This is a genomic window from Corynebacterium zhongnanshanii (assembly GCF_014490575.1).
GTDB classification, from domain to species: Bacteria; Actinomycetota; Actinomycetes; order Mycobacteriales; family Mycobacteriaceae; genus Corynebacterium; species Corynebacterium zhongnanshanii.
This window is the reverse complement of record NZ_CP061033.1, coordinates 2074336-2132006: the sequence shown is the minus strand read 5'-3', so window position 1 is coordinate 2132006 and position 57671 is coordinate 2074336. Positions and strand designations below refer to the sequence as shown.

The 57671-nt window shown below is 59.9% G+C and carries 53 protein-coding genes, 1 tRNA gene and 3 pseudogenes (2 of these 57 only partly in view); 23 read left to right on the top strand and 34 right to left on the bottom strand.

Going from position 1 to position 57671, the window contains the following annotated elements; all coding sequences use genetic code 11:
• The 3 genes in view from IAU67_RS09575 to IAU67_RS09565 are tightly spaced (at most 52 nt apart) and all read left to right on the top strand, a layout consistent with a single transcriptional unit that may run on beyond the window.
• On the top strand, positions 1-149 hold the final stretch of the coding sequence (locus tag IAU67_RS09575) for a YbaB/EbfC family nucleoid-associated protein (protein ID WP_151842864.1). Its footprint begins 166 nt before the window's first position; 149 of the gene's 315 nt are visible here — the last part of the coding sequence; its start codon lies beyond the left edge, outside the window; it ends in the stop codon at positions 147-149.
• A gap of 52 nt (positions 150-201) precedes the next feature.
• Entirely contained in the window at positions 202-867 is a 666-nt protein-coding gene (recR, locus tag IAU67_RS09570) for a recombination mediator RecR (RefSeq protein ID WP_151842865.1), read from the top strand.
• A 40-nt stretch (positions 868-907) separates the two neighbouring features.
• Complete coding sequence (locus IAU67_RS09565) at positions 908-1360, top strand: DoxX family protein (RefSeq protein ID WP_151842866.1); 453 nt, start codon at positions 908-910, stop codon at positions 1358-1360.
• A 20-nt stretch (positions 1361-1380) separates the two neighbouring features.
• Here IAU67_RS09565 and IAU67_RS09560 read toward each other — a convergent pair whose 3' ends face one another.
• The 6 genes from IAU67_RS09560 to IAU67_RS09535 form a co-directional block, all read right to left on the bottom strand.
• A complete protein-coding gene (locus IAU67_RS09560; protein ID WP_151842867.1) occupies positions 1381-1893 on the bottom strand; it encodes a GNAT family N-acetyltransferase in 513 nt (170 codons plus the stop codon).
• Between the two features lie 26 nt (positions 1894-1919).
• The gene (locus IAU67_RS09555; protein WP_151842868.1) at positions 1920-2822 is read right to left on the bottom strand and encodes a type 1 glutamine amidotransferase; all 903 of its coding nucleotides are present in this window, start codon (positions 2820-2822) and stop codon (positions 1920-1922) included.
• Entirely contained in the window at positions 2822-4096 is a 1275-nt protein-coding gene (locus IAU67_RS09550; RefSeq protein WP_151842937.1) for a MurT ligase domain-containing protein, read from the bottom strand. Before IAU67_RS09550 ends, IAU67_RS09555 begins: the two co-directional genes overlap by 1 nt.
• Positions 4097-4222: 126 nt before the next feature.
• Entirely contained in the window at positions 4223-5770 is a 1548-nt protein-coding gene (locus IAU67_RS09545; RefSeq protein WP_151842869.1) for a BRCT domain-containing protein, read from the bottom strand.
• Positions 5771-5831: 61 nt separating this feature from the next.
• Positions 5832-7646: a 2-isopropylmalate synthase gene (leuA, locus tag IAU67_RS09540; protein WP_151842870.1), complete on the bottom strand. Its 1815-nt coding sequence runs from the start codon at positions 7644-7646 to the stop codon at positions 5832-5834.
• A gap of 309 nt (positions 7647-7955) precedes the next feature.
• Positions 7956-8804, bottom strand: a complete 849-nt coding sequence (locus tag IAU67_RS09535) for a DMT family transporter (protein WP_151842871.1) — start codon at positions 8802-8804, stop codon at positions 7956-7958.
• 249 nt (positions 8805-9053) lie between these two features.
• On the opposite strand from IAU67_RS09535, the gene IAU67_RS09530 reads away from it, so the two are divergent.
• On the top strand, positions 9054-10319 hold the full coding sequence (locus IAU67_RS09530) for an aspartate kinase (protein WP_151842872.1): 1266 nt from the start codon (positions 9054-9056) through the stop codon (positions 10317-10319).
• 126 nt (positions 10320-10445) lie between these two features.
• Positions 10446-11477, top strand: a complete 1032-nt coding sequence (locus tag IAU67_RS09525; RefSeq protein WP_151842873.1) for an aspartate-semialdehyde dehydrogenase — start codon at positions 10446-10448, stop codon at positions 11475-11477.
• A gap of 46 nt (positions 11478-11523) precedes the next feature.
• Here IAU67_RS09525 and IAU67_RS09520 read toward each other — a convergent pair whose 3' ends face one another.
• From IAU67_RS09520 to IAU67_RS09510, 3 genes are all read right to left on the bottom strand, one after another.
• Positions 11524-12840, bottom strand: coding sequence for a ferrochelatase (locus IAU67_RS09520; protein WP_151842874.1), 1317 nt, complete (start codon positions 12838-12840; stop codon positions 11524-11526).
• A 15-nt stretch (positions 12841-12855) separates the two neighbouring features.
• Entirely contained in the window at positions 12856-13581 is a 726-nt protein-coding gene (locus tag IAU67_RS09515) for a hypothetical protein (RefSeq protein WP_151842875.1), read from the bottom strand.
• Positions 13582-13748: 167 nt separating this feature from the next.
• Positions 13749-14366 carry an RNA polymerase sigma factor gene (locus tag IAU67_RS09510; RefSeq protein WP_225723573.1) on the bottom strand — a complete coding sequence of 206 codons (618 nt, stop codon included), beginning with the start codon at positions 14364-14366 and terminating at the stop codon, positions 13749-13751.
• Between the two features lie 190 nt (positions 14367-14556).
• Here IAU67_RS09510 and IAU67_RS09505 point away from each other — a divergent pair, with 190 nt between their 5' ends.
• On the top strand, positions 14557-14991 hold the full coding sequence (locus IAU67_RS09505) for an organic hydroperoxide resistance protein (protein WP_151842876.1): 435 nt from the start codon (positions 14557-14559) through the stop codon (positions 14989-14991).
• Between the two features lie 101 nt (positions 14992-15092).
• On the opposite strand, the gene IAU67_RS09500 is transcribed toward IAU67_RS09505, so the two are convergent.
• The 9 genes from IAU67_RS09500 to IAU67_RS09460 all read right to left on the bottom strand — a co-directional run bounded on the left by IAU67_RS09500 (position 15093) and on the right by IAU67_RS09460 (position 25756).
• Positions 15093-15527, bottom strand: a complete 435-nt coding sequence (locus tag IAU67_RS09500; protein WP_151842877.1) for a Na+/H+ antiporter subunit G — start codon at positions 15525-15527, stop codon at positions 15093-15095.
• Between the two features lie 21 nt (positions 15528-15548).
• Complete coding sequence (locus IAU67_RS09495; RefSeq protein ID WP_151842878.1) at positions 15549-15827, bottom strand: monovalent cation/H+ antiporter complex subunit F; 279 nt, start codon at positions 15825-15827, stop codon at positions 15549-15551.
• Between the two features lie 3 nt (positions 15828-15830).
• Complete coding sequence (locus IAU67_RS09490) at positions 15831-16796, bottom strand: Na+/H+ antiporter subunit E (RefSeq protein WP_151842879.1); 966 nt, start codon at positions 16794-16796, stop codon at positions 15831-15833.
• 2 nt (positions 16797-16798) lie between these two features.
• Positions 16799-18520, bottom strand: a complete 1722-nt coding sequence (locus tag IAU67_RS09485) for a monovalent cation/H+ antiporter subunit D family protein (RefSeq protein ID WP_151842880.1) — start codon at positions 18518-18520, stop codon at positions 16799-16801.
• Positions 18517-18981: a sodium:proton antiporter gene (locus IAU67_RS09480; protein ID WP_151842881.1), complete on the bottom strand. Its 465-nt coding sequence runs from the start codon at positions 18979-18981 to the stop codon at positions 18517-18519. Before IAU67_RS09480 ends, IAU67_RS09485 begins: the two co-directional genes overlap by 4 nt.
• Positions 18981-22160, bottom strand: a complete 3180-nt coding sequence (locus IAU67_RS09475) for a DUF4040 family protein (RefSeq protein WP_151842882.1) — start codon at positions 22158-22160, stop codon at positions 18981-18983. The genes IAU67_RS09480 and IAU67_RS09475 overlap by 1 nt, the downstream gene beginning before the upstream one ends.
• 224 nt (positions 22161-22384) lie before the next feature.
• Positions 22385-22461, bottom strand: a tRNA-Pro gene (locus tag IAU67_RS09470).
• Positions 22462-22539: 78 nt separating this feature from the next.
• Positions 22540-23520 carry a metallophosphoesterase gene (locus IAU67_RS09465; protein ID WP_151842883.1) on the bottom strand — a complete coding sequence of 327 codons (981 nt, stop codon included), beginning with the start codon at positions 23518-23520 and terminating at the stop codon, positions 22540-22542.
• Positions 23521-23608: 88 nt separating this feature from the next.
• Positions 23609-25756: a transglycosylase domain-containing protein gene (locus IAU67_RS09460; RefSeq protein ID WP_151842884.1), complete on the bottom strand. Its 2148-nt coding sequence runs from the start codon at positions 25754-25756 to the stop codon at positions 23609-23611.
• A gap of 334 nt (positions 25757-26090) precedes the next feature.
• Between IAU67_RS09460 and IAU67_RS09455 the strand changes: the two genes are divergently transcribed.
• Genes IAU67_RS09455 through IAU67_RS09440 form a run of 4 tightly spaced genes read left to right on the top strand, consistent with a single transcriptional unit; the run spans position 26091 to position 28008 of the window.
• Positions 26091-26453 (top strand): WhiB family transcriptional regulator, encoded by a 363-nt coding sequence (locus IAU67_RS09455; protein ID WP_151842885.1) that lies wholly within the window; start codon positions 26091-26093, stop codon positions 26451-26453.
• A 9-nt stretch (positions 26454-26462) separates the two neighbouring features.
• Entirely contained in the window at positions 26463-26621 is a 159-nt protein-coding gene (sp36, locus tag IAU67_RS09450) for a Sp36 family protein (protein ID WP_151842886.1), read from the top strand.
• 40 nt (positions 26622-26661) lie between these two features.
• On the top strand, positions 26662-27147 hold the full coding sequence (locus IAU67_RS09445; RefSeq protein ID WP_151842887.1) for a RidA family protein: 486 nt from the start codon (positions 26662-26664) through the stop codon (positions 27145-27147).
• 27 nt (positions 27148-27174) lie between these two features.
• Positions 27175-28008 (top strand): MBL fold metallo-hydrolase, encoded by an 834-nt coding sequence (locus IAU67_RS09440; protein WP_151842888.1) that lies wholly within the window; start codon positions 27175-27177, stop codon positions 28006-28008.
• Between the two features lie 76 nt (positions 28009-28084).
• Here IAU67_RS09440 and glxR read toward each other — a convergent pair whose 3' ends face one another.
• Positions 28085-28768: a CRP-like cAMP-activated global transcriptional regulator GlxR gene (gene glxR, locus IAU67_RS09435; RefSeq protein ID WP_151842889.1), complete on the bottom strand. Its 684-nt coding sequence runs from the start codon at positions 28766-28768 to the stop codon at positions 28085-28087.
• 114 nt (positions 28769-28882) lie between these two features.
• On the opposite strand from glxR, the gene nth reads away from it, so the two are divergent.
• The 4 genes from nth to IAU67_RS09415 are packed head-to-tail and all read left to right on the top strand — an operon-like array spanning position 28883 to position 32552.
• Positions 28883-29716 carry an endonuclease III gene (gene nth / locus IAU67_RS09430; RefSeq protein WP_151842890.1) on the top strand — a complete coding sequence of 278 codons (834 nt, stop codon included), beginning with the start codon at positions 28883-28885 and terminating at the stop codon, positions 29714-29716.
• 2 nt (positions 29717-29718) lie between these two features.
• Complete coding sequence (locus IAU67_RS09425) at positions 29719-30477, top strand: TlpA disulfide reductase family protein (protein WP_151842891.1); 759 nt, start codon at positions 29719-29721, stop codon at positions 30475-30477.
• 3 nt (positions 30478-30480) lie between these two features.
• Positions 30481-31266, top strand: a complete 786-nt coding sequence (locus tag IAU67_RS09420; RefSeq protein ID WP_151842892.1) for an NUDIX hydrolase — start codon at positions 30481-30483, stop codon at positions 31264-31266.
• A gap of 41 nt (positions 31267-31307) precedes the next feature.
• Positions 31308-32552 (top strand): MarP family serine protease, encoded by a 1245-nt coding sequence (locus IAU67_RS09415; protein ID WP_151842893.1) that lies wholly within the window; start codon positions 31308-31310, stop codon positions 32550-32552.
• A 46-nt stretch (positions 32553-32598) separates the two neighbouring features.
• On the opposite strand, the gene IAU67_RS09410 is transcribed toward IAU67_RS09415, so the two are convergent.
• A complete protein-coding gene (locus IAU67_RS09410) occupies positions 32599-33552 on the bottom strand; it encodes an alpha/beta fold hydrolase (protein ID WP_225723574.1) in 954 nt (317 codons plus the stop codon).
• Between the two features lie 26 nt (positions 33553-33578).
• Complete coding sequence (locus IAU67_RS09405) at positions 33579-34079, bottom strand: phage holin family protein (RefSeq protein WP_151842940.1); 501 nt, start codon at positions 34077-34079, stop codon at positions 33579-33581.
• A gap of 112 nt (positions 34080-34191) precedes the next feature.
• Here IAU67_RS09405 and IAU67_RS09400 point away from each other — a divergent pair, with 112 nt between their 5' ends.
• On the top strand, positions 34192-34995 hold the full coding sequence (locus IAU67_RS09400) for a Fic family protein (RefSeq protein WP_151842894.1): 804 nt from the start codon (positions 34192-34194) through the stop codon (positions 34993-34995).
• Between the two features lie 34 nt (positions 34996-35029).
• Here IAU67_RS09400 and IAU67_RS09395 read toward each other — a convergent pair whose 3' ends face one another.
• On the bottom strand, positions 35030-35887 hold the full coding sequence (locus tag IAU67_RS09395; protein ID WP_225723575.1) for an HAD family hydrolase: 858 nt from the start codon (positions 35885-35887) through the stop codon (positions 35030-35032).
• Positions 35888-36174: 287 nt separating this feature from the next.
• Between IAU67_RS09395 and IAU67_RS09390 the strand changes: the two genes are divergently transcribed.
• The 6 genes from IAU67_RS09390 (at position 36175) to IAU67_RS09365 (ending at position 40995) form a co-directional block, all read left to right on the top strand.
• Entirely contained in the window at positions 36175-37428 is a 1254-nt protein-coding gene (locus tag IAU67_RS09390; RefSeq protein WP_151842896.1) for a CpaE/TadZ family protein, read from the top strand.
• Complete coding sequence (locus IAU67_RS09385; RefSeq protein WP_151842897.1) at positions 37425-38636, top strand: TadA family conjugal transfer-associated ATPase; 1212 nt, start codon at positions 37425-37427, stop codon at positions 38634-38636. Before IAU67_RS09390 ends, IAU67_RS09385 begins: the two co-directional genes overlap by 4 nt.
• Positions 38633-39733: a type II secretion system F family protein gene (locus IAU67_RS09380; RefSeq protein WP_151842898.1), complete on the top strand. Its 1101-nt coding sequence runs from the start codon at positions 38633-38635 to the stop codon at positions 39731-39733. Before IAU67_RS09385 ends, IAU67_RS09380 begins: the two co-directional genes overlap by 4 nt.
• A gap of 121 nt (positions 39734-39854) precedes the next feature.
• A complete protein-coding gene (locus IAU67_RS10125; protein ID WP_370452013.1) occupies positions 39855-40235 on the top strand; it encodes a DUF4244 domain-containing protein in 381 nt (126 codons plus the stop codon).
• 20 nt (positions 40236-40255) lie between these two features.
• On the top strand, positions 40256-40609 hold the full coding sequence (locus IAU67_RS09370) for a hypothetical protein (RefSeq protein WP_151842899.1): 354 nt from the start codon (positions 40256-40258) through the stop codon (positions 40607-40609).
• Positions 40606-40995, top strand: coding sequence for an Rv3654c family TadE-like protein (locus IAU67_RS09365; RefSeq protein WP_151842900.1), 390 nt, complete (start codon positions 40606-40608; stop codon positions 40993-40995). The genes IAU67_RS09370 and IAU67_RS09365 overlap by 4 nt, the downstream gene beginning before the upstream one ends.
• Here the strand turns inward: IAU67_RS09365 and IAU67_RS09360 are convergent.
• From IAU67_RS09360 to IAU67_RS09310, 11 genes and pseudogenes are all read right to left on the bottom strand, one after another.
• Positions 40992-42350 carry an alpha/beta hydrolase gene (locus tag IAU67_RS09360; RefSeq protein ID WP_151842942.1) on the bottom strand — a complete coding sequence of 453 codons (1359 nt, stop codon included), beginning with the start codon at positions 42348-42350 and terminating at the stop codon, positions 40992-40994. The genes IAU67_RS09365 and IAU67_RS09360 overlap by 4 nt on opposite strands.
• A 117-nt stretch (positions 42351-42467) precedes the next feature.
• A pseudogene (locus IAU67_RS10015) lies at positions 42468-42593 on the bottom strand (uL14 family ribosomal protein); the annotation flags it as partial.
• Positions 42594-42645: 52 nt separating this feature from the next.
• Positions 42646-45738: a type 2 lanthipeptide synthetase LanM gene (gene lanM, locus IAU67_RS09350; protein WP_151842901.1), complete on the bottom strand. Its 3093-nt coding sequence runs from the start codon at positions 45736-45738 to the stop codon at positions 42646-42648.
• 5 nt (positions 45739-45743) lie between these two features.
• Positions 45744-46517: an ABC-2 transporter permease gene (locus tag IAU67_RS09345; RefSeq protein ID WP_151842902.1), complete on the bottom strand. Its 774-nt coding sequence runs from the start codon at positions 46515-46517 to the stop codon at positions 45744-45746.
• Positions 46518-46519: 2 nt separating this feature from the next.
• Positions 46520-47254: an ABC transporter ATP-binding protein gene (locus IAU67_RS09340; RefSeq protein WP_151842903.1), complete on the bottom strand. Its 735-nt coding sequence runs from the start codon at positions 47252-47254 to the stop codon at positions 46520-46522.
• A gap of 82 nt (positions 47255-47336) precedes the next feature.
• Positions 47337-49538, bottom strand: a complete 2202-nt coding sequence (locus tag IAU67_RS09335) for a peptidase domain-containing ABC transporter (protein ID WP_187767909.1) — start codon at positions 49536-49538, stop codon at positions 47337-47339.
• A complete protein-coding gene (locus IAU67_RS09330; RefSeq protein ID WP_187767908.1) occupies positions 49535-52507 on the bottom strand; it encodes a DUF4135 domain-containing protein in 2973 nt (990 codons plus the stop codon). Before IAU67_RS09330 ends, IAU67_RS09335 begins: the two co-directional genes overlap by 4 nt.
• A gap of 67 nt (positions 52508-52574) precedes the next feature.
• Positions 52575-52775, bottom strand: a complete 201-nt coding sequence (locus IAU67_RS09325; protein ID WP_187767907.1) for a hypothetical protein — start codon at positions 52773-52775, stop codon at positions 52575-52577.
• 50 nt (positions 52776-52825) lie between these two features.
• A complete protein-coding gene (locus IAU67_RS09320) occupies positions 52826-53008 on the bottom strand; it encodes a plantaricin C family lantibiotic (RefSeq protein ID WP_151842906.1) in 183 nt (60 codons plus the stop codon).
• Between the two features lie 152 nt (positions 53009-53160).
• Positions 53161-54097: pseudogene (locus IAU67_RS09315) on the bottom strand (transposase).
• Between the two features lie 1293 nt (positions 54098-55390).
• A pseudogene (locus IAU67_RS09310) lies at positions 55391-55612 on the bottom strand (transposase); the annotation flags it as partial.
• A 386-nt stretch (positions 55613-55998) separates the two neighbouring features.
• On the opposite strand from IAU67_RS09310, the gene IAU67_RS10010 reads away from it, so the two are divergent.
• A complete protein-coding gene (locus tag IAU67_RS10010; RefSeq protein ID WP_225723576.1) occupies positions 55999-56631 on the top strand; it encodes a hypothetical protein in 633 nt (210 codons plus the stop codon).
• Positions 56632-56822: 191 nt separating this feature from the next.
• On the top strand, positions 56823-57278 hold the full coding sequence (locus IAU67_RS10005; RefSeq protein ID WP_225723577.1) for an IS30 family transposase: 456 nt from the start codon (positions 56823-56825) through the stop codon (positions 57276-57278).
• Between the two features lie 130 nt (positions 57279-57408).
• On the opposite strand, the gene IAU67_RS09300 is transcribed toward IAU67_RS10005, so the two are convergent.
• A protein-coding gene (locus IAU67_RS09300) for a hypothetical protein (RefSeq protein ID WP_151842907.1) crosses the window boundary here: on the bottom strand, positions 57409-57671 show its 3' portion. Its footprint extends 19 nt past the window's final position; only the last 263 of its 282 coding nucleotides appear in the window; its start codon lies beyond the right edge, outside the window; its stop codon occupies positions 57409-57411.

Below are 57671 nucleotides of genomic sequence, written 5' to 3'. Positions count from 1 at the left end.
TCGACCCACAGGTCGTGGACCCCAACGACGTAGAAACCCTGCAGGACCTGGTCATCGGCGCATTCGTGGACGCCAACAAGAACCTCCAGAGCCTCGCCGAAGAGAAGATGGGCCCACTGTCCCAGGGCATGAACTCCCTGGGCCTCTAACCCACTCTCACTGACCACCGGCACAATCCTTGCGTGCCGGTGAAGAATCGCTATGTTCGAAGGCCCCCTTCAAGACGTCATTGATGAGTTTTCCCGCCTCCCCGGCATCGGCCCGAAAAGCGCCCAGCGCATCGCGCTGCACCTGCTGGAGGTAGAGCCGGAAGACCTTGAGCGCTTCCAATCAGCATTGGGACGCCTTCAAGGTGGAGTGGCGTTTTGCCGTATCTGCCACAACATTTCCCAAGAGGACGTCTGCCGCATCTGCGCGGACTCCAGCCGCGATAAAAGCCTGGTCTGCGTGGTCGAAGAATCCAAAGACATCCAAGTCATCGAGCGCACCGCTGAATACCGCGGGCGCTACCACGTCCTCGGCGGCGCGCTCGACCCTCTCAACGGCATCGGCCCCAAGGAACTCAACGTCACCGCGCTTGTTCAACGCCTCGGCGGCGCCCTGCCAGACGTTGCGCTCACCGAACCCGACGAGCACGGCAACACCGTCTACGACGACGCCCCAGTTGTCACCGAAGTCATCATCGCCACCGACCCCAACACCGAAGGCGAAGCCACCGCAAGCTACCTGGGCCGCCTGCTTAAGGACTTCCCCGGCCTGACCGTCTCCCGGCTGGCCAGCGGCATCCCCATGGGAGGCGACCTGGAGTTTGTGGATGACCTCACGCTGTCCCGCGCGTTCGCTGGCCGGACCATCGTGGGAAGCTAAGAAACGACAGAGACAAACGCGCCGATGGATACACACGCCCATGAATAAACGCACTCTCACCTCCCGCAACACATCAGCACTCGACCGTTCGGACATTGCCCGCGTGGCCGTGTGGTCCAGCGTCTTCCTCGGCGCAGGCGTGCTGCACTTCGTGAAGCCGAAACCGTTCGACTCCCTCGTGCCTGCGCAGCTGCCCGGCACCCGACGAGACTGGACACTAGCCAGTGGGGTGATGGAGATAGGGCTGGGGGCGTCGATCCTTACCACGGCCACGGTTCCTGCTCTGCGGAGCACGTTGCACACGGTCGTCGGCCCCGCCACGGCGATTTTCCTGGCGGGCGTGTGGCCGGGCAATATCAAGATGATGGTGGACTACCTCGCCACCAGCAACCCGAAGATCAGCACCACCGCCAAGGCCATTGCAGTGGCGCGCGTGCCGATGCAGATCCCCATGATGCGCAGTGTGCTGCGGCTCGGATCCAGCGCGAACTAGCTGACGAGAGATATCCGAGCCTAGAACCGGTACAGCATCACAAAGTAGCTGCCGGTGCTGTCCCTGCGCACGTGCTCAAACCCGATCGACTCGTACAGGTGCTTCGCCCGGTCGTTGCCATCTTCCACGCACAGGCTCACCCCCGGCGCACCGAGCTCCCGCGCCAGATCCAGCGTCTTGGTCATGAGCGTGCGCCCAATGCCCTTGCCCGTGCTGGCGGGGCTCAGCGCAATCGCGACCTCCGGGTAATCCTCGCTGAGGAAACCGTGCCCGGGATCCTCCGCCGTGAACGAGCGCAGCCATGCCGCACCCAATGCGGCCGCCTGGGGGTCTGCACCGTCATCATCTTCGACGCCGGCCTCCGCAATCACACCTCCCTGATCCTCCGACCAGTGGTCCACATAACGCACTTCGTCCGCGCGCCAATTCTCACCTAGTTCCCTGGTGGGGTCGCCCCACGTCTCGGTTTCCAGGTTCATCTGGCGGATGAACTCCCTGTCGGCGTTGGTGGCGCGTCTGAACGTGATGCTCATGGTGTGTTTCTCCTTGAGGGCTGTGTTTATCCCAAGCGCTCCGAGCGCAGACGGCGCACCTCGCCGTCCAGCTGCTCAGCGAAGCTGCTGGTCATCTCCGGTAGCTGGTCGATGGTGGTGCCCAGGGCTTCTGCCAGGATGGCGTCTGCCAATTGGGGGTTACGCGCCAGGGCTGGTCCGTGCATGTAGGTGGCCAGCACGGACCCCTGGATTGCACCTTCGTAGGCCACCTGCTTCGAGAGGTTGTCCTGCGACACATCTGCGCTGCCACTGTGAGAGGAGGCGGCGAGTGATGCGCCGTGGGCGTCGGTATTTCCAGTTCCACGGGTGATCCTGCCCAGGGGCTTGGCGGCCGGGCCCAGGATCGTGGCCCCCATGTGGTTTGCGAAGCCGGTCAAGGGATCCGTCAGCTGCGCGACAATGCGTTCCGACGGTGTGAGTTCGGTACTGCCGGTAGTGTCACTCCGAGTACCGCTGGTAGTGCCACGTGCAGTACCGCCTGTAGTACTACCGGCAGGCGTGGACGCAATCTCGCCAATCATGCGCTTCTCCAGCGAGGACGTGGTGGCATCCAGCAGCCCCAGCCCATCGACCATGCGGCCCGACGCCCGGAAAGAATGTCCAAACACCTGTAGACCAGCGCAAATAGCAAGAATCGGACGTCCTGCCTCCGCAGCGCCGAAGATCCCGCCATCGGACTGGAGGTGCTCCGCCGCAAGAATTTGGGCGACGTCCTCACCGCCGCCGACCGTGTACACACTCAAGTTGTCAGGCACGGGGTCACCCAGGGTGATCGGCTGGATCTCCGCGTCTAGGCCACGCATCCGTGCACGTTGGCGCAATACCAAGGCATTGCCATCGTCACCGTACGTGCCCAGCACATCCGGCAAAATCAGCCCAATGGTCACAGAATTGTTGAGGGAAGTCATCAGTGTCCTCCATTCAAGGGGCGGCCCTCGCGATCCACAACACGCTTCAGATCACGGAACGCCGTGTAATTAGCCAGAACCTCCACGCGCCCGGCGGGGCAGGAGCGGATCGCCTCCACGGTATCCTTCACCAGGTTGTGCTCCACGCCCGCGTAGCCCAAGCGCACAGCCAGGTCAGTGCCGCGCTCGCCGGCGGCGACAACGTGAATGTCCTCAAAGTTCTCAAAGCGCACGTCCCACAGCCAGGACAGGTCCTGCCCATCGGCTACCTGGCCGTTCACGCTGATGACTAGGGAGTCGGCCGTGCGATCCACCATGGACAGCGCTTCCTGCCAGCCCGCCGGGTTCTTCGCCAGCATCAGGTGCACAGAGTGGTCCCCGAACTGGACCGTGGAGTAGCGGCCGGCCACGGAATCCACCGCAGAGACCGCAGCCACGGCCTCCCCAAGGTCCACTCCCACATCCAGGGCGAGGGCCGCGGCGATGGCCTGCGCTGCGTTACCACGGTTCGCATCGCCCGGCAGGGTGAGGGACAGCGGAATATCGTCACCCTCTGGGGTGTGGAGCCCGGACGCATCGACGGACCACTGGGGCGTGGGGCGTCGGAATTCACGACCATCCGGCAGGGGTTTCACCGCACGCCAATCCTGCACGCGGCCGCTGCTGTCGCGGGTCTGCACGATGTGGCCGCCCGTGCGCGGGCAGCTGGTGGAATCCCCAGCCCAGCCGGCGCCGGCAGACACCCACACCACATTCGGGCTATCCCACGCCACGGACGTGACCTGCACGTCGTCGCAGTTCGCGATGACGGTCATGTCCGGCCGGGACTCCACGCAGGCGCGCAGCACATTCTCGATCTTGTTGATCTCGCCCACGCGATCCAGCTGGTCACGGGACAGATTCAGCAGCACCAGCACGTCCGCATCCAGCGTGTCCGCGATGTTCGGGACGTGAAGCTCATCGACCTCCAGCACCACGGTGTCCCGGTCGCGGCCGGCCAGAAGCGCGGAAATCACGCCGGCGTCCATGTTGTCGCCGCCTTCGTTCGTGGCGACGCTCCGCGCGTTGCGCACCGCCCCCGCGAGCATGCGCGTGGTCGTGGACTTTCCGTTCGTGCCGGTGACCAGGACGGTGGGGCGGTGGCGGCCGTTGTTGTCGGGCCCGAGGTTGCTCATCAGGTGCGGATCGATCGCCCCGGCGATGAGGCCGCCGATCATGCCGCCGGCGCCGCGCCCTGTTTTCTTCGACGCCCACGTCGCCGCGTCTGCAGCCATGATTGCTGCGCGCGAACGGAGCGTCTTCACCGTGTTGAGGAGAGGGTTGTCAGTCACTCTCCCCACCCTAGTCAATTGGCGGGGATTTGTGGGTGAGGCCTGGAGGCGACGCGGCCGCCGCGTGATTTACGTGCGATTGTTGCGGCCGTGGGTGCGGTTGCGCCGCATGTCGGGCTTCTTCTTCGCGGTGGTGGCGCGGGTGCGGCTGCCCTGTGTGCGGTTTCCTTGATTGCGGTTGCCTTGACTCCGACCGCACTGGCTCCGGCCGCCCTGACCACGCCCGGACTGTGAGCGGCCACCCTGGCTCCGACCACCTTGACCGCGCCCGCCCTGCCCCGAGCGCTGCGTCGGACGCATACCCCGGTGCGACAAAGACGACGTCCTCGGCCGCACGCCCGCGCCAGGCCGCACCGGCTTCGGCTCGCGCTCCCCGGGCTGCACATCCTCCAACAGCTCAAGGAACTCACTGTCCCGCATCAGCGGAATGTTCTTACGCTCCGCGTGCATGGACTTGCCGCGCAGATCGAAGTTCTCATTGCACACCACCAGGGAGCTGCGACGATTCAGCTTCTCGCTATACGCCAGCCCGGCGGCCGTGGCCTTCTCGATCAGCTCGTCGGGGTTGGTGGCGATGTCCGGGCTGATGACGAACTCCATGCCCTGCACCAGCGCCTCCCCGGGGGTCCACACGCCGGGGTTGACCCAACGCCGCGAGGCGCGCGCCGCCTGCACGCGCTGGTGGGAGCGCTGAATGCCGAACTGGTCCGGCATGAGGTTGCTGGGATCCAGCACGGCAATGCCGTCCGATTCGTCGCTGTTGAGCACCTGGATGTGCGCCAGGTGGGCGATGAGGTGGGCGTCGGCCTCCAGAAGATCGTCGGCGGGGATTGTATTCCTTTTTTCCGACGCCGCCGCACCCACCTCCAGCATCATCGCCCCCTCAAGGCCTGCAACGCTGGGGTGACCCTGTATGTGGTACTGCTCGGCAATCGCCCGAAGCCGAGGGTCCACCGAATCGATGGATTGCCTGCGCGCACTGCCGAGAGTGTCAATAATGTGCAGCGGTTGAGGAGTCTCCACCTTCCGAGGCGCGCGACCACGCGTGCGGTTGCGGCGGTGACGAGCTGCGATGCGTTGTGCGCGGCGGAACTCCTGGGCAATGAAACCCCACGTCATGCCGGCCTGGTGCACAATGACCGTGCGGCCATCCAGGGCACGGCGCAGCATCTCTGCGCTGCTGTGGAATCCCTTGGCCTCCAGGAGGTCATCTGGGGTGTAGCCGTGTATGTGCTGTGGTCCGATATCCTCGTCGGGGTCGAAGCGGCGGGTGAGGGACAGGACTTCCTCGCCTACGGTGAGGGCGCTGTCGTCGTAATCAAACTCCCCGCTGAAGAACACCAGGGACATCGCAACGATGCGCGCCGTGGTGGGGTGAATGCCCGTCGTGGCGATGCTGACGGACACCACGGGAGCCTCCTCCACGGACGGGATCTGAACGTGGCGGTCGGCATGCGCTTCACGTCCCTGGCGGCCGGTACGACCGTGGCGCCCAGCATTGCGCACCCCGCGGCGCGACGTCCCCAAAGAACCCTGCCGCGCACCACGAGGCTTCGGGGCACCCCGAGATCCGGAGTTCTGCTCTGACTCGGACGCGGAAGACGGGGAAGAGGTCATGAAGGCTAATGATACGTGCCGTGCCGGGCGATCAGACAATCGCCCGGCACCCAGCTACTTCTTAGTTGAAGGCGCGGTTGGCCGCGGACGTTACGGCCTTCAGACCAGCGTGAGTGATCGACCCAGCGATACCCACACCCCAGACCTTCTGGCCATCCACATCGGCCAGGATGTACGCGGCGGCCTCGGCGTCGTCTCCAGAGGTACGGGCGTGCTGCGAGTATTCCTGCACCTCGACCTGAATGCCCAAGGACTCCAGCGCGTTGCAGTACGCAGCCACCGGACCATTTCCGTGACCCTGGATGCTGTGCACCTCGCCGTCCTTCTCGATCTGGGCGGTGACCTTCGCGTCATCACCCTCGGACTGGGCACCCTCCACGGTCACGCTGATGGCCTCGATGGGCTTCTGCTGATCCAGGTACTCGCCAGCGAAGATGTCCCACATGGCCTTGGAGTTGACCTCGCCACCCTCGGCATCCGTCACAGCCTGGACCACAGAGCTGAACTCCACCTGCATCGGACGAGGCAGATCCATGCCGTGATCCGTCTTCATGATGTACGCCACGCCGCCCTTACCGGACTGAGAGTTCACGCGGATCACGGCCTCGTAGGAACGGCCAATGTCCTTCGGGTCGATCGGCAGGTACGGAACCTCCCACAGCTTCTCCTGCAGCTCCTCGTCCGTGACATCCTTCGCCGTGGCCCCCTCACGGACCGACGCCGCCAGCGCGTCAATACCCTTATTGATCGCGTCCTGGTGGGAACCAGAGAATGCCGTGAAGACCAGGTCACCGCCGTACGGGTGGCGCTCTGGAACGCGCAACTGGTTGCAGTACTCCACCGTGCGGCGGATCTGCTCAATATCGGAAAAGTCGATCTGGGGATCCACACCCTGGGTCAGCATGTTCAGGCCCAAGGTAATCAAGTCCACGTTTCCAGTGCGCTCACCGTTGCCGAACAGGCAGCCTTCAATGCGGTCCGCGCCTGCCATGTAGCCCAGCTCGGCGGCAGCAACGCCCTCGCCGCGGTCATTGTGAGGGTGCAGGGAAATGATCACAGAGTCACGGCGGTTGATGTTGCGGTGCATCCACTCAATGGAATCCGCATACACGTTCGGGGTGATCATCTCCACCGTGGACGGCAGGTTCAGGATGATCGGGTTCTCTGGGGTGGGATCCATGATCTCCACCACTGCGTCGCAGACTTCCTTCGCGTACTCCACCTCGGTGCCCGTGAAGGACTCAGGGGAGTACTCCCAACGCCAGTTGGTGTCCGGGTAGTCCTTCGCGATCTCCTTGATCAGCTCCGCCGCATCCGTCGCCAGCTTCTTGATGGCTTCCTTATCCTTCCGGAACACCACGCGGCGCTGCAGCTTGGAGGTGGAGTTGTAGAAGTGAACGATCACATTCTTCGCGCCCTCGCAGGCCTCGAACGTGCGGCGGATCAGGTGCTCGCGAGCCTGCACCAGAACCTGGATCGTCACGTCCTCCGGGATCATGTTGTTCTCGATGATCTCGCGTACGAAGTTGAAGTCAGTCTGCGACGCGGAGGGGAAGCCCACCTCGATTTCCTTGTAGCCCATGTTGACCAGCAGCTCGAACATGCGGCGCTTGCGCTCGGGGGACATGGGGTCGATCAGGGCCTGGTTGCCGTCGCGCAGGTCCACGGCGCACCACTGAGGAGCGCGGTCGATGGTCTTATCAGGCCAGGTACGATCCGGCAGGGTGATGTGGTCTACCTCTTCGAAGAAGGGCACGTAGCGCTTCTTCGGCATGGTGGAGTTGCGCTGCTTGTTCCATGCGGGCTGACCGGAAGGGATCTCGCCTTCGGGCTTGGTGATACGGGCTGGTGCGGAAATGAAGCTGTCGTTAGACACGGTGTTGGGGCTCCTTGACTACGAGGGTGTACGAAACGTGTACGAGGGTGTAAGAATCCGACCGGCACAGCAAACTCCGCGACGGGGTGCCGGTCGTTGATGTCTTAGACCTGAGCCCCGCCGCGGCACAGAAGGAGAGTGCGCGCTGGCGTCAACATGCTGACTACTATAGCGCACGTCACACTTTTTTGCTTAATCCGCGGTGCGCATGGGGTGCACGGGTGCTCCTCATGGGGGTGCTGCGGCTCATGGAGGGGTGCTACGGCGCTGCGCGCTGCGCTTAACGCCCTGCCGCTCAGGCCGTGAGGCTCACGCCTTCACGGACTTCCGGGACAAAATGATGGTGGAGCCCACCATCGTCGCAATCGCAAGACCCAGATAGATCCACTGCTCTCCATCGGCCTGGAACTTCTCGCCCAGAACGATGTACCCCAAGATAAACGCCACGATCGGCTCGACCACCGTCATGGCCGGCAGGGAGTTCTTGAGTGGGCCTGCGTTAAAGGACGCTTGCTGCACCGCCGTGCCCAACGCCGCGGCAATAATCAAGCCGTAGATCTCCCAGGACTGCAACAGTGCAACCAGCCCAAAAGCGCCGAAGATGTTCACCACAGCCTTGGACAGCACCGCCAAGTAGCCCATGATCGCGCCGGTAATAGAGCCCAGCAGCAGTGCCCGCGCCCACGGCGCTTGGCGCACCGCCAGGGCGTAAATCAGCAGCATGATGCCCACCCCAATGCTGATGCACCACAGCCAAATGTCCAGATCGGGCTCCGTCTTGCCGGGCTTCGGCTTCCCCAGGATCACCAGCACCGCCACGGCGACGGTCAACAGTCCTGCCCAGGCGGTCTCCGACTTGGAGATGCGCAAGCCGTCATACTTCGCAGACAACGGAAGCGTGAACATCAAGGACAGCACCAAAATAGGCTGCACAATCAACAGCGTTCCAAAAGACAGCGCGATGATCTGCAGAAAGTAGCCAAACAGCGCACTGAACACACCGACCCACCACAGGGGAACCTTCACGGCATCCATGATGGCGTTCGAGCGGTTCTCGCCCGCAGCTCTCGCAATGCGATGGCGCACCACAGTTCCCCACGCGATCGTCAGGGCAGAGCCCAGCGCAAAGAGGACTGCCAGCGCATTGTTGTGAAACATCGCTTAGGTAGCGTAGTTGCCTTGAGGAACGAATAACACTAGACACGCGTGATACAGATGTGAAAAGTGTGCAGAAAGTGAAAAATGGGACAGCGGGGGATAGGAGAGACGGCGGTGGAGACGCGCGCCCGGCGTTGGATAAAAAGGAATAAAAACCCAGCCCCGCGCTACCCAACTCACACCAGACACAGTAATCTAGACCTAACTATGTAGACCCAACCCGCACACAACATCGAAAGGTGGACCCCTGTGGCGCTCATCGTCCAAAAATACGGCGGCTCCTCACTAGAAAGCGCGGAACGCATCCGACGGGTAGCCGAAAGGATCGTAGAGACCAAAAAGCAGGGCAACGACGTAGTAGTCGTCTGCTCCGCCATGGGCGACACCACCGACGAACTGCTCGACCTCGCCGAGCAAGTCAACCCCGTCCCACCTGCGCGCGAAATGGACATGCTGCTCACCGCCGGCGAACGCATCTCCAACGCACTCGTCGCCATGGCCATCGAATCCTTCGGCGCCGAAGCACAATCCTTCACCGGATCCCAAGCCGGCGTGCTCACCACCGAACGTCACGGCAACGCACGCATCGTGGACGTCACCCCCGGCCGCGTCCAAGAAGCCCTCGACGAAGGCAAAATCTGCCTAGTCGCCGGATTCCAAGGCGTGAACCGCGAAACCCGCGACGTCACCACACTCGGCCGCGGAGGATCCGACGCCACCGCCGTAGCACTCGCCGCCGCACTCAACGCCGACGTGTGCGAAATCTACTCCGACGTGGACGGCGTGTACACCGCAGACCCCCGCATCGTGAAAGATGCCCAAAAGCTGGACACCATCAGCTTCGAAGAAATGCTCGAAATGGCAGCCGTAGGTGCAAAGGTACTGATGCTCCGCAGCGTGGAATACGCGCGCGCATTCAACGTGCCCCTGCGCGTACGCTCCTCGTACAGCACCGACATCGGCACCCTAGTAACCGGATCAATGGAGGACATTCCCGTGGAAGAGGCAGTACTCACCGGCGTGGCACACGACCGCTCCGAAGCAAAAATCACCGTTCTGGGCATCCCAGACAGCCCAGGCGAAGCGGCTAAGGTATTCCGCGCTCTGGCAGACGCAGAGATCAACATCGACATGGTTCTGCAGAACGTGTCCAAGATCGACAACAACCGCACGGACATCACCTTCACCTGCCCGCGCGAGGACGCTACCCGCGCGATGCAGTTGCTGAAGGCGCTGGCCAACCAGGCTGACTGGCAGGACGTGCTGTTCGACGACCACATCGGCAAGGTGTCCCTGGTGGGCGCCGGCATGAAGTCCCACCCTGGCGTGACGGCGGACTTCTGTGAAGCGCTGCGCGATGCGGGCGTGAACATCGAGCTGATCAGCACCTCCGAGATCCGCATTTCCGTGCTGATCCGGGACACGGACGTGGATACCGCCGTGGTGGCTATTCACGAGCGCTTCCAGCTGGGTGGCGACGAAGAAGCTACCGTGTACGCCGGCACCGGCCGCTAGGTCTCCCTCTTAATTGCACATCTGCAAATTGTTCGACCAAAACGCCAAAAAACCGGCTAAATCTGGCGGTTTGATCGAACAATTTGTGTAAAAACAGCCAAAACTTCCCACACAAGGAGCCCAACCATGACCACTCTCGCAGTAGTAGGCGCCACCGGCCAGGTCGGCCGCGTGATGCGCAGCATCCTCGAAGAGCGAAACTTCCCCGCTGACACGGTTCGTTTCTTCGCATCGGCCCGGTCCGCTGGGAAGGAACTGGAGTTCCGCGGCGAAAAGATCATCATCGAAGACGTAGCCGCCACGTCCACCGAGGACTTGAAGGGCATCGACATCGCCCTGTTCTCCGCTGGCGGCGGCACCTCTCGCGAGCACGCTCCCCGCTTCGCGGAAGCCGGCGCGATCGTGGTGGACAACTCTTCGGCATGGCGCAAGGACCCTGAGGTTCCCCTGATCGTGTCCGAGGTGAATCCGCAGGAGGCAAAGAACACCCCGAAGGGCATCATTGCGAACCCCAACTGCACCACGATGGCCGCCATGCCGGCGATGGGCCCACTGCACGCGGCCGCGGGTCTGAAGCGTCTGCACGTGTCTTCCTACCAGGCCGTGTCCGGTTCCGGCCTGGCGGGTGTGGATACGCTGGTGAAGCAGGCTCGTGAGAACATCGATGTTCTGGAGAAGCTGGTGCACGATGGTTCTCAGTTGTCTGCTGAGGATCTGGGCCCGTATGTTGCTCCGATTGCGTTCAATGCTCTCCCGTTTGCGGGCAATCTTGTGGACGATGGCTCCAATGAGACGGATGAGGAGCAGAAGCTGCGCAACGAGTCCCGCAAGATTCTGGGTATTCCTGAGCTGCCTGTGGCGGGTACGTGTGTGCGTGTTCCTGTGTTGACGGGTCACACGATGACGATTCACGCCGAGTTTGAGCGCGCCATTACCCCGGAGGAAGCTCGCCAGATTCTGGCCGACGCCGCCGGCGTGGATGTGGTTGATGTGCCTACGCCACTGGCTGCTGCGGGCGTGGATAACTCTTTGGTGGGCCGCATCCGCCAGGACCAGTCGATCCCGGATAACCGTGGCTTGGTGCTGGTTGTCTCTGGTGACAATCTGCGCAAGGGTGCTGCGCTGAACACGATTCAGATTGCGGAGTTGCTGGTCTAGCGCGACGCGGAGAAACCGCCGCGCCGAATTCTTAGCGGCGCACAGCTCAGTCGAACAGCGCCTTGTCCGTACCGCAGCAGCCGGGCGCGCAGGGGCGACCGTTGAGCGTGTGCCCGAAATCTGGGACCGTGCCGAGTTGCGCGACCAGGTCTGCTGCGGCTTGCTGTGCTTCCGTCCTTATCCCCGACGCCGACCTCACGATCTGAGAGCTCTCTAACCTACTCACGGTGCTCGTGCTATCGGTGTTGAGCAGCGCGTTTCCGGGCTGCCGGCATTCTTCGACGAGGTCGACGATCATGGCTGCGAACTCTGGGGTGAGTCCTGGGGTGGCGACTCGGACGAAGGGGATGCCTGCGTTGTCGGCGGCTTCTTGTGCTTCCGTGTCCAGGTCCCACATGACTTCGATGTGGTCGGTGATGAAGCCAATGGGGCAGAGGACGATGCCGCGCGTGTTGCCGGCTGCTGCGCGTGCTTCGATGTGGTCGCAGATGTCGGGCTCAAGCCAGGGGACGTGGGGGGATCCGGAGCGGGATTGCCAGGTGGTTTCTACATCGAGAGGTGTGCCGACGCCGCAGTCCACACCGGCATCAATGCCGGTGTGGGCTGGGCCGTCTCCACGGCCGCCGACGGGTTCGTGGCGGGCTAGGCGCCCGGTCCAGCCGTGGTCTGCGAAGCTTCCAGGCTGGTTGGCGAAGGAGGAAGCTTGTTGTACCAGGCGCGCTGCGTCCAATACTTGTTGGGAGTAGAGGTTCCCTCCGAAGCTGTGGGGGCCGGCGGCGGCGTCCGCTACGTTAGGGACGGAGTGCGCGGTGAAGATGAGCTCGGCGTCGGTTCCTTTGTCACCCAGCGACGTGCGGGCGGCGTCCACGGCGGCGGCGAAGGACGCGATGAATGCGGGATGGGAGTGGAATTGGGGGAGGCGTTCGATGGTGGGGGCTTGTTCGCCGGCGTTGGTGACGGCGGTGAGTGCGCGGCGGATGTCCTCCTGGTATTGGCCGCAGCCGGAGTAACCGCCCCAGGCGCTGGTGGCGAAGACATATACGTGCTCGATGCCGTCGCGGGCGATGGTGAGGAGGGTGTCCTCTACATAGGGTTCCCAGTTGCGATTGCCGAAGTAGACGGGGAGGTCGAGGTCCCGTGCGCGGAGCTCTTGCTCGAGGTTCTCGATGATCTTCAGGTTTTGCTCGTTGATGGGGGAGCGGCCGCCGAGGGTGAAGTAGTGTTCGCCGACGTGCTCGAGGCGTTCGCGGGGGATGCCGCGCCCGCGGGTTACGTTCTCTAGGAAGGGGACCACTTCATCGGCCTTGTTGGGGCCGCCGAAGGAGAGGAATAGTAACGCGGTGCGCGGGGCGGTAGTGCTCATGGGGTATAGCTTAACTCACGACGAGGGAGGCGTTGTGTCTGCAGGTGGCATGGTGTGTTCTTTGATGAGCGACTCTATTTGTTGGGGAGAATAATGCCCTAACGCTAAGCCGTTTAAATCTAAGTAGTTAACTTCCTCGACCTTAGGACCGGAAAAAACAGTTCGCGCTATTTTGGTTCCCTTTCCGTATACTGTGAGTCTAGGTTTAAAAGTTCCGATAGACTTGGTCCTAATATTTTTAATGCCGTCATAATTAAATGATATGGAAGTGCCCATTGAGTGGTACCTAATTCCGCACTCATCGATCCTTAGCTCTAGCCGATAGGGATTCCCTATGAGGAGGGTATAGACGCTTCCGGCGGCGAAGAAAATCATGCTTCCAGTAATGAAAAACTCTCTTCCTGGCCGAGTTGGGTCTAACAAGGTATGATCAAAATAGGGCATGAAGCACCCCGGCGTGGCTAATATTAGTAAAATCGGCACTATCCATAAATGATGGAATTCCGTAATGTTTTCATGGTCTACCTTTGGAGTCCAGAGTTTTTTTGAAAATGCGAAAGGATCAAAATTAACTAGGGCTGTAACTGCGATTAGTTCGAAACATATGAAAGTGCTTAGAGTGTAGAGAATGCTAGTTAGGCGAACGTTATCTACAAGAAATATAAAAGGTGCTATTGTGAGTGTCAGACTGAAGGTCCACCAAAATAGACGCGCCCCGGCTTCTTTTAATTTTTCCTTCAATTCTATCTTCTCTCATTCTATTGACGATAGATGGTAATGTGATTTCGATTGGTCTGCTTGTGTTGCGGCGATAGTTGTCATCGCACTCATCGTTTGAGGTTCCAAGACCGACCCACCGCCTACTAATCCACAGTGCCCCGGGGAATGCGCCGTCTGACGAAGGCCCTTTAACCGTTCCTTTGTTGTTGCCAGGTGCCCTGTGTGCTGTTCTTCTGCCTCGACATCTCCACCAAGTCAGCCCGCGCACGCGCCACACGAGAGCGGATCGTGCCCACGCGCACACCAGCAATGTTCGCGGCCTCCGCGTAGGTGTAGCCCAATACCTGGGTCAGAATTAGCGCCTCGCGTCGTTCATCCTCCAGCGCATCCACCATCGCACGTGTATCTACCCACTCCGCCCAGGTATTACCGCCCGCATCCTCTTCGGCATGGCTGGATGCCAGCTCTTCGCTTACCTCAGCCCCCGAGGAACGTGGACGCGCCATATCGTGCCGCACGCTATCCACCCACACGCGCCGTGCGAGGGACAAAATCCAGGTGCGGGCCGTGGAACGCGCCGCGAATCGTGGCAAGGCAGACAACACGCGCAGATAGGTTTCCTGAGTGAGGTCGTCGGCGCGGTCACGATCCGCTAAATGAGCGAGAAGCCGCCAGACATCGTCGTGAGTCTCCGCAATGAACGCATTCAACGCCTTCCTGTCGCCCCGAGCAGCCCGCAGCGCCAGGTCAGTGACCCGCGCGTCTATGGCAGACGTGGCCATCTGGGGCGTATCTCGGTAATGCATAGGTATAAGCATAGGCTCCCCAAGGCTTCAATAGTGAATGCGTGGCCGAGAATGCCAGCCTCTACTGCATAATGGGGGAGTTTTCGGTATTAAGGGAGTGGAAGGCCTGATCGCTTTCTCGGCCAACGCCTCATGGCGTGGTCACTGCGTGTTCAGGCGCCACTGTCGTCAAGTTATAAAGGAGTTCACAATGAGCGACGCTAAGGACGCCCTCTACACCGCCAAGGCCCTGTCCACCGGTGGAGGTCGCGATGGTCATGTCTCTACCGACGATCGTCAGATTGACCTGGACACCCGCCCACCAAAGGCACTGGGTGGTTCCGGCGAGGGTACCAACCCTGAGCAACTGGTATCCGCGGGTTGGGCAGCATGCTTCAACGGTGCGCTGCAGCTGATCATCAAGAATGCCGGTGTGAAGCTGGACAATACCCCTGAGGTCACTGTTGAAACCTCCCTGCACAAGGCCGGCAAGGGATTTGAGCTGTCTGCAAAGATCAGTGCCACGGTGTTTGATGTGGATCAACAGCAGGCAGAAGAGCTGGTGGCTAAGGCTCACGAGTTCTGCCCATACTCCAAGGCTATGAAGGGCGACATCACGGTAGAGGTGGAAGCCTTCGCCGGCTAGTCTCGCACAGCTTCCGCGCGGTGGCACCGTGGCAGCGCTACGGCTGTTGGGTGTGCGGCACCGCCGTGCTGTGGCAGCGCTACAGCGCCGCTGCTATGCCACTACTTCGGCTCGGACGCTCGCTGACCACCAGACAGCGGCACCGTGTGATCCCAGTGCGTGGCGTGCAGCGCACGCCCCATCACATAAGACCCCACAGCGCCCACCACAAGCAGGGCAACAATCGCCACAATAGCCCTGATCAGCGCCCCCACGACGAACCCCTCCACCGCGAAGGTGTGCACCAGATTCGCGCAAATTAACAGGGGAATACCCACGCCCACGGCGGGTCCCACCATGTTCACCTGGGACAGCGCGTCGGGTGCCAAATACATGGCCCTGGCGCTCACGAAGATAAACACCGCTCCGATAATCGCCAGCACCCCTGCCAAGATCGCGGCGAACCAATTCGGCTCCCGGAACTCTTGCAGCTCGCCCGCCTCTGCGGCGAAGGTGTATAGCTGCTGCCCAGCGTCTGTTCCAAGTAGGAATGTCATAGCAGTCTCCTTTCAACCGCTTTATCGGCGGCCGCGGCTAATAATGCGCGCGTTCGCGATGGTAGAAATTGCGCCGAAAAGCCCGGCGAATAGTGCGACGTCGTAGGTGATCGCCGTCCGGTTGTACATGGAATAGCACAGAAACAACCCGATCATGGAGAAAAAGATCATGTCCGAGAGGACGGCGCGGCGGGCGTCGTTGTGGGTGGATACGGCACGCCACAGCACGGTCAGCAGTGCGATGACCACGATCACCGCAGCAATTCCGACCAAGATGTCGAGAAGCATGGTGGGTGACATTGGCTAGTTACCTTTCCGCTTTTTCTTGGAGCGTTTCTTTACTCGGGATGCTTTTTCTGCTTCTTCGTCGTGTTTTTCTTTCCAGTGCCGAGGAGCCTGTTTCCAGCGTTCTTTCCCGCTGACGTCCTTGTCATCGCGAGGGTTATTTTCAGGGTATAGCGGGTCGTAGAGAGTTTCGCCGGGTTTGGTGCGTCCTTGCCGGTCAGAGAGGGATGCGCCGAGGTTGTCGCCCGCGAACGTGTCAATATCTGGTGCCCCGGTGGAGTCCTTCTTTTTCGCGGCTCGGGCGCGTTCGGCGTTGCGACGTGCCACTTCGTAGCGCTCCATGCGGTCCATGTTGCGCAGCTCATCGGGATCTTTTTCATCGTCGTTGGCTTCCAGGATTGCGGCGACGAATGCTGCGGCATGTGGGGTGGAATCCACCTTTTCCACGTCGAATACCGTTTCATCCGACGCCCTACCGCCGCGACTCCCGCGGTATCCACGGGGGCCTTTACGTCCGCGCTCGACGAGGTATTCCACGTCGAATTTCATGGGGACGGATTTCACGTGAGGAGCGAGCCGTTCTTCCATATCTGCGAGGCTGTCGAGCAATTCTTGGGGGTCGGAACCGTACATTGCGTGGACGGCGAGGAAGCGTTGGACGGTGTCCAGGCCGTGGGTTTTGAATTCGGATTCTGCCACGGCGGAGGCATCCAGTCCACGGTTGCCGGCGATGGCGTCGTAATCGACCTCCTTGGGTCCGGTGACGCCGAGGGCGAGTGTGCCGGGCGTCATCGTAATGGAGGCGATGAAGCCGGCGATGTCACGCTCGCACGTGACTCGCAGTGGGTAGTACAGAATGATCGGCGCGATATTGCGGCCGGTTCCCAGGGTATCGATGGCCATGATCACGGATTCTTTGATGATCTGGCCGACCAGCCAGGTGCCGTAGCGCACGCTGTGGATGGTGTTGTTGATGAGGCTCATAGTTACTTACCTGCCTTTTCCCGTTGAGGGGAGTCGACACGGCTGTTGGTGGCGTCGTACTGCTTCGGGTCCTTGGCGGCCTTGCGGTTTTCTTCCTCTTGGACTGCGTTGCTGGCGGTGGCCGACTGTGCTCCTTCGGGAACGTTGTCGAGGCCAGCCGGTCCGATCGGAAGGACGTTACCCACGGCCTTGTCCTTGTCTGGGAAGACGGCGGCAACATAGGCGGTGGTGTCCGTCAGGGCGTGGGCTGCGCGGTTGGTGACGTTGAACAGGGGTCCAGCGCCGACGAACATCGCGACGGAGACAGCGATGAGTGCTGCAGAGGGGAACACGTATCGCCGGGGCACACGGAGTGTGGGATCGCACTCATTGGCGTTCATCTGACGGCCCCAGAAGACTTCTCGCCAGAGGTAGACCATGGAGAGCAGCGCGGCCATGCTGGAGATGATGATCACGGAGATGGCCAGCCAGGCACGCCATGAGCCATCGGCGGAAATGCCGAAGACGAGTCCCAGCTTTCCCCACAGCCCGGAGAAGGGTGGGAATCCCACGATGGCGAGGGCGCCCATGGCGAAGACAGTGGCGACAAAGCGGTCACGGCGCATGATGCCGGACAGCAAGCGCAGACGGCCGAAGCCGTAGGTTTCCTCGATGGCGCCAGAGGCCATGATGAGGGCGGCGGCGACGACCATGTGGTGCAGCATGTAGAACAGTGCCGCGGACAGCATCAGGTGTGGCTTCTCGGCCAGGAAGGCCAGAGAAATGAGGATGAACGGGATTCCGTTGACCATCTGATAACCGATGACTGAGCGCATGGAGGATTCCACCATGCCACCGAAGCCACCGATGAGCATGCCCAGCACCATGAAGAACAGGATGGTCCAGGACCAGGTGGGGTCCCCTTCAAAGACAGTCATGAAGATGCGCATGATTGCATACACGGCAACCTTCGTGTGGAGACCGGAGAACAGCGCCATCACCGCAGGTGAGGTAGAGGGGTAGGCGCGGGGCAGCCAGGTGTGAACAGGGGTCACTCCGGCCTTGACGGACAGAGCCAGGATCACGAGGCCAAGGGCCACCACGAGCTGCCATTGGTTGCCGAACACACCGGGTTCAAACTCCTGGCCTCGAGGGCCGGCAGCCCCCGCGAGCGCGGCGATGTTGGTGGTACCGATAACGCCATAGGTGAGCGCCACGCCACTGACGAGCAGCAGGGACGTCACCAGGTTCACGATGATGAACATGCGGGCGCTCGCCAGGCGGGCCCAGGTACCGGTCATGGCGATGAGGCCGAAGGACGGCATCAGCATCACTTCGATGAACACGAAGAGGTTGAACAAATCTGCCGTGAGGAGCGCACCCCAGGCGCCGCCCAACAGCAGCAGTGCCAGCGCGGGGTAGAAGCGGGCGCGTGTTTCGCCGACCACGTCGGCGAACCACAGTGCGACGAACACCACCAGGGAGGTGGTGAAGATCATGACCGCGGTCAGGGAATCCGCCACGATGGGGATGGAAATACCGCCCACAAACTTACCGACATTGTCCGCGAGCACTGGCGTATCGCCGGAGGTTGCAGCCAGCAGCCACAGGCCGCCGAGCATTCCGGCGAAGGGAATAGCCAGCGCGAGTGCGCGCCGGATGATGGGAACACCGATCACGGTCGCCAGGCCAGAGGCCACCATGGGGACAACGATAAACAGAGACAGAAGGGCACCGGTGGTCATGATTTCTTGTCCTCCTTGTTCTCAGCCTTGTTGCCAACCTTGCTCTCAGCCTGCTTCTTGTCCCGCGTCAGGTCACGCTCGCTCACACCAGCGCGCTGCGTGCCCCGACCCATGGTCTGGAAGCTGCGGTAGCGGCGGAAGCCGGACTCGGGGTCGTCGCTGGAGCGGGTATCGTCGTCACGACCCAGCGCCGCCATGGCCAGCAGCACCGCAGTCGATGCCATGGAGATCACGATGGCGGTCAGCACGAAGGCCTGGGGGAGGGGGTCTGCCGCCTCGCCGGACGTGGCGCGGTCCATCAGCGGTTCGGTGCGCCAGGCGCCAATGCCTGTGGAGAGGATTAGCAGGTTAACGCCGTGGCTGAGCAGCGCAATGCCAATGATGATGCGCAGCATGCCGCGCTGCATCACCATGTACACTCCGCCACCAATCAGGATGGCAATGATCAATGCGAGGATCATTACTGCTTCTCCTTTCCATCGTGTGCAGAATCGCTATCGTGTGCAGAATCGTCCGCGGTTTCGACAGGCGCTCGGGCTGCCTCACGCTCCGCACGGTGCTGCGCCTCAAGGCGTTGCGCTTCCTGGTCCGGCTTCCCGTTCTGACTCTGGGCCATCAGCTGGCCCATGTACGGCTGTCCCAAGCCATCGCTTCTCTTCTCCACCGCGGTGGGCTGTTTGCCCTTAGACTTCGGTCCCATCTTCTGCTTTGAGGTCGGGGTCCGGAAGGCGTCGGCGTGTCGGGAAGGATCAGCACCGGGGCGCTCACGTCCGCCCATCATGTTGATGACAATCACGATCAGGCCAAGCACGGCAAGGTACACACCGCCATCGAAGATCAGGGAGGTGGACCAGTGGAACGGTCCGATCGAGCCGTGGAATGGTGCTAAGAAGCTGCCCTTGAAGAAGCCAATCAGGCCCGTGCCCAAGGCAAGGAACATGCCCCAACCGATGAACTTGTAGCCCAGGTCGTTCGTGCCCATCAGCTCGGACCGTGCGGTGCCGAGGTAGTACACGAACATGCCACAGGCCGCGACCAGCGCAGCCAAGAAAGCGCCACCGGGGGCCATTGCGCCACGGTAGAAGGTCACCGCAGACAGGATGATCAGCAACGGAACCAGATACTTCGTGACCTGGCGGGACAGGATGGAGTTTAAGTAGTTGGAGCGCAGGTACTTGGAATAGAATGGCGCCAGTTCCGGGACCTTGTGCACGTCCGGGAATCGGGTGGATCCTTCCGCGCGGAACAGCTCGGAGGTAGAACCAGGACCGTATCCCGGCAGCGGGGAGCGCGGAATGGACTGGATAATCGCGGCGATGACAATGCCGGCGATACCCAGAACGATGAGCTCGCCCATCGTATCGAAGGCACGGAACTCAACCAGGATGGCTGCCACCACGTTGTTGGCGTCCACTTCCTTCGGAGTGTTCTCCAAGTACCACTGGGCTACCTGCGGCTTATCGTGGCGTCCCGTCAACAGCCACACGCCGAAGAACGTGACCAGCCCGATAGTCAGGGCCATGAAGGTGGCAAAGCGCGTGCGGTTTTCTCCCTCGCGGAGGTACAGGCGCGGCTGGTGGCGCACCACCAGCATCATCAGGACGACCACACAGAACTCCACCAGCAGGTTGGTCAGCGCCACATCGGGGGCTCCCAGGATCAGCATCATCCAGGACACGCCCACGCCGGCAATACCCACCAGCACAACGGAGGCGAGGCGGGAACGCGTAGCGATCAGCGCCACCACGGCGAAGGCAACGATGGCCAACGCCACCACGTCTTCCAACCGGTCGATGCCGCTCACACGCGGCTCCAGTGCGGCCAGGCCCGCGATGCGGCCAGGCGCCATGACAGATGCCGCGCCAATCGCGATGAGCATCAGCATGATCCACAGCACGTGACGGGTGGGGTTCAATCCCGCGGATGGGCGGCTGAGTAGGCGCGCGAGGCGTCGGGATAGATTTTCATACGTGTCCAGCACTTGCGCGCCACTGAACAGACCCAGGCGCGCGGTCTCCAGGGGGTAGACCAGGCGGTGGCGTTGCCAGATCACCACAACGCCCACGCCAATGACCGCCAAAGAAATCAACAGTGGCGTGGTCACGCCGTGCCACAGCGCCAGGTGGGAGTGGGTTTCGCCCACGCCGGTGGAAGCCACAATGGAATCCAGCGGATGGTCCGCACGGGACAGGAATAACACAGCCGGCAGGGAGAGCAGGCCGGGTGCCGCGGCGGGAAACCAGAAGCTGAACGGGGCTTCCTGGACCTTACTCATGTCCTTCGAGCCGTCGATGAACGCACCCGTGATGTACTTCGCGGAGTACACCATGGTGGCCAACGCGCCCAGCGCCGCCGCGCACAGCAGCACGATGATCCCCGTGTTGCTCAGAGGCGCTTCAAGGAACGCCTCAAGCATCCCTTCCTTAGACACAAATCCCAGGGTGGGCGGGATCGCCGCCATGGACGCTGCCGCGATCACAGCCGAGCCGAACGTGAACGGCATCCGGCGCCACAGGGAGCCCAGGCGGTGCATGTGCCGCGATCCGGCCTGGTGGTCGATCACTCCCACCAGCATGAACAGGGAGGATTTAAACAACGCATGCGCTGCCGTGTGCACAATCGCCGCCCCGATCGCGAAGGGAGTTCCCACACCGATGGTAGCCACGATCCAGCCCAGCTGGGACACCGTGGAATAGGCGGTCAGCTTTTTCAGATCGGGTTTCTGGATGGCGTACACAGCCGCCATCACGGCCGTGGTCATGCCCGTGACAATGAGGAGCACATGCCATGCCATGAGCCCATCAAACAGCCCGGAGAAGCGAATCAGCAGGTACACACCTGCCTTCACCACGGCTGCGGCGTGAAGGAAGGCGGACACGGGAGTGTCCGCCGCCATCGCTTCAGGAAGCCAGAAGTGGAACGGGATCTGTGCGGCCTTGGAGAATCCAGCCAGTGCGATCAACACCGCAATGAGGGTGAGCCGTACTTGATGGTCGCCCCAGGCGTCGTAGGTCACAATCTCAGACACCCGCATCGTCCCTGCGGTGATCGCCGCAAGCCCCAACCCGACCAGCAGGAAGAGACCACCAGCGAAGGTGAGCAGCAACGTGCGTACCGATCCTGCCTCGCCGCCGGAGCCGCTGCGGGCGATGAGGAAGAACGACGCCAAGCTCACCAATTCCCAGCCCACGAACAACAACGCCACGTCGTCGGCCAGGACCAGCAGCAGCACTGCCAGCATGAAGGACGTCATGAGCAGGTAAAAGCTCATGATTTTATGACCGTGGTGCAAGTAGCGGGTGGAGTAGATGAACACCACGCCGCCGATGATGAGCGCCAGGAGCGCGAAGAAGAGCGATAACGCGTCCATGCGCAGTGCAAAGATCACATCTGCGGTAGCGCCCGTGGGATTGGTGGCGTCCGTGCCGCCGGTTCCGCTGAGTAGCCCCTTGATCCACGTGACAGACCAGGTTGCGGCTCTCCCCTCAAGTATTGGGTCGGCGTGCATGATGATGTAACCAGCAACACCGAAGAATGTGATGCCCAAGGGCCAACCTGCGTTTCGGTCAAGGAGTTTGACCAGGACAGGTACTGCGATGAGCGCCACGCTAATAACTAATGGGATGGCAACCAAGCTCACGAGGATGCAACACTCCTACCAAGGTTCGAGTACAGGGGAGGGGCGTTGAGTAAATTCACAACAGTCTCAATAGTACCAACCACCCCGTACTACACCCAATTGGGGGATACTGATGTGACGTTGCTTCGTGCGATGGTGCTCTACCACGGGGCGTGTCTGCTGTCACAACACGCGCACGAAAAACGGGGCCCAGCACCACTATGTGTGCTGAGCCCCGGATCACATGGTCGGGATAACAGGATTTGAACCTGCGACCCCCTCGTCCCGAACGAGGTGCGCTACCAAACTGCGCCATATCCCGAAGGTAATACCGAAGGTAGTACCGCATGTACTGTCCACGTACTGTAGCAGCCGATGCGGTTGCGTGTTCAAGGGTACTCTAGGCCTTCTCCGTCACATGAATCAGGGTGGCCGATGGCCGGCAGAACGTTCGGAACGGCACGTACTTCGAATTACCCAAACCGTTGGTGACATGCAGCCACAGCCGATCCGACCAGCGGGACAGCCCCGCCACCCGCGAGCGGTCGATACCACAGTTCGTCACCAGCGCCCGCCCGCCCGGAAGGCACAGCTGCCCACCGTGAGTGTGCCCGCTCAAGGCCAGCTGGTATCCGTCGGCCGCGAACTTGTCCAGAATGTGCGGCTCCGGGGAGTGCGATAGCCCGATCGCCAGGTCCGCGTCCGGATTCGGGTGGCCCGCGATGCTGTCATAATCGTCCAGCTCGTGGTGCGGGTCATCCACGCCCGCCAACGCCAGCTTCACCTTGCGCGAGTAAGTGCCAGAACCGGTGAGCGCCGGGTCAATGGCGAATTCCACGCGCTGGTGGGTGGCGTCGTGCCATCCTCGTTCGATGAAGGCCGCGCGCATCCCCTTCCACGGCAATTCTTCCGTGCTGGGCTTACGTTTCTTGCCCAGGAGATAGATGAAGGGGTTGACGGGGCGCGGCGCGAAGTAGTCATTGGAGCCGAAGACGAACACCCCGGGGCGGTTGAGCAGCGGATCCAGCGCCCGCAGCACGCCCGGCACGCCTTCGGCTTCCCCGAGGTTGTCGCCCGTGTTAATCACCAGATCGGGGTCCATCTGTTCCAGCTCGGCGACCCATTGTTGCTTATCCTTCTGCCGCGCCAGCATGTGGAGGTCGCTGACGTGCAGAATCCGCAGGCTGTCCCAGTCGTCCGGCAGCGTTCCGGGCTCCAGCAGTGGCACCGTGACCTGGTGCAGCCGATACATGTGTGTTTCGCGCTCTGCCAGAATTAATGATCCGACGCCCAGCGCACCCACTCCCGCCGCACCCAGAAAAATGGAGCGGGCGAGGGAGCGGCGTGTGGGCTTTGAACTGACGGTGTTGCGCAACTTCATCACCTCACAAGTCTAGCGGCTCGGAGCGTGTGGCAGGCTAGCGCTCCCGGCGGCGTGCTTAGTGGCGGCCTACTTAATGGCGGCCTGGCTAATGGCGGCGCTGCGCCGTGACGTGCCCGTAGGCCTCCCGGAATCCGTGGGGGTTCGTGCCCGCCAGGAAACGCGGATCGAAGGGCGGAAGCATCGGCGCTCCGACGTATCTCAGCAGGTTATTCGTGGTAGCCAGGAACGTTTCCGCGGCTTCCTTACCTCCAAACATATCGCCATTCATGCACTGTCGCGCCGGGCTGGTGCACAGCGGCAGCGTGGTGTTGCCGTCGTTGAAGATGTAGGTGCTGCCGGCCCAGGTTGGGGTGAAACCCACAAACGCCGCGGACATGTTGGATTCTGTGGTGCCCGTCTTCGCGGAGATCGGAGACCCGAAGCCCGTTGCCTGGGCTGCCCCCTGTGCGCTGCCCTTAACCGTGTCCTCGCCCAATGCATTGGCCAGCGCGTCGGCCACGGGGCGCTCTAGCACCTGCTGGCACGGAGTGGGGGTGAGCTTCACTGGTGCACCATCGCGGTCGGTGACCTTCACCACGGGTCGGGGTTCGCACCAGCGGCCACCATCGGCCAGGGTTGCCGCCACGTTGGACAGCTCCAGCGGATTGATTGGGGTGGGGCCCAGAACATAGGAGGCGTTATTATCCTTCTTCATCTGCTCCGCGATGGACACCCCCTGGGAAAAGGAACCCTTCGTGGCATAGGAGCGTAGCCCCAAGTCCACGGACAGGTCCACGATCCGTTGCATGCCCACGGTCTGCGCCAACTCCACGAAAGGAGTGTTCGGACTGGTGGCCAGCGCCTCTCGAAGAGTCAACTGAGGCCGGTAGTCGGCGGCATTCTCCACGCAGTACATGCCCGGAGGACAGCCCGCAGCACCACCGTCGCCCATGCCGGAGACCTCCACACGTTTCGGAACATCCAGCTTGGTATCCAGTCCGGCGCCGTGTTCGAGGGCCACTGCGGCGTCGAATATTTTAAAGACGGACCCCGCACCATTGCCCTGCAAGGAATGGGTGAGGGGCAGCACGGTCTGCTTACTCTCCGCATCCAGGCCATACACGCGGCTGCTGGCCATCGCCCTCACATCATGGGTGGCAGCGGAGCCGGAGCGGCTGCTGCTTCGGGGCGTGATGAAGGAGGACACGGAGGCCACGCCCTCGGCTTGAGGGTGCACGCGGAGGCGGCTTTGCTGGACGGCCTGTTGCTGAGCTGTGGCGTCCAACGTGGTGGTGATGGTGTAGCCGCCACGCATAATGTCCTCCTGGGACAGTCCATGATCCTCCAACCACTGGAGCGCATAATCGCAGAAAAAGCCATTATCACCAGCGCCAATGCACCCGCCTTGGAGCCGCTGCGGCTGCTCGAGCACCCCCAGCGGCTCCTGGGCATAACGGTCAGCATCCGCCTGCGACAACGTGCCCGTGGCCACCCGAGCCTGAAGGACAGCATTGCGGCGCTGCAGGGCGGCGTCCGGATGAGCGTAAGGATCAAGGCCGGCCGTGGACTGCACCACGCCCGCCAGGAACGCCGCCTGAGGGACGGTGAGGTGGGAAGCGTGCACGCCGAAGTAGGTGCGGGCGGCCGCTTCGATGCCGAAGGCGCCCTGCCCGTAGGAGATGAGATTAAGGTAGCGCGTGAGGATCTCGTCCTTGGAGAAGCGCTGGTCCACCTCGCTGGCCATCTTCATCTCGCGCAGCTTGCGGGGGATGGAGGTTTCCACGGCTTCCTCGGCCTGCTCGTGGGAATCAGCGGCTATGTAATAGAGGTAGTTCTTCACATATTGTTGGTCCAGCGTGGAGGCGCCTTCGGCCACGCCGCCGCTGGTGACATTGGAGACCATGGCGCGGAGAGTGCCGCGCAAGTCCACGCCGGAGTGCTCGTAGAAACGACGATCCTCGATGGCGACGATGGAATCCTTCACCTCTTGGGAGATCTTGTCGCTGGCTACCGGCACGCGGTACTGATCGTAGAAATAAGCGATGGGTTCGCCCTCACGATCAGTCATGGTGGATACCAAAGGGAGAGAGGTGTTGTAGCCAATGTCCTGAAGGTTCGAGTTCATGGTTCGTGAGCTGGCATTGATGCCCCAGCCAGCTGCGCCCGCCAGGGGGAGGAGCGCAACGCTCATCAGTACACCGGCTACGAGGATCGCCGCGATGAGCGTGGAGAGGGCTGTCAGCTTTTCCTTCATGGCCAATTACCTTAGTGCACCGCGTGGTGTATGGGGGTGGGGGAAAGTGTTTTGACCCTAGAAGGGTCAGTTCGTGATTTTCGCCACACTTTACAGCGTTTTCACAGTCTTTTCGCAGTAGAGACGATATGTCCACAGAAAGTTGTTAGATCAACTACCGTGGGCTGATTTTCCTACCACGAAAGAGGCGCGAGAGGGGTTATCACCCCCACAATGTGACGCAATAGACAGTAGTGAAAAAATGTGAATAGTATTACAACATCGATGCGGCGACGCACCGGCACTACCTACGACACGCTAACGACATCACCAATCCTGTGGAGGAAAGAACATTATGACGGCATCACTCGCACGACCAGTAGGAGCCACGGCACCTCTGGATGCACAGCCGCTCACGACGCGCGAATCCTTCACCAACCGCGGTGAATGGATCACCCAGGCGCACTGCCGCAACGTTGACCCTGAGGAGCTCTTCGTCAAGGGTGCAGCACAGCGCAAGGCCGTGGCCATCTGCCGCCACTGCCCCGTGGTCCTGCAGTGCCGTGCCGACGCCCTGGACAACCGCGTGGAATACGGCGTGTGGGGTGGCATGACGGAACGCCAGCGCCGCGCACTGCTGCGCAAGCACCCAGAGATCACCTCCTGGGCAGACTTCTTCGCCGGCCAACTGGAAGCGGCCGCAGCGCGCAAAGGCTAGACTAGCCCCATGACTACATGGGAATACGCAACCGTGCCACTGCTGACACACGCCACCAAACAGATCCTGGACAATTGGGGATCAGACGGATGGGAGCTCGTGAGTGTGCTCCCCGGCCCCACGGGAGAGCAGCACGTCGCTTACCTGAAGCGCCCTCTCGAGAGCTAGCGATAGTCAGCTAAAGATAGTAAGGAAAGGCACGTAGACAGTGGCACAAACATTTAGTGAGCGCCTCACCGAACTAGGCATTGAACTTCCAGCCGTTGCAGCACCCGTTGCGGCATACGTTCCTGCGGTGAAGGCCGGCAATACCGTATACACCTCCGGACAGCTCCCCTTCGTCAACGGTGAGCTTCCCGCGACGGGACTCGTCGGCGACGCAGAGGGGGAGTCCACCCCTGACGTCACCCCAGAGCAGGCCTATGATCTTGCTCGCACCGCCGCGCTCAACGCGGTCGCTGCGGTCGATGCATTGGTGGGGATCGACAACATTACCCAGGTGGTGAAGGTCAACGGTTTTGTGGCTTCTGCCAGAGGATTTGGCGGCCAACCAGCAGTGATCAACGGAGCCAGCGAGGTCTTGGGAGAGATCTTCGGCGATGCAGGAGTGCACGCCCGCGCTGCAGTGGGAGTGGCTGAATTGCCGCTGAACGCCCCCGTTGAAGTAGAAATTGTTGTCACGGTAGCCGAATAAACCCTTTTGAGCGCTAAGCTGGAGTGCATGGAACACCCTGCATATAGCCAACTCCGTCCCGTTACCGACAACGTTGGAGTGGTTTTGGCCATGAACCCTAGCTACTCCGCTCTGGAGGGGACCAACACCTGGATCATCCGCGGAAAGAACGACCGCGTGAGCGTGGTGGTAGACCCAGGCCCAGCGGATGAAGGCCACCTCAACGTTGTCACGTCCAAGGCCACCCAGGATGGTGGACAGATTGGACTGACCCTGCTGACCCACCGCCATGACGACCACGCCGCGGGAGCTCACCGCTTCCGCCAGATCAACGGCACGTCCATCCGCGCGGTGGACAAGACCCACAACTACGGCGATGTCCAGCCGCTGGAAAACGGTGAGTTCATTAAGATCGAGGGCCTCACGCCCACCATCGAGGTGGTGACCACCCCAGGTCACACCAAGGACAGCGTGTGCTTCTTCATCCACTCCCAGGGTGGAACCGATGACTCGGACGTTGAAGGCATCATCACCGGAGACACGATCGCGGGCCGCCACACCACCATGATCTCCGAGACGGATGGTGACCTGGGTGCCTACATCGAGACTCTGCGCATGCTTCAGAAGCGCGGCGAAGGCAAGACCCTGTTGCCCGGCCACGGCCCGGAGCATCAGGACGTGTCCGAGCTGGCGACGAAGTACCTGGAGCGTCGTGAACAGCGACTGCAGCAGGTCAAGCAGGCCCGTGCCGAACTGGGTGAGGATGCCACGGTGGGAGAACTGGTGGACTTCATCTACACGGACGTAGACCCAGTGCTTCGCTCCGCGGCGGAGCAGTCCACCCGCGTGGCCGTGCGCTACCTCGCGGAGCAGGACAACTAGCGAGCGCTAGCGGGCGAGCGGTGCGGCTCGCCATGCACTGGCGCGTGCGCTACGCGCACGTGAGCGCAGCCAAGGCCTAGCGAGCGCGCTTGGCCAGACGCTCCGTATCGGAGATCAACACGGATTTGCCCTCGAGGCGAATCCATCCGCGGTGAGCAAACTCAGCCAGAGCCTTGTTCACCGTCTCGCGGGACGCTCCGACCAGCTGGGCGATCTCTTCCTGGGTGAGATCGTGGTTCACACGCAGAGCGCTGCCTTCCTGGGTTCCGAAACGGTTCGCCAGCTGCAGCAGCGCCTTCGCCACGCGGCCAGGGACGTCGGTAAAGATAAGATCCGCCAGGGAGTTATTCGTCCTGCGGAGACGGCGCGCCAACACGCGCAGCAGCTGCTCTGAAATCTGAGGATGCTGGCCAATCCATTCGTGCAGCATGTTGGAGTCCATCGTGGCGCAGACTACTTCGGTGACACAGATTGCCGAGGAGGTACGTGGGCCGGGATCGAAGATGGACAGCTCACCGAACATGTCCGAGGGGCCCATTACTGTGAGCAGATTCTCGCGGCCGTCGGCCGAGTGCCGGGCCAGCTTCACCTTGCCAGAGATGATGATGTAGAGACGATCACCTGGCTCACCTTCGTCGAAGATCGTGGTACCCCGTGGGTACTTCACGGTATCCAGTTGAGCAATCAGGTCCTGCACGGCAGTTGGCTCAACTCCTTGGAAAATACCCGCGCGGGACAGGATCTCAGATACTTCTGACATCGAGGCGTTACTCCTTCAGGCTGGCCGGTGTTACGGCTGCGTTTTCACAGTGTGGTCAAGGGTTCTAGTTGCGTCTCATCTACCGTGTAGGAGCCGCAGGCTATTGTTGTAGGCATGTCTGGAAAGAAACATTCATCACTCCCCACCCCAGGCAGTCATATCGCCGCGAAGGGCAAAGAGACCCGCTTGGGGCGAGTGCGTCGTGCACGTCGAATCAATCGGATGCTTGATGAAGCCTATCCAGATGCTCACGCCGAGTTGGACTTCACAAACCCCTTGGAGTTGTTGGTCGCAACTGTGCTCTCCGCTCAGTGTACTGATGTTCGTGTGAATATAGTCACAAAGCGGTTGTTTCCACTGTATCCTACTGCGGAATCCTATGCACAAGCGCGTCAGGAAGAACTCGAAGAAATCATCCGCCCCACGGGTTTCTACCATTCCAAGGCGCGCAACCTCATGGGGCTGGGGGCGATGCTGGTGGACAAACACGGCGGCGAGGTGCCGGGCCGTCTGGAGGACCTGGTGGAGCTCCCGGGCGTGGGCCGGAAGACCGCGAACGTGGTGCTGGGCAATGCGTTCGGGGTGCCTGGGCTGACGGTGGACACGCACTTCGGCCGTTTAGTCCGACGCTGGGGGCTCACCACCGAAGAGGATCCCGTCGCCGTAGAGCGGGAGATAGCCGAGCTCATTGAGCGTAAAGAGTGGACGATGTTCTCCCACCGCACCGTGTTCCATGGCCGGCGAGTGTGCCACTCCCGTCGAGCCGCCTGCGGAACCTGCCTGTTGGCTCGGCAATGCCCCAGCTTTGGCATCGCGGGGCCCGCGGATCCGCATGAGGCCATCACGCTCATGAAGTCCGAGGACCGTGAGCACTTGTTGGCTGTCGCAGGGTTCTCGGCCGACGGAGAGCCGGCAGACAGAAAGCCTGAAGGCAGAGAGGAGGCATAGCGGTGGCGAGCGAAGAGCAGAACAACCCAGTGGAGCAACCGTCCGCAGAGCAGCCGCCGCGCGCGTCCGCGGAGCGACGCACGCGGATCATCATCGTGGCTGTCACCGTGATCGTGGGCCTCATCGTGGCGGCCATCCCGCTGATCGCCAGCATGACCAGCCCCTCGGGCACTTCTCACGGAACCGCGCACTCGGCTGAGGGCACCGGCGCCGCAGCAGACAGCGCATACCCTGGCAACGCCCAGGACCCACAGCTTAAAGACGTGAGTGTGGACACGCCCGTGGCGTGCCCCGAGGCCGCCCAGCACCCCCTGGACCCTTCCTCGGAACTCGCTGACGTGACCCTGCCCTGCCTCACCACGGGCGGGCAGCCCACCGAGCACTCCCTAGGCCAACAGCTTGCCGGGAAAGTCTCCGTGGTGAACGTCTGGGCCTGGTGGTGCGGACCCTGCCGCGAGGAACTACCCATTATGAACGCGGTGCGGCACAGCCACCCAGAATGGAACGTTGTAGGGGTACATATGGCCCAAGAGGCGCAGGCCGGCGTCGATTTTTTAAAGACAACAGGGGCCACTGACCTGCCGAGCTATCAGGATTCCAGTCACACGTTCGACACGGCCACGAAAATACCCCAAGTAGTACCGATAACATTGGTCTATCGAGAAGACGGCACACGCGCCGGGATGTTCACCACAGCATTCACCAGCGAAGAACAGCTCGTCACGGCCGTCACCAACGCACTACACAACGAGAAGAACTAACGCATGGACTACCCCTTCGAGCAGTGGTACGCCGCGATCGACCACCAACCGGACCTCCCCGGCGGACTAGACGCCATGCCCACCTGGATCCAGGACGTGGCCCGCGTGTGCAGAGAAACGGACATCCACCAGCACTTCTCCGACAACTCACGGAAAGTGCCGGAGGCAGACCCGAACGGAACCCCACCCCGCTATTCCGCGGTGCTGATCCTGCTCGGGGAGGGCGAATCGGACGGAGCGCCAGAGATCCTGCTGACGCATCGCACCCCCACTATGCGCACACACTCCGGGCAAATGGCCTTCCCTGGTGGCGGCTGGGAATCACAAGACCCAGACCCCATCCGCACAGCCGTGCGGGAAGCCCAGGAGGAAACGGACCTGGACCCAGAATCCATCACGCCGCTAGCGGTCCTGCAGCCCCTGTACATTGATCGCACGAACTTTGCCGTGGTGCCCGTGCTGGCGTACTGGCACGCGCCGCACCCCGTGCATCCCGCCACGGCGGAAAACGACTGGGTGGAAACGGTGGCCATTGCCGACTTGGTGAATCCGGAGAATCGCTTCCGCGTGGAATACCTGGGATGGCACGGGCCAGCATTCTATGTCCACGACATGATCCTGTGGGGATTCACCGGGGGCGTGGTGGACGCGCTGTTGGAACGCGCCGGCTGGGCACAACCGTGGGACACACAGCGTAAGGTAGACCTATTCAGCGCGCTGGCTGAATCCTCCAACGGTGAAGCCCTTGCCGATATGCGCAAGGGCTTCCGCGGCGAACTAGACCGCTAGCTGCGAGGACGGCCACACACCACACACTGAAGGGACAGCACATGGACTCAGTCGGCACGGGATCCATCATGGTTGATGCGATTCTGGTTCTGGTAGCGATCGTGTCGCTCACCACCGGCTACCGCCAGGGCGGTGTATCCGCATTCCTGAGCCTGCTGGGCGTGCTGCTCGGCGGCACGCTGGGCGTGAAAATCCTGCCGAAGGTGATGGACAGGCTGGGACACTCCGGAACAGGCGGAGAGGAGTTCGCCTCGGACACCAGCCCGGGTGTGCGCATTCTCGTGGCGCTCATTATTGTCGCTGGATCCGTGGTTATCGGGTACGCCATTGGTTCCGGGATCGGCGCGAAGCTTCGCGACCGGATCCCCACTCGCTCGCTCATGAAGGTCGACTCCGTGGCCGGCGCTGTGGTCCAGGTAGTCACGGCCATGATTGTGGTGTGGATGATCTTTGTGCCGGCGGCGTCCAATAACAAGGGAGAGCTGGGGCAATCGCTGGCGGGGTCGCACGGCCTGAAGATCCTCAACCACATCATGCCGGGGTGGGTGAAGGGACTGCCCGCGCAGACTGCGGCGCTAGTGAACTCCTCCGGTTTCCCTGTCATCACGGACCCGCTGGAGCGGCTTCCTAAGACGGAGGTGGCCTCCCCCGATCCTCAGCTGAAAGCCTCGCCGATGGTCAAGCGGCTTCAGCCGTCGGTGGTCAAGGTGGTGGGTGAGGCCCGTCAGTGCCAGCGCCTGCTGCAGGGAACCGGGTTTGTGGTGGCCCCCGGAACCATCATGACTAATGCTCATGTGGTTGCGGGAACGGATACGGTGACGCTGCTTACTGCCGCTGGGACCATCGACGCCGCCGTCACGTACTACAACCCTTCCGCCGATATTGCGCTGCTCACTGCGGACGGCTTGGATGCGCCTGTGTTGCCGTGGGCGGAGACGCCTGCCCAGCACGGTGATGACGTGGTGGTTCTGGGCTACCCTCAAGCCGGTGACTACACAGCTACCCCGGCACGCATCCGCGATAGCTTCGTGGTCTCTGGTCCGAACATCTACGCGAACCAGCGCGTGGAGCGAGAGGCCTATTCTCTGCGTGGCGACGTGGTGCAGGGTAACTCCGGTGGCCCGTTGGTGGACACCGATGGGCACGTGCTGGGGTTGGTGTTCGGGGCGGACCTGAATGAAGCGGACACGGGCTACGCGTTGACGAAGAACGAGGTCATGAAGCAGGTGGGAGACCTGGGCGCGTGGACGGCGCCGGTGGATACCCAGGCGTGTGTGCTGAATTAGGTGGGGCTGGCTAGCTGGGAGCTGGGCAGCGCTGGGCTGAGTGGGATCAGTAGGGGTGATCCCAGTGCTGCTGTGTGTGCTGCAGAATCAAGTCGCTGACCGTGGGTGCATCCTCGATGTGCGGATAGTGGCCCACCCCGTAGATCAGTTCTACGCGCCCGTTACTACTGCGAGCCACGGAGCGTTCGGCCACCTGAGGTGAATAGTCCGGATCCATGCTGCCTTCGATAGCGAGCACGGGGGCGGCGGTGCGCGCAGGGAAGGAGCGTTCGAACACGCCACCTTCGGGCCGCAAACGCGAGCGGAAAGGCCAGCGCTGATACTCGGCAGACAGATGAGCCACCTTGTCCACAAGCATCGCCTCGCGGCGTTGGCCTGCGAACCTGTTGTAGATTTCTGTATCGCGGAAACCCGGGGCTACGCCGCTGCGGAAGATGCGCTCCGCCTTGGCGGCGTTGTCCTTCACAATCTGGGTCTCCGGGTAGCGCGGCACCTGAGCCGCAAGAGTGCGCCTCATGCGCCGCCATTGCTTGTGCGGCTGCACAAGTAAGGAGCGGAATTGCACCAGCGGGTGCGCCGACGCCACCGTCACCACCGCGGCGACACGCTCTGGCTCATGCGCGGCCAACGTCCAGGCGACCATGCCACCGAAGCCGTGGCCCACAACAATGGCCTTGGAGTAGCCCAGGCCGCGGATCACGCCGGCCATGTCGCTGGCTGCAGTGGTGAGGTCGTAGCCGCGAGGGGTTTTATCCGATTCCCCATATCCACGTAAGTCCACTGCCGCCACGCGAGGTTCCACTACGCTGGTGCTGCTGGCGCCACTGGCGTTGCTCACACCGCTGGTCTCCGCATGGGCGAGTTCGTCCATGACCAGCTCCCAGTCGAAGCATCCCCCTCCGAAGCCGTGAATCAGCAACACTAAAGGGGCGTTGCGCGGGCCCTGAACCTGGACCCGAAGCCGCACGCCCCGAGAGTGAATAAAGGTGCTGGTAGGCACTGTGATAGTGAGAGTTCCTGGTTGACCTAGCTGTACATGCCAGGATCGCGGTGGTCGGCCGCGCGAGCGGCTGCGGAGTTACCACCACGGCTAGGAACCACAGTCTTCAATTCGCCGACGGAATCAATGGTCTTCTCCGGCGCCTTCACCTGCTTCACCTGCTTGAGTCCCACCAGAGCCAGGATCGCCACGAGAACGATCATGAAGAGGAACACGATCAGGAATGCCAGCCAGCGTGGCATGAAGTTATCCAGGCCCTCGGCGATGGTGAAGAACAAGAAGAAGGAGCTGTAGGCCAAGATGATGCCGGCTGCGGCGAAGAGGCCTACGCCAATGCCAGCCTTCTTGGCGGAGGTAGCAACCTCAGTCTTGGCAAGCTCAATCTCAGAGCGCACCAAGGAGGAGATCTGGGAGGAAGCGTCCTTCACCAGATCACCGATGCTGCCCTGGCCCTTTGCGCGGGTATCAACGTCGGACAGCGGAATGCTATTCACGGTTGGGTTGAAGCTATCGCGGTCGGTGAACATGCCGTTCTGGTCGTTGTTGCTCACTTAGTCTCTCCTGTAATTTCAGCTAACCTCACCCATTTTGCCAGACCTGCGGAGGTTTTGCCTTATTGGTTGACTAAACTTGCGGTGCATGAGCCAAAAAAACTCACCTACAGCGTCCGCTCCCGACCCACTGGCACCTCTGGCAGAGCTACCGGGCGTGCCCGAGGCCGTGGACAAAGCCGTGGACTATATTTCCCGCGTCCATCGCCACAAGGCGAACCTGCGTGGCTGGGATGTGACGGGGTCGGAGGCTGTCTTGAGGGGAGCTAGGGCGTCGGCTCAAATTGACGGCGGAACCCCCTGGTTGCCAGAGGATGGGCAGGTCAACGACCCCATCCTGGCGGGTGCGTTGCGCGCGGCGGAGCTGCTGGCGCCGGATGGGATCACGGAGACGCAGACAACATTTCGACGCGCACCGCTGCAGGTCATTGCGAAAATCAATTCCGTGGCGAGCCCGCAGATGAGCGACGAGGATTTCCGCAAAAAGGCAGCGCAATCCGCCGAGTTTTTGGTGCCGGGGCGCCCGCGGAGGGACGCGGACGGGCGCCTGCAGTTGCTGGGGTCCTTCATCACTGGCGGCACGAAGGTGAATGCCGTGGTGCTGACGGCGGTGATTCACGGGGAGTTGCTGGCACTGCAGCCTTTTGCGGATGCCAACGGCGTGACGGCGCGCGCGTGTTCGCGTTTGGCGACGATTTCCACCGGGCTGGATCCGCGCGGTTTGGGCGTGCCGGAGGTGTGGTGGAACCGCCATCGGGATGAGTATGAGGCCAAAGCGAAGGGATTTGCGTCTGGCACGGCTGAGGGCGTGGCCGAGTGGATCGTGTTCCACGCCGAGGGACTTGCCGAGGGAACGCTGGAGGCTAAGTCCATCGCGGATGCGAAGGCCTAGCGATTGTGCGAAGGCCTAGCGCGTGTGTGTAGCGCTAGGCTGCGTCCGGGGTCACGTCCGCCTGGCCTGAGCCATCGCTGGACGAGGAATCCCGATTGAACAGCCAGAGGGTCACGCTTGTGGCCACCGCGCCCAGGATGGCGAGGGTGGCACCGGCGCCGGCGAGGACGGCCACGTTGCTCTGGGTGATCGGCTCAGGGCGTCGGAAGTTCACGATGGGCCACTCGCGTTCGGCGGCGACTTTCTTCAGGGCGCGGTCGGGGTTCACGGCGGTGGGGTGGCCGACGAGCTCCAGCATGGGTACGTCGGTGCCGGAGTCCGAATAAGCATAGGACTGCGAGAGGTCAAAGCCGTGTTCCCCGGCGATGTCCTGGATGTGATGCACCTTCGTCACGCCCTTGTTGAACAGGGTGACGTTGCCGGTGAAGAGGCCGTCTTCCACCTCCAGCTCGGAGGCGATGAGGATGTCTGCGCCTAATTCTTCGGCGATGGGTTCCACCACCACGGATGGTGAAGCCGTGACGATGGCGATGGTGTGGCCCTGCTCTCGGTGCCATTCCAGCAGCTCGTGGGCTTCGGCGTAGATATAAGGAATGATGACGTCGTGAAGAGCTTCGCGCGCCACGGTCTTGAGGGGTTCGGCTTCGCGGCCCTTGATCATGGAGGCTAGCGCTTCTTTGGTGGCGTTGAGGTCTTCCTGGTCGTGGGTGGTGAGCATGAAGCTGCTGCGGATGGCGATCATGCGGATGACTTCGGTGGTGGTGATGAGCCCGCGTTCGGCCAGGGGACGTCCGTAGGCCAGGGAGGCGCTGGTGTTGATGATCGTCTTGTCGAGGTCGAAAATCGCCAGCACCTTCGTGGGGTGTGTGGTGGTGACATTTTTTGGGTGCACGATTCGTATTCTATGTCACATCAGTCACATGCGCCATTGCTGCCACTTGCGTAACGCGCGGGTGATGCGTGCGTGATGGACTGGTGGTGCTGCACATGTGTTATCCACAGTCAACTGGCTCAAAAAGGGGCGCTATGACGAGTTATCCACAGATTTCCACGTACCCCTTCCGTAGTTACTTGACGATGGGCAAGACTGGAACCTGTCACTCAAGTTCATAAGGCTCGCTGCCGCATAAGGGGATGGCAGCGGGACAGTAACGATCGACCAACGTTTGGGGGAACGTGATGGCACGTCATGCCGCAACACCACAGGTGCAGGAGCGTGGCCCGCGCGCAGCGGAGATACGCACAACGAAGACGCGCGCAGCGGACGCACGTCCGGTCATCGTGGATGTGCAGGATGCGCAATGGTTGGAAGAAGCGCAGATGATCGCGGCGGCTACGGGCCGGACGCTTCTCTCCGCCGCAACGCCGCAAGCCGTGGAGCGGATCCATGCAGCCCTCGAAGGCCTGGATGATGTGCGGAGCAGCGGCGCTCGCCGCAGAGCCGGGGGTGCTGCAGCCATTCTGATCCACGACCGTCCGAATCCGCTGCAGAACCATCCGCGGATCCGCGCGATCGACATAGCTCCTGATTCTACGCAGGTGTCACGCACGTTGTCCCAGGGTGGTGTGCTGGATCTTGCTCGCCTGGTGGGGATGCATGATCTGCCCCTGATTGCTGTTTATGGTGCCGTGGGTGGCGCGGGCACCACGGTGTTCAGCGTGTGCTTTGCCCATGCGCTGAGTGGTGATTATCCCTCCGTAGTACTCGACGCCAGCCCGCATTCCCTCGGCGTCGATATCGCCCTGGGCAAGGAGCATAGTGTGTCGGAGTTGGGGGTGCGTACGTTGCTGGAGTGCAACTACATACAGTTGCTGTCTCGTGCTCCGAGGATCGGGAAGATACCCATTATTAGCCAGGCCGGGACACAGTGGCAGCAGCCAGCACTGTTGGGCAGCGCCGCGTGTGTCGCCGACTGTGGGACTCTGAGGCCAGGCAGCGATGATTTTCTGACAATTTTTGGCGAAGCAAGCGGCAACTCCAGGGGCAATCCCTCAGTCATGGTGCCCGACGCCCACGTCGTCGTCACCATAGCCACCGTCCCAGGTCTGATGTACGCGAAGAGGCTGTGTGACCGCCTGGCCGATCACTGGGGCGTGGATCCCCTGGTAGTGGTGCGAGATTTCGCCGGATCGGACGTTCCGCACTCGCTCATGCCGGTGATTCTGCAGCGCTACCGCATGCGCACAGTGCGCTCGGATGCCGCGGTGGCCCGAGCGCTGAACAAGGGGGAGCCGGAGCACTTCCTCCATGACGGGCATTCCTTGGTGAGGTCGGCAGACAGTCTGGTCCAGGAATGGAAGAAGGACCACACGCTGCTCGTGAAGGAGCTGCTCGGAGCAGACGTGCCGCGCGGTGACGACGCGCTCCGCGGTGACGATGCGTTCCGAGACGATGATGTGGCCCGCGCTACCGACGAGGGTGGTGCGGCATGACCACCATGAGCATCGACGCCGTACGCCGAGCCCTAGCTGAGCGCGGAATTAGTCACGTAGGCCCCGAGGACCTGGTTGAGTTCGGCGGGCACGCCCAGCAGGACGGCGGAGGTGAGGGCGGCGCTGGGGGCGTCGAATTTCTGCGGACGCTCCATCGCGAGTTTTCCGGCCTGGGGATCCTGACGGAGCTGTTCATGGATCCCGACGTCACCGATGTGCTGGTCAATCCCGATGGGCGTATCTGGATTGACCGCGGTGAGGGGTTAGAGCCAGCGGAGATGCCCCCTGTGCCGCCAGGGCAGGCTCGGGAATTGGCGGTGCGGCTGGCAGCTCGGTGTGGTGCTCGGCTGGACAATGCAATGCCCTTTGCCGACGGAGTGCTCACAGGCCTGCCGGAGGGGATCCCTGCTCGACGCCTGCGTGTCCACGCGGCCCTCGCGCCACCCATGGACGGTGGGGCAAGCATCAGCCTGCGAGCACTGCACCGAGGGCATAGCCATGTTGAAGACCTCGTCCGCGACGGCATGATGTCACCTGCACTAGGGATGGTGCTGCGACAGATCGTTCGGCAGCGGATGAACATCCTCATCAGTGGAGGAACCGGGGCGGGGAAAACCACACTACTCACAGCGCTGCTGGGGGAGGTTCCTGGCAATCAACGCATGATCCTGGTGGAAGACACCCCAGAGATCATTGCCGAGCATCCGCACTGTCTGGCCATGACCGCGCGCCGGGCTAATGCCGAAGGAGCTGGCGACATTCCCATGGGGCGCCTGGTGACACAGTGCCTGCGCATGAGACCAGACCGGATCATCGTGGGGGAAATCCGTGGCGCGGAAATAGCAGACCTATTGGTTGCGCTGAACACCGGGCATCCAGGAAGCGCTGGGACGCTGCATGCTAATGACCCCCAGGCAGTACCAGGAAGGCTTGAAGCCTTGGGGGCGATGGCTGACATGCCTCCGCGCTCCCTGGTGCGGCAAAGCCTCGACGGCATCGACGTGCTGTTGCACGTGGAACGCACCCCGCAAGGCCGAAAGCTCACGGACATCTCCACGCTGCATGCCTCTCACAGTCGGAATGGTGCACCTGTTCTCGTGGTGGAACCGGTGTGGAGCATCCATCAGTCATCTATGGATGCCGACGATGTTGTGGGACGAATCCAGCGGCAGCGAGCTCAGTGCGATAGCGAGAGGAGTGCCCCATGACTGTGCTGATATGGATGTTCTGCGCAAGCCTGTGGGGGTACGTGGGATGGAAAGTAGGTCGCAGAATAGTCGACGATCGTGGCGTGCGGCAGGGGATCGACATGCTCCTCGAGTTCGCACGCCTGGTGGCCAGGGATTGCCACGCGGGTGCGCGCATCCCCACCGCAGTCCATGCGGCCTGCAGCACGATGCAGTCCAGCGAGCGTGCGCAGGAACGCGGACAGGAACTTGCCCACAGGATGCGCACGACTGCGTGTATCCACGAGATGGGAGGTGCCATCGACCCTGCCGATGGCGGGGGAGAGGCCGAACAACGCTTCCTGGTGTTGTGGGCTCTTGCCGCCGAACACGGAATAGGCCTGGGCGATCTGCTGGATACGTTCTGTCGCGATCTGGAGGCGCGACTAGCGCATCATTCGAAAACCCATAGCGCTATGGGTGGCGCCCGCCTGACGGTCGTGGTGCTGCTGAGCCTGCCGCCGGGTGCTGTGATTCTCGGGCAGTCCCTAGGGTTGGGGACGGTCAGCTTCTATACGCAGTCCATCCTGGGAAGCCTTTTCGGCCTAGTGGGAACACTCTTGGCCTGTGCCGGGGTCCTGTGGGCCGAGGCGCTCACAGCCACCGTGCTCGGTGGAGTGGGGCGGCGCGCCGGGCCCCATGATCCCACTGGCGCAGCACGCGTGCTGGACCTCGTTGCCGCAGCACTGCGTGCAGGCGCCCCGCTTGTCCACGCCTGGGAGCTTGCCGTCAGCACCAGCGCTTTCGTGCCGGAGGAGGACGGGTCCCACTCGACAGTCCGGGCAATTCCCGCGCTTCTTCACCTCGGTGCAGGGGCGAGCGCATGGGAACAGTTGGCAGAAGACCCCTTCTACGGGCCGATCGCGCGGATGGCCGCGCAACAGTCCACCTCAGGGGCCATGCTGGCGGATGCTATGGCACACCATGCGGAATATCTGCGGAAACTATCCCTGGATAAGGCAACCGAGGCGGCAGAAAAGATGTTGGTGGTTCTTGCAGCACCACTGACTCTCTGCTTCCTTCCGGCCTTTGTGGTGACGGGACTTATTCCCTTGGCGCTTGGACTCGCAGGGCTGTGACCTAGCCGTGGATCTATCCATGGTGCATCCGTGACGCATCCATGGCGCACGCATGCCGTGCATGGCCGCAGCCTCTGACCTCTTTTACATATCAACCACACACACTGAAAGGAAGGACACCATGTCTATCACGATTGACCCCGTGACGACCGAAGACGTCATGACTAAGCCTGCTCTGGGGCAGCCTGCTCTGGCAGAGCCGGTTGTGAGCAAGACCGCACTGGCTGAGCCGATTTCGGCAGAGCCCACGCCCGACGAGAACCACTATGTGGACCCAGCTCTCTTCCATCCCAACCTCATCGTTCGGATGTGGGCACGTGCTCTGAAAGCCTGCCGGGATCACATCGACGACGAAGGCGGCATGTCCACCATTGAGTACGCCCTGGGCTGTGTGGCAGCAGCTGCACTGGGAGCGCTGCTCTATACGGTCGTCACTTCTGGAGCCGTGGAAGATGCACTGCGCGGAATCTTCGAACGAGCCCTTAACGAGGGTGGCAAGTAGCAGGAAGTGACAACGGCACCATGAACACAATCGAAGGCGCTGTGGTGTTGAGCGCCCTAACCCTGACCGCGGGCACGCTGGTAGGAGGCTTCATCACCCTGGCACAACACGCTGCGGTGACCAGCCTGGCTCGGGATGCTGCCCGCGCCGAAGCGCTGGGTCACAACGGATCGGCAGTAGTTGCCGCACGCAGTCCGGATGCGCGGGTCACAGTCTCCGCAACCACAGTGGGGGACCTCGAGGCAGTGCGGGTCCAGGTGACTCGGCACGCAGCGCTGTTCGATGTGCATGGCGAAGCCGTGACCATTACAGAGCCCCGCGCGGCAGAACCCGACGGGGATCTACCGCGCGAGCTAGAAGGGCCAGCGCGATGAGCACAACATATGGAGCCAGCATCATCCTTGGGCTCATCGCACTGAGCATAGGAATTATCTCTGGCGTGAAGCTGCTGTCCGCCGCCCAGGAGACACAGCTTGCCGCAGATATGACCGCCATCGCTGCCGCAACAGCGCTGGCCACTGGAGACACCGAAGACCCCTGCGCCACGGCATCCGCCTTCGCTGACCAGAACCATGCGACCTTAGAAGCATGTGAGGTCATCGGTGAGGATGTCCGTGTGGAGGTCTCCCGGTGGGGCCGTACAGCGAGCGCTGTTGCCGGACCTAGCGAGCCAAGTGACCCTAGCGAGCCAAGTGACCCCAGCGCGCCGGGTGGCCCCGGTGAACCGGGCTCTATCGTGCCGGATGCCCCAGCACGCTAGTTGAAAATCGAGCGGAGGAAAGGAGTGGAATCAGGAACTGAGGCAAAGACCGTGTCCCCGTGATTCGTGGGATACCAGCGCACCTCCACGCGCGTGTTGCGGGCATGGGCATCCAGGTTGAACTGCTGGAACCACATATCGGTGTTCAGCAACAGTCCGATGGGTGTGGGAACATCCATGTCCTTCAGCCCATGGCCCACAAACACGGGACGGTCATAACCATACGCCGGGGTGGCCATCATGGACCGTGCCGCGTCCACAAGACCTGGCACAGAACGCAACGGCTTGGAGAACCCATGGGCGATATTCACGCCCTTCATAGCCTCGGATAGCTCGCCCAAACAAGCGGTTTCGGCGGCGTCCACCATGCGCCGACCCTGCTCGTTCAGTGCGGAGTTCACATCAATATCGGGACGCGCCTCCCGCAGGGCAGCAAGGATGTACAGCGCGTACACATTCAGCCCAGTGGGAAGCGTCACCGGCGGGAATGTAGGGCCTCCCGCAGCGACAATCTCCTCCACATATGCGGGTGCGCCCGTGGCAACGGTTCCGCGGAAATCAAGACCCGCAGGGGTGCTGCGTTGCGTTGCCAAACGCGCCACCTGCAATGCGGCACCGCCGCCCTGCGACTGTCCGATGACTGCCCAGCGATGCGACAGCAACGAGGAGCCGTCCTTGGCCATGCTGCCCAAGGCGCGCGCCGCGATCACGGAATCCACCACGCTGTCCGCCTCGGCCTGTCCGTTTAAGTAACTCATCAGCCCAGGAGTGCCCTGGCCAGCATAGTCAGTCGCAACAATGGCATAACCCTGGGACAGCCAGTGATTCAGATACTCTGCATCCCGAGGGCTTCGCTGGTTGATCGATGGCGCACACTGGTCGCCCAAGCCCACGGTGCCGTGAGCCCACGCCAACACAGGCCAGCCGCCCTCAGGAGCAGGTCCAGCCGGGAGGAACACCGTTCCCGTGCTGGTTGCAACCTCACCATGCTGATTTGTTGTGGAATACACGAAGCGCTTCTGAACAGCCGCCTGCGCCAGGCCCACCATCGGATCCAAGTCCACCTCACCCAACGGCACACCCGTGCGACCCTGCGCTTCGGATGCATTCGGGATACGCAAACCGGAATCGGCCGTGGGCTTGGAATAAGGGCGCACATCCGCCATCGCAGGCGTGGACTTGACCAGACTACCTGGCGTGATGTCGGCAATGGAACCGAAAAACTCGGAAGACTGAGCCTGGGCGCTGGGAGGGCTCACCACGCCAGGCACAGCAACTCCCGTGAACAATACTGATGCAGCGGCGAGGGAGGTGGCGATACGTGAACCTCGGCGTCGAAGAGAAAAGGAGATCATCATACGGCGACTATAACGTCAACGGTGGGGAAGTGTGATGATTTTAGAGGTGAATCTTTCGCGTGTTGACCGGTGGTATTCGCTCCTTATGGTTGCAGAAGCACCCCCGGGGACGCGGATCTTCACGAACTTCTTCTCGCGAAGCTCACGAGTCACTGGGTCGAAGATGCGGGTATTGAGTGGGTCATTGTTGTTTGCCGTGATGATGACGGCGGCTCCCTTGTTGGTTCTGACGATAATTGCTTCGCAACTTCGCCGCCTGCGTGAATCGCAATGTGATGCAAGGCGTTTGTCTTTATATTCCTAGGCTTGTGACGTCCGGGTATTCTCGTGGATCGAGCTCGTGGAGTAGCGTGAGGATGGCCCCCGCTCGTCCGAGCATGAGGGAGTCCGTGGAGGAATATTTGTCCTGGTAATCAGTCCTTTTCCTTACTGCGATGTATTTTGAGCGGTTCACGATCTCTTTGTGTATCGACGCCGCCAGTGCCTCATCGTCCACTAACTCTGCGTACCGCTTCAGAACACGCAGTGACCCTAGGTCTCCATGGCATACCGTTGAATTATTACCGACGCCACGCCGACGGACATATTGGGCTAGATTGTGGAGAACCTCCGGGTCTGTTCGAAATCCATTTTCCCAAGCGATCGTGAAGCCTAGAAGGACTCCAGGGGAACCGTGGCACCATGCCGCGTCTTTTCTTTGATCGGTCTTCGAACGCGTAACTGCCCCCGTGTTGTCTACCACACCCTCCAGGGCATCGATCATTTCCTGAACGACTTTCTCTGCTTGTGCCTTCAGTGAGGACTGAGGAGAAAGAACTGTTGTGGCGGCGGCGATACTGGCCATGCTGCCCGCGAGGCCGTGGGCGAATCCTGAGTAGGGAGTGGACTCACTCGTTCCTATCCAACCTTCTCGGAAGTCTTTTTCCAAGACCGGCAGACTGTAGGAAACGATTGTCTCCATGATTCCGGAGACATCAATGCCAATATCTGAGCACATCCGTGCGAGATTTACTGCGACGGCGAGGGCACCAGATTGACCCACCACGAAATCGGCAGAAGTCTTTCCCTCTATATTCTGGCTGAGTTTATTCAGGCTCTCTACGGCAATATCGCCGTAATTAAGGCCTCGCAGGCGCCTGTCCCAGACGGCTGCCCACAGAGTTCCGGCAACTCCCATGTAACCACCGATGCCATAGGTTCCATCGTTGATAAGGTCATCAAGGATTTGATGAGAGATAGGGCCAAAGACTGTCTCTGCAAACTCACCATATTTTCCGGTGCGCAATCGACGCTCAGACGCCGAAAGTGCGAGGGCAACCCCGGGACTTCCTCCGTAGAGGTCGTATCCTGCCGTTCCCAGTGTCCACTGAGTGGAATCCTCCACGGAGATCTGTGGACCCCAGAATGTGCTGGGTTGGCGGTCGTTGTCAGAGCGGCAGCCACGGGCGAGAATAAGCTCGGCTCCTGTTTGTAAAGCGACGTCCACATCCACGGAACACTCTGGAGCCTCGCCCAACGCGGGAGTTCCTTCTGCCCCAACTGGCAGGGATCGAGCGAAAGCAGCCATGCATAGATCCACTTGCTCGTTGATCGATTCGTCATCTAGCTCGTGAATACGGCGAAAGATGGTTTCCTTGGGAGAGCCTTCGAAAAAGCCGTCGATGAGGGGCTCTCCTTCCATCCCGTAGAGGCAATTATCTCCAAAGGAGATCTGAAAATATGGGACGTCCCCGTCGAGCATCTGTTCAACCTCGAAGGCTGCGGCGGATTTTTCTCGGTCACTAAACATCTCGCAGCGGCTCAGGACTGCAACATGCGCCACTGGATCATTTACCACCCCAGGACTGGTAACCATCCGCAAAAGTTGGCTGTAGGTCTGCGTGGGGGTGTTGATGAAGCGGAAACTCTGTCCCGAAAATGCGCGCTCGAACAAGCCACAGAGTTCTTCCTTATTAGCCTTTGCGAACTCTAGTCCTTCCCGCACTCCTCCGACGATCTGGTCACGGAATTCCACGACACCCGCCACCGTGGTCCGTGGCTGAGGATTGCTGTTCTCTGAACGATACGGGAGATTCTCAAAAGCGATATGCATCAGATCGGAGCCAGGGTTCTTGGCAAGCAAAGACTTAAAGGGAGACGTGGTCTCCCCCTCCGTGATACCTGTTGCGCCAACATCAATGATGCCGATACGGCCCGGAACAACCTGGGGAAGTGGCAGCAATCCGGTGCTGATGACAGAATGGAAGACTTTCTGTGCTCCCACCATGGAGCCCGATCCTGAGGCATAGGTTTTTTTATTCACCGGGCTGGCACCGACGCAAGTTTCTGCGTCAATAATAGATACTCCAGAGTCAGCGGTGCCCACAACGTTCTCGTAGTGGAAATCAATGCCCCCGGCGAGAAACTCTATGCTCGCGAGGAAACCTAGAGCCCGCCCATAGTGCTGAAAATCCACATCTCCACTAGCGCCAGTAACAAATTCCGCCCAGCCGTAACCCCGCGCGACGATAACCGAAGGAACCGATACCTGGATGCCTGTCCACTCGCGCAGTTCATCAAAAAAGAACTTGAGTGACTGGTCAACACTCAAATCACGCGGCTTATACACAAAACGATGATCGCCGAGGTTCACGATCGCAACGGCTCGGCCACGACAGTGTGAATCTCCGGCGCCCATCTGAACCTGTAGCTGTGGTAATAACGAACGAAGGTCCACGCCAGCGAAAAAGTGCGCATTTATTTGGTCGAGATCTATATTCAGACGAACAAGCAGTTCACACCAAGCATCACAGCGGAATCGCAGTTGATGGAAAGCTTGAACAACCTGACCACCGTAATTTTCCTCAAAGTGTTCGCATCCCTCGGCGGAGCTCAACCACCGATAGAAATCATCAAAACGCTCGGCGCTGGACACGCCGGATAGGTCTCCGGCCATCCGGCGCTTCTCAAGACTATCCGCCACGCAGCGAAAGAGCTGAGTCTCGATGACCTGTAGCAAGTCCATTTCAATGCTGTGCGTCAACCGCTGGGAAGGGGGAAATCGCAGTGCCGCTTGCCAAGGGCTATTGAGGAGCGCTGTCCACGACCGCGTCAGCTCTAAGAACCACTCGATAAAGCGAGGATCGTCCTGCGAGGGATGCTCAGAAATGTTCATGTTGCGGATGGCGCGCATCAAATCCGCTAATGACGGCTGTACTTGAGGATCTCTGCGATCCTGCTCAAGTGACGTAGCGTTAGTCGATTGCGTGTACTGGTAGCGGTACCACGGCGTACACTCAGCAAATTCCTCAATAAGCTCCCGCACAGTTTGTCGCTTCGTTTCGTTCTGCAGCTCTGGCAGAAACGTGGCAATGGCGGTGTCGATCGGCTCCTTTTGCTTCTGCACCGGACTTATACCTCTTGGTGCGCATACTTCACACCACCGAGAATGCCGAGAACCACGGTCACCGCGGCAAGAATACCTAACGCTAGTGGCTGTGATAATTGCTCACTGTTGAACATCTGTCCTAGGAAACCACCGCCTAGGCTAGCGTCGATTAAGGAGGAAGGAAGATACCCCTGTGCCTTGGTAGGGGAGGCGATCCGAAGAATTGGCTCAATAACCTGGCTCCACAAAATAATGAGAACAATAGCCAACATCGGCTTAGTTACCAAGGCGCCTAAGGCACCTCCAATGACCCCTAAAAGGGTGCTGATCACCACGATGCTCAGCAGCGTACCCCACGTTTGCCCTGTGAAGACGGTTGCAGGTTTCGATGAACTGGACAGCAGCCCTGCAACAACTGCCAAGGACATTAGGGCAAATAGGACAGAGAACAACATGGCCGACACCGCGCAGGTCACGAGCTTGGCTAGATAGAGACTACCGCGGCGTTGATTCCCCAGGAAGGAATAAATGATGGTGTTGTTATAAAACTCGAGATTGACAATGAGCATACCCAAAATGAGAGGCAAAATGAAGGTAAATGCTACGCCAACCGTGAGAAACATACGCACGGAATCTGGGGCGGTCGCATCGATGGGTGAGCGCTCCACGTTAAGCCCCACAAAGGTGAAGAAGCTCGTGACCAGGACGTTAGCCGTGACAATGAGAGCGCCTACGGCCCACCATGTGATGCTGGTTGTGGCCTTCTTCCACTCGGATATCAGTTGTGGTCCCAACACGTTTAGTTCTCCTCCTTAGCCGTGACGACCCGGTAAGCTTCTTCCAAGTCAGTCACTTTTCTGCCGGTGCGCTGTTCGCAGAGTGCATGCAACTGCGAGATGTCTCCCTCATAAGCGATTCTTCCCTGTTTAATGATTACTACATAGTCGATGAACTTTTGCGCCTCGTTGAGCAGGTGCGAGGAGATCACCACTGTCTTGCCGTGGCCAGCGAGCGCGCGAAGGTAATTGCGAATCCACGCGATGCCCTCGGGATCTAGACCATTGGTGGGTTCGTCGAGAACGAGGAAATCTGGGTCACCCAGCAGGGCAGTGGCTAGTGAAAGGCGCTGCTTCATGCCCATGGAATATGAACCGGAACGTTTGTTTTTCGCGTGTCCTAGGCCGAACTCTTCCATGAGTTCATTAACCCGAGCCTCAGAGCATTGGGCAAGCGGTGCGAGAGAACGGAGGTGATCGATCCCCTTGCGGTGCTTGTCCATGGCGTTGATGTCCATGGATGTTCCCACATGAGTGAGGGACAGGGGGAAGCTGCTGAGTTTTTCACCAGCGAATGTGACGGTTGCGTCAGCGTTGTCCGGCCTCATGAGGTTGAGCATGACCTTGAATGTGGTGGTCTTGCCTGATCCGTTGGGGCCCAGGAAGCCGGTGATTTTACCTGCGGGAGCGCTAAAGGACACTCCTCGCAGAATCTTCTCCTTACCGAGGGTCTTTTCTAAGTTTTTTACTTCAATCATTTTCTGTCGTTTTCTCTATACTTTGTGTCGTTGACTGTGATTAATAGCTTGTGGGGACGTCGGCTACCCCATGCTTTTTCTGTCATCGTTGCATCTCTTGACGAGTCGCATTGAGATCTTTCGTGCTGCTCATCAGTTCTCTGAATTCACCGTCCTCGGCCATCAATTCGCTGAATGTGCCCTCCTGAACCAGGTGACCTTCCCTGAGAACCAGGATTCTGTCCGCCGATCGGATCGTGGACGTCCGGTGTGCGATCACTATCTGTGCCGAGTTAAGCTCTGCGAGGGATTGTGCCACGTTCCTCTCTGTCATGTTGTCCAAAGCAGAGGTTGCTTCATCGAGGACAATCATTTTTGGTTGCCTAGCGATCGCACGGGCAATTGCGATGCGTTGCCGCTGACCACCAGAGATATTCGCGCCCATCTCCTGAATTTCTGTGTGATACCCCAAAGGCATGGACTCGATCGTTCCAGAGATCTGAGCGATCTGAGCGGCGGTACGCACCAACTCCAGATCCGGGGTACCCCCGGTGAAGTCAATGTTTTCCGCAATCTGCCGATTACTCAGTTGGATGTCCTGAGGCACGTACGCCACAGCCTTGCGAAAGGATTCTTCTGACAATTCGGAGCTGTGTCGACCATCCAGCGTGATGGAGCCCGTCGAGGGGGGAAACAGCCCCACGAGCACCTTGGCCAGGGTGGATTTCCCAGAGCCTGTCCTGCCCACGACGGCCACCTTCTCCCCAGGGCTCACGGAGAAGTTAATATTGCTGAGGGCAGGCAGCTGCGCTCCGGGGTAAGTAAAGGACAGCTGGTCCACTGTCATCTGGCCGGACAGTTCGCACACTTCGCTTCCCCAAGTGTTATCGGACTCGTGCGTCATGACGTCGATGAGCCGTGCGATCTGCACCTGGGCCTTTACAAACTGACTGATGGCCAAACTGAGTGAGCTGACGGAAGCCAGCAGCATCGTGGCCAAGGACTGTGCGGCAACGACTTCACCCAAGGTTCCCGTGCCCTTCAAGAGCAGCTTGATGCCTACAGCCAGCACAAGGAATGGGCCGAACATCTGGATTGCCCCGATGATCGTGGCTACGGTGCCTTGGACCAGCATGCGGCGCCGCCCGGAGTGCAGTGCACCCTGATAATCCTTGCGCCATCTGGTGTAGAAACTCGGTGCCATCCCCGTGGTTTTCACAGAGCTGATGGCCGTAATGGCCTCCATCTGCGTACCCGTGGACTTGCCCAATGCACGGATTTCCTCATCAGTTACACGTTGAACCTGTGACCACGTCCCCACGGTGAGTAGCACCATGATCGCGCTGAGGCCAATAGCGACGATGGAGAGGCACGGAATGGCGAACACCAAGTATCCCACGATGAATATCACTACGCCGACGTCAAGCAACACCGCGGTGATTTGGTTGGAAACCAGGTCGCGCAACTGATTGACACTGCTCAGGCGCATCATAAGCTCACCGTTGGGCCGCGAGGCAAAAAATCGATAAGGCAGGCTCAACAACTTTTTGAACACACCGCCCATAAGGTCTTCACCGACATGCGCAATCATCGTCGCCAGGATTCGCGTGCGGAGGATCCCGAAGAGCGAATAGATAACGAAAGGCAATATGAGTACTAATGCGATCGCTACGGTTGAGTAACCGTCAATCAACTCATTCTTCCGGTCGACCAATTCCTTGGTCACGATGGGGATTCCCAATGTGAAGACATACAGCAATAGAGACAGCAGTAGAATTTTCGCACCACTTCCCATATAGGAGCGAGTCGTTAGCTCACGCCAGATGGTGCGAATGGAGTAGCCCCTTTCCCGCTGAGGCGCAAAGTGCTTCGTCGGTGTGCAGAGCAGGGCGTGCCCGGAGAAGCTTTCCTCGAATTCTTCGGCGGAAATCCGCGCCCTGCCAGAAGCTGGGTCTAGGATGATCGCTCGCTGTTCGTTGAGCTTCTCCACCAGCACTAGGTGATAGCCCTTCCAAAAAGCGATGAATGGCTCATTTACGCGTTGCAGTCCCTGGAAGTTAGCCTGCACGAAGTTCACGTTGATGCCGCGCTCAGTTAGCATTGATGCAACATCCTTGAGACCCAACCCGTCTCTTCCTGGATCGGTGTTGCGTCGCATTTCGTAGATGGCGCCACGATAACCCCAATATTCAAGGATCATCGCGGCAGAGCACAGTCCACATTCGCTTTGCGCGAGCTGTAGGATCACTGGAGGCTTCCGCCGTGCCGGCTTGAACGTTGAAGTGCTCTGGGGTGCGTGTGTCATGCGCACCGCCTTCCTACGCTGAGACTGATCATTCGCGGAATAAAGGTGGCGTGGCCTTCGAATGCTGCGGTGGCTAGGTCCCATCCTGCTCTCCCGACAAAGAAACCTTCGGCATGGGGCGAAGAGTACAGTCCTGTACGCCAACCGTTAGTTGCGGCCACTTTCTGAAACTCCGTGTAGTACGTTTCTGCGAGTTCCGTGGACGCTTGGCTGCCCGTCGCTGCGCCGATGATGTGCCAGTTCAACACTCCCCCCGCAGCTCCATGGCAGAAAGAAATGTCACCGCTACGGCAGAATTGTTGTGCGGTCGGCAGTAGGAACCGAGCATTGTGCTCTGCCCAGTCATCGATCCATCCTCCAGATATTTTTAGTCCTGCGATGGCGGTTTTCTTTTCCCATTCCGACGCAATACTCATCACTCGGCTGAGCGCCATCACCATGCCGGCGCGTCCCTTGCACCACGAGTGGGCAGCAGATAGATCTATCATGGCCTTATCTTCGGCTAGCCTATCTGGGAGGCTCGTGCTCAACGCCAGTGCTCGGTTCAAGAAGTTTTCGGGGATCTCTACGCCTGCCCGCATGAGTAGGTCCAGTAGCTCGACAATCCCGAGAACCTGACCACTGCGGCCATGCGCGAGTCCCAAAGCCTCATCTCTCATGCTTTCCATGGAGCAGAGAGCGTTTTCGAGGTGCGTGTGGATCTCTCCTGTTCGCTCAGCCCATTGCTTTCCTACACTCTGGAGGTTGAGCAGATCGCGGAATTGATTCATTGCAGTAAAGGTTCCGCTGAGACCATTGAGATAATCTTGCGATCCTGGGTTCTCATAACGTTCTAGGAGATCAGGGAGCTGCGTGAGCAGCACCTGCATTTCCTCCGGGTAACGCAGATCGCCCTTTTCGGTGCCCGTCATCCCAATTGCGGCAAGTTCCATCTCCGTTGCTAGCTCGCCCGGAATACCTCCGAAGGCAGAATAGAGCATGTCGTGAAGATCACCTGGTGCCTCCGGCATATCATGCAGGATTGCTCCACGGAGCGCGTCCATCACCACATGAGATTTCGTAGTGGTGTCGACGAGTTGGCGTCGATCGCTTAAGAAGCTCAACAGTACGCCCCCGCCCTCATAGAGGGATGGAGAAATGAGGTTGAGCTGGACTTTCCCACTGATCTGATGTGTGGTAAGCCAGCTGATGCTCGTCTGACCGTTTTGAATACCCGTTACATGCTCGGGCAAAGGAGTAGGAACAGACACATCCTCGTGACGGTAGACAATATCTGCTTTTTCATACGGGTCATTGCCCACCGCAGACAAAGACAGCTTTATGCGGCGAATGTGAATTCTCACGTCAGAATTCAGCACCTTATCCCACCAGTGCTGTAGACACTGGGCCGGGGTTTTGGGAAAGCTGCCCAAAGGACGAGCAGAATCACGACCGAATACCGTTCCCTCCGCAGCGATCCAGAAATACGGAATATCTAGTTGTGTCAGGGCAGCGATCTCTTCACAACGCATGGTGCGGGAAAGATCTTCGCCCATGCGCTGGGGATCAACATTCGGCAACAGCTCAAGAGTGTGCTGTCGCGCATCCTCATGGCCCAGACGGGAGGGGTGAGTGGAAGTTCCGAGTAGCTTGGCATATATCCAGGTGGGGCGAGGGACATGGCGGATCCCAAAAGGAGGGCAGCTGCGGAGCGTTTGCGGCAAAACATCCCGATGCTGCTGCAGATGGAGGAACGCCTCCGCGAAACCTTCGACGATGCTGGGGAGAAAAGCTCGTGGATCGAACTGATTGCCCGCACCGTCACACACAGTGTTGTTGGTTGGTTTCACGGTGACCGCGGACTCATCAAACCGAATATCGTTAGTTCCGCGGGAACAGATCGTGATGGATTGAATCGAACGAGCGGCTCTAGTGGGGACCCCAATAGCGGAAAGCTCCTCCGCCACAGGGGAACCTGCGAATTGCACTGGGAAAAGCAGAGTACGTAGAACGCTGTAGGACTCGTATGCGGCAGTCTTTTCGTAGATATTGTCAGATGTTTCCGAGGTTGCCGAGGGTAAACTCGTCAGCGTTTCTGTATCGACGAATGTTGGCCCAGCTACTGTGCTGATGACGTTTTCTCGATGAAAGTCATTGCCGCCCAGTGCGAGAATGAGAGCCGAGCAGCGACCGTAACGGCGAAAGTACTCACGTGCCTGGTCTGCAGTGAACTGCTCCTGCTCAACATAGCGCTGCCACTGGCGTTCTCGCTCCGGTGGGCTCCATTGAAAGGGGAGGACGGGACCAAAGAACTCTTGATGTGGGTCGAGCGATTGAAGCAGCTCTCTCACAAGACCGGCCGGGGTATGTTCGGTGAACTTTAGCACTACCTTGTCGCCAATTTCCCACTGGCAGATCGCGACGGATATGCCACCACGGTGAGGATCACCCAAGCCGAATTCGATGGCGTGTAGCTTTCCGCCGACGTGGAAATGTTTCTGTAGCTCCGAGTAGTCCGCATGCACAGAGTCTAGGACGCGAACGATATACTCAAACCAATGCTGTTGGCACGTAGCGGTCAGGGAATCTAGAAGAGGTACGTGGCTAAAGAGGTCGTCGCGGGCCGAGCCCTGCTCAATGTCTATGTTGTACACCGCATAGTCCCACGGAATTCCATCTTGCGAAGAGGTAGAGAACGCGCTGTCGTTCTGTGTAGAAGTTTCCCGCAGATACTGGAAATGGGTAATGAGACTGCGGATCGCAAGGTCCTTGTGGCGGCGTGCTAGTAAGCGTAGCGCATTGCAGATGATATTCTCGCCCAGTTCACGTCCGGTGTCGCGAGCGTAAGCCTCGAGGGAATAAGCTCCCTGTTCAAGGAAAGGTCGCAAATAATGGGGGAAAAGCCCATGAAATTCACCTGCGTGATCATCGGTCAACTGGCTAATAAAGCGTTTAGAGGCGACAGAAATACTTTTTTTAAGGAATGTCATCGGTATATAAATGAGGAAAGCCCCACTGCCGTGTGTGAGCACTGCCGCGGGGAATTGGGCTACTGCTTTAGCAGGAATGGGTGCAGCCGCTGGTTGGGCATGCATCATCCAGGTACGCAGATGCAGCACTGACTGCGCCACCGACGACACACAGTGGGGAGGTTGTGCCAGCGGCAACCTGGTTGGACAGGGACGCATCGTTGGCGTCGATGATCTGGAGCATAGCCTCGTCAGAGATGAAGCCGTTGGATGCGGAGTAGTTATGCATGGTGGAAGCCTTTCCCTTGCGATTGTGGATTTGGTGGTCTTTGCCGGTTTTTACTGGCAGGTCTTCTGGCACTCAATGGTGCCGGTGCAGAAGTTGCCCTCGTTGCCGAGCGCCCAGCTTGCGCCATAGCAGTTGAGCGAGGTGACTAGGGTTCCCCAGCCTTGGCCAGCGGCGTTAGCCTCAGGTACGTACTGGTCGGAAATCTCTTCAAAAATTCCAGCGTTTTTAACCATTGGTATCCTCTCTGAACTCAAACGTAAAAGGTAATCTAAGGCTACCCTCACTTATTAGATGGGGCAAGTCCGGGGCGTGGTGTTCCTGCCCTTCCTGAATCCGGGACAGTGTTAAGGCTGGGGTTAGGGTCCGCCCCGGGCGGGGTTGTAGTTTATGAGGTGACTTCCTCGATGACGTCAGTCTTGCTGGTATTGATGGTGTTGGAGGCTATGAGATTTCGGATGTGTTCCAAGCTAGCTAGTGACACGTAACGCTTGTGTCGAGCATAGTCATCATGCTGTTCTGCCCCCACGGCACTAACCAGCCGGACAACAGCATCCCGATGAGGGAAAATGCCCACAACGTCAGCGCGTCGGCGAATATTCCTGTTCAGCCGTTCTGTGGGGTTATTCGACAACATTTTTGCCTACACAACTTTCGGCGCATGTGTGAATGCGAGGATCTCATCCAATGACGCCTCCAGAGAGTCTGCTACCTCCGGGAAACGGTCGTTACAAGCATTCAACGACCTACCTGGCCTAATCTCAGGTAGCCTGCACGTTGGCTTAGTGAGGACGATGGAGTGAAACATTCCTGACAGGGTTGTCCACTAGCATTTCGACGCTGTTGATGACAGGTCCTTGGCGACATGCGCGCGGCAGAGCTGCCAGCTAGCAGTGAGAAGCACGTGCCCAACAGTAGTTTGGATCCATAGGTAGGCATCACTGGTCACCAGGTGCACATTGCCCAGGCAACGGGCTTTCAGGTCTTAGAAGAACCCTGTCCAGGATTCCACGGATCCTGATGTGGCTACCTGCATACCCAAAAGTTCGCGGTAGCCATCATTGTTAACGCCGGTAGCAACACGCACGCTGGTGTTCACCACACGACCACCTTCACGCACTTTCGTAGTCAACGCATCACAAGACAGGTAATAGTACGGGCCGGAATCTAGCGAGCGGGTTCGGTAGCCGTTGCACCTGTTGGGCCGCTTAAGGGGAGACGGTGGCGTAGTTAGCGCCACAGATGCTGTCGGCTTGGGTCGACAGGACCTAGTTGATGAAGTCTCGAAGCATCTGGCACATCAGGACGGGGGCTTGGGTGAGCAACTCTTCGAGATAGGCGGTGGGATCCTATGATGGTCGCCTGTGAACGCCGGAGGGCGGCTTACCATGGGATACAGATGCACCACGTTAGCGGACGCAACCCGCTGAGTAGCGCAGATCCAAGAACTCTGGACACCGGTCTCGCCCCCAAGGGTGCCATTAACCACTTCTTGCAGCCATGCTCTGCCTCCGCCGCACAGCGAGGCTCCACCAACGAATATCAGAGGTTCATTGTCAACAAGACTTGACACAGCCCATTCCTCTGATAATGTTCAGAAGTGAAATAACTACTGAGCATTTCTCAAATCACCAGTGGGGCTGTACCTCGCACACGCGTAGCCTCGACGTACGGTCCCCGTATTCTGTACCCCCGAAAAGAATTGTTCTCGACTACTATGTTCCAATTTCAAAATAATAAGCTCCGCATCCTCTGGCTGGCCCTCTCAGTTGTCCTCGCCATTGTCGCCCTGGTCGGCGCAATCCCTTGGTTTCCTGTAGGAGGTAACAGTACTGGCCTCCTGTGGGCCATTTTCGCTCTCATGGTTGTGCAATCTTACTTCCTCTATAAGCAAGGTAAGCAGTCCTAGCAGACAACAAAGTTCCGTAGTTCCTTTCCCTGTTCATTCTCTTCCCAAGCAAATTGAGTTCACCCGCGTTTGGTGGACGCCCGATTAGTACGGATTTTTGTGTCCGTAGGAGAGGGTGTTCATTGTGAGTAAGCAGCAGAGGAAGGAGTACACTCCCGAGGTCCGGCGGGAGGCAGCTCGGCTGGTCATCGAGTCTGAAAGGCCGATCACCCGGGTTGTTGAAGAGATCGGCGTGTCTGCCGGGCTGCTGTGCAGTGTGCAGAAAGGTCAAAAACGAGCGAGAACGCCTGGGCTCTGATGGTGATAGGAGTCTTGCTGATCTGCGTGCGGAAAACGCCAGGCCGCTCCGGGAATTGGCTGAGTCTCAGCTGGATAATGAGTTTTTGTCAAAAGCAGCCGCCTTCTTCGCTGCGAAGCAACGTGAGCGGAAAAGTTCGAACTGATGCTTCCAGGAGAAGGCGATCTACAGCATCAAGGCAATGGCACGGCTTTTGGGAGTGTCCCGATCTGGGTACTACAAGTCGGCTGCAGAACAAGTAGCCAAGCACGCAGGTGAGGATAAGCGCCACAGTTTTCTCCAGGGGCTTGATCAGCAGATCGGTCAAGTCCGGGGTAGTGGTGTATCTGTCCTTTCTGAATCCGGGACAGTATCAGGGATGGAGTCAGGGTCCGGACCGGGCCCGATGGTGGGCTGCGATCATGCTGCGGACTACTTCCCGTTGGGACGTCGGTTGTCGATGACGCCAGTGATGTTGGTGTCCCTGGTGTGTGCCGGGCTGGTCAGCGACATGTAGCGCTTGTGCTGAACCCAGTCATCTTGCTGTTCTGCCAGCACAGCGCCAATCAGCCGGACGACAGCATCCCGGTTAGGGACGGTGGTCACAACATCGGTGCGCCGGTGTATTTCCCGGTTTCTCTTGGGTTCAGAGGGTCGTTGCAGCACTAACCCGGAGAGGGGGTGTCTGAGAATCGTGGTCCGTTTCATTCCTTGTCAAAGGCCGAGCAGTAGCTGCTTGCCTTACTTGCTTGTGGGCGTAGTGTGCGATCATCGGCACGCCAGTTGGGGTGCAACCATCACCACGTGCTGAATTGCTGCCATGCCCGTGGCGTTGTCCGATATCGTCGCAACCCGCCGGTCGACCGTTGCAGTCAGCCTGCTCGGGACTTTGTGAAGCTTGTGTCCGCAGGTATGCCTGTCTTCCGGACAGCAGGAATAAGTGGATTGAATCCCACAGCGGCTTACGCCATTGCCTGCGATGCTGAAGACCACGTCACACTCAGCACTATGAACGCAGAGTTCGGCAAACCCAGTGGCGAGTGGACTATCTGCAGCTGCGGCTTGCAAGCCTGTCCCCACAGGAGGCGTTTAGAGCAGCTGGTGCTTGTCTTGACCCTGGTGCTGTTTCTGATTTCGAACGGGGAGTAAAGATGGTGGGCGGTTCGAGACGTGAATTCATTGCCCAGGGTAGTGACGCAGCAACGTATAACAGACTGATGACTGCCCTGCGTGAACGAACTGAAGTCATCGAGCCTGGACGCCTACTGCCACCAGCGTTGCCCCGGGGCGTAGACCCGTATAAGCCGATCAGTCGCTGGTACCTCAGCTTTGAAGAGCTCGTGGTGATCGCAGAGATGCTACGCGACAACGCCTCGTCTCATCACATCGGGTGGATCCTGGGGCACAGTGCCTCGTTCATCCAACGCGAAGTGGCCCGCAATCACAGTGCTGACGGCCCCTACCGGGCTGAAACTGTCCGGTTGAAAGCATACGTCCGACGGTTGTGTCCCGAACTAGCCAAGCTTGTATCCAACCACCGGTTACAAACTTATGTCATCGATGGTTTACGAGCACAATGGTCATCGGAGCAATTCTCACATCGGCTCCTGATCGATTACTCAGATGAGAAGGACATGAGTATTAGACACGAAACTATCTATGGCGCTTTCTAGCTGCACTCCAAAGGGTGGCTGAAGGAATTTGGTCTGACACTGCCATCAGACAGGTAAAGCGGAAGAGGCGCGAACCATGCAGTAACGATCCAGCTCAGCAGAGTTTCGTTGACGCTATGGTCCTCATCGATGACCGGCCGCTCGACGTTGAGGAACGTACCCCGCCAGAGCACTAAGAAGGTGACCTGATTGTGGGTAAGGACAACCATTCAGCAGTCATCACTCTTGTTGAGCGTGTCAGCCGGTTTGCAGGCCTCGGTCATCTTCCTGGTCGTCATACTAGCGATGAAGTGCTGGCAGCTTTAGAAGCAACAGTGGCACGCATGGACCGGGCTATTTGGCCATCGATTACCTGGGGTCAAGAAAGTGAAATGTCTGGTCATAACACTTTTACCAGGGTCACTGACATGCCCATCTACTTCTGCTATCCAGGTTCACCATGGGAGCGCGAAACCAACGAAAATACCAAGGGCAGGCTACGACGCAATCTGCCCGAAAGTACCGACCTGTCGGCATATAGTTCAGAAGACCTTAAGATTATCGCCAACATTCACAACCACACACTGCGCAAAGCACTCGGATGGATCACTCCCGCCAAAGTCATGGCCCAAGCGCTAAAACAAACAGGTAGCATCAAGTCCAACTAGTCGTCATTGTTGCAATGGCCGCCAGAATCTAAACCTCTCTCACGGACACGGAAATCCGTATTAATCGGGCGTCCACTAAATTAGGGAAATTTCACTCTTGCAAGTTAGCGTTGCCGCACATTTCAATCGCTCACATGGTGAGCGAGCCAATCAAAACGTAGAAGCATGGTTCCGCCTCAATTCCGGTGATAGTCAGGAGGGTAGCATTAATGCTTTCTTTCTTACCGTGTTTTCCCGCCAGATAATCAACATATAGTGCGGATAGAATGCCGGTAGACCCGGAGGCTATCAGTAATGCAGGTATCACTCCATTATCAAACTTCAGAGATCCAGAGCTGATTAAGAGCACTATGGAGGCGATCCAGAGGCCGAGCATTGGGTGTAACACGTGCC

Coding starts and splice junctions, on each gene's coding strand:
- IAU67_RS09420 (WP_151842892.1), top strand. CDS start 30,481: ATGGACTACCCCTTCGAGCAGTGGTACGCCGCGATCGACCACCAACCG.
- IAU67_RS09565 (WP_151842866.1), top strand. CDS start 908: ATGAATAAACGCACTCTCACCTCCCGCAACACATCAGCACTCGACCGT.
- IAU67_RS09560 (WP_151842867.1), bottom strand. CDS start 1,893: ATGAGCATCACGTTCAGACGCGCCACCAACGCCGACAGGGAGTTCATC.
- IAU67_RS09335 (WP_187767909.1), bottom strand. CDS start 49,538: ATGACACACGCACCCCAGAGCACTTCAACGTTCAAGCCGGCACGGCGG.
- IAU67_RS10125 (WP_370452013.1), top strand. CDS start 39,855: ATGTCTATCACGATTGACCCCGTGACGACCGAAGACGTCATGACTAAG.
- IAU67_RS09500 (WP_151842877.1), bottom strand. CDS start 15,527: ATGACATTCCTACTTGGAACAGACGCTGGGCAGCAGCTATACACCTTC.
- IAU67_RS09525 (WP_151842873.1), top strand. CDS start 10,446: ATGACCACTCTCGCAGTAGTAGGCGCCACCGGCCAGGTCGGCCGCGTG.
- IAU67_RS09465 (WP_151842883.1), bottom strand. CDS start 23,520: ATGAAGTTGCGCAACACCGTCAGTTCAAAGCCCACACGCCGCTCCCTC.
- IAU67_RS09380 (WP_151842898.1), top strand. CDS start 38,633: ATGACTGTGCTGATATGGATGTTCTGCGCAAGCCTGTGGGGGTACGTG.
- IAU67_RS09340 (WP_151842903.1), bottom strand. CDS start 47,254: ATGATTGAAGTAAAAAACTTAGAAAAGACCCTCGGTAAGGAGAAGATT.
- IAU67_RS09455 (WP_151842885.1), top strand. CDS start 26,091: ATGACGGCATCACTCGCACGACCAGTAGGAGCCACGGCACCTCTGGAT.
- IAU67_RS09460 (WP_151842884.1), bottom strand. CDS start 25,756: ATGAAGGAAAAGCTGACAGCCCTCTCCACGCTCATCGCGGCGATCCTC.
- IAU67_RS09545 (WP_151842869.1), bottom strand. CDS start 5,770: ATGACCTCTTCCCCGTCTTCCGCGTCCGAGTCAGAGCAGAACTCCGGA.
- IAU67_RS09360 (WP_151842942.1), bottom strand. CDS start 42,350: ATGATCTCCTTTTCTCTTCGACGCCGAGGTTCACGTATCGCCACCTCC.
- IAU67_RS09555 (WP_151842868.1), bottom strand. CDS start 2,822: ATGACTTCCCTCAACAATTCTGTGACCATTGGGCTGATTTTGCCGGAT.
- IAU67_RS09535 (WP_151842871.1), bottom strand. CDS start 8,804: ATGTTTCACAACAATGCGCTGGCAGTCCTCTTTGCGCTGGGCTCTGCC.
- IAU67_RS09365 (WP_151842900.1), top strand. CDS start 40,606: ATGAGCACAACATATGGAGCCAGCATCATCCTTGGGCTCATCGCACTG.
- nth (WP_151842890.1), top strand. CDS start 28,883: ATGTCTGGAAAGAAACATTCATCACTCCCCACCCCAGGCAGTCATATC.
- IAU67_RS09415 (WP_151842893.1), top strand. CDS start 31,308: ATGGACTCAGTCGGCACGGGATCCATCATGGTTGATGCGATTCTGGTT.
- IAU67_RS09320 (WP_151842906.1), bottom strand. CDS start 53,008: ATGGTTAAAAACGCTGGAATTTTTGAAGAGATTTCCGACCAGTACGTA.
- IAU67_RS09505 (WP_151842876.1), top strand. CDS start 14,557: ATGAGCGACGCTAAGGACGCCCTCTACACCGCCAAGGCCCTGTCCACC.
- IAU67_RS09370 (WP_151842899.1), top strand. CDS start 40,256: ATGAACACAATCGAAGGCGCTGTGGTGTTGAGCGCCCTAACCCTGACC.
- IAU67_RS09325 (WP_187767907.1), bottom strand. CDS start 52,775: ATGCATAACTACTCCGCATCCAACGGCTTCATCTCTGACGAGGCTATG.
- IAU67_RS09385 (WP_151842897.1), top strand. CDS start 37,425: ATGACCACCATGAGCATCGACGCCGTACGCCGAGCCCTAGCTGAGCGC.
- IAU67_RS09400 (WP_151842894.1), top strand. CDS start 34,192: ATGAGCCAAAAAAACTCACCTACAGCGTCCGCTCCCGACCCACTGGCA.
- IAU67_RS09390 (WP_151842896.1), top strand. CDS start 36,175: ATGGCACGTCATGCCGCAACACCACAGGTGCAGGAGCGTGGCCCGCGC.
- IAU67_RS09485 (WP_151842880.1), bottom strand. CDS start 18,520: ATGACCACCGGTGCCCTTCTGTCTCTGTTTATCGTTGTCCCCATGGTG.
- glxR (WP_151842889.1), bottom strand. CDS start 28,768: ATGTCAGAAGTATCTGAGATCCTGTCCCGCGCGGGTATTTTCCAAGGA.
- IAU67_RS09405 (WP_151842940.1), bottom strand. CDS start 34,079: ATGTTCACCGACCGCGATAGCTTCAACCCAACCGTGAATAGCATTCCG.
- IAU67_RS09490 (WP_151842879.1), bottom strand. CDS start 16,796: ATGAGCCTCATCAACAACACCATCCACAGCGTGCGCTACGGCACCTGG.
- IAU67_RS09480 (WP_151842881.1), bottom strand. CDS start 18,981: ATGATCCTCGCATTGATCATTGCCATCCTGATTGGTGGCGGAGTGTAC.
- IAU67_RS09495 (WP_151842878.1), bottom strand. CDS start 15,827: ATGTCACCCACCATGCTTCTCGACATCTTGGTCGGAATTGCTGCGGTG.
- recR (WP_151842865.1), top strand. CDS start 202: ATGTTCGAAGGCCCCCTTCAAGACGTCATTGATGAGTTTTCCCGCCTC.
- IAU67_RS09550 (WP_151842937.1), bottom strand. CDS start 4,096: ATGGCTGCAGACGCGGCGACGTGGGCGTCGAAGAAAACAGGGCGCGGC.
- IAU67_RS09330 (WP_187767908.1), bottom strand. CDS start 52,507: ATGACATTCCTTAAAAAAAGTATTTCTGTCGCCTCTAAACGCTTTATT.
- IAU67_RS09520 (WP_151842874.1), bottom strand. CDS start 12,840: ATGAGCACTACCGCCCCGCGCACCGCGTTACTATTCCTCTCCTTCGGC.
- IAU67_RS09440 (WP_151842888.1), top strand. CDS start 27,175: ATGGAACACCCTGCATATAGCCAACTCCGTCCCGTTACCGACAACGTT.
- IAU67_RS09510 (WP_225723573.1), bottom strand. CDS start 14,366: ATGCATTACCGAGATACGCCCCAGATGGCCACGTCTGCCATAGACGCG.
- sp36 (WP_151842886.1), top strand. CDS start 26,463: ATGACTACATGGGAATACGCAACCGTGCCACTGCTGACACACGCCACC.